Source organism: Pseudomonas sp. PDM04, from assembly GCF_014851765.1.
Taxonomy (GTDB): domain Bacteria; phylum Pseudomonadota; class Gammaproteobacteria; order Pseudomonadales; family Pseudomonadaceae; genus Aquipseudomonas.
The window spans coordinates 168256-223604 of sequence record NZ_JACVAI010000008.1 but is presented as its reverse complement, the minus strand read 5'-3'; the positions used below and the strand labels follow the sequence as shown (position 1 = coordinate 223604).

The 55349-nt window shown below is 62.2% G+C and carries 56 protein-coding genes (2 of these 56 only partly in view); 27 read left to right on the top strand and 29 right to left on the bottom strand.

The annotated features are described in order from the left end of the window. Positions 1 to 466: the 3' end of a DUF2300 domain-containing protein gene (locus IB249_RS27655; protein ID WP_192309256.1), read on the top strand. Its footprint begins 1154 nt before the window's first position; 466 of the gene's 1620 nt are visible here — the last part of the coding sequence; its start codon lies off the left edge, out of view; its stop codon occupies positions 464 to 466. Between the two features lie 3 nt (positions 467 to 469). Then, positions 470 to 1276, top strand: coding sequence for a YfaP family protein (locus IB249_RS27650; protein WP_192309254.1), 807 nt, complete (start codon positions 470 to 472; stop codon positions 1274 to 1276). 72 nt (positions 1277 to 1348) lie between these two features. Here the strand turns inward: IB249_RS27650 and IB249_RS27645 are convergent, their stop codons facing one another. The 10 genes from IB249_RS27645 to IB249_RS27600 all read right to left on the bottom strand — a co-directional run bounded on the left by IB249_RS27645 (position 1349) and on the right by IB249_RS27600 (position 10113). After that, complete coding sequence (locus IB249_RS27645; RefSeq protein ID WP_192309252.1) at positions 1349 to 1651, bottom strand: type II toxin-antitoxin system RelE family toxin; 303 nt, start codon at positions 1649 to 1651, stop codon at positions 1349 to 1351. Further along, a complete protein-coding gene (locus IB249_RS27640; protein WP_192309250.1) occupies positions 1641 to 1880 on the bottom strand; it encodes a type II toxin-antitoxin system RelB/DinJ family antitoxin in 240 nt (79 codons plus the stop codon). Before IB249_RS27640 ends, IB249_RS27645 begins: the two co-directional genes overlap by 11 nt. A gap of 362 nt (positions 1881 to 2242) precedes the next feature. Beyond that, entirely contained in the window at positions 2243 to 2995 is a 753-nt protein-coding gene (locus IB249_RS27635; RefSeq protein WP_192309248.1) for a helix-turn-helix transcriptional regulator, read from the bottom strand. Positions 2996 to 3220: 225 nt separating this feature from the next. After that, positions 3221 to 3748, bottom strand: a complete 528-nt coding sequence (gene ppa / locus IB249_RS27630; protein WP_007933577.1) for an inorganic diphosphatase — start codon at positions 3746 to 3748, stop codon at positions 3221 to 3223. Positions 3749 to 3830: 82 nt separating this feature from the next. Continuing rightward, positions 3831 to 4643, bottom strand: a complete 813-nt coding sequence (locus IB249_RS27625; protein WP_192309246.1) for a zinc-dependent peptidase — start codon at positions 4641 to 4643, stop codon at positions 3831 to 3833. A 3-nt stretch (positions 4644 to 4646) separates the two neighbouring features. Next, on the bottom strand, positions 4647 to 5303 hold the full coding sequence (locus tag IB249_RS27620) for a DedA family protein (protein ID WP_192309244.1): 657 nt from the start codon (positions 5301 to 5303) through the stop codon (positions 4647 to 4649). Positions 5304 to 5587: 284 nt separating this feature from the next. Beyond that, complete coding sequence (locus tag IB249_RS27615) at positions 5588 to 6043, bottom strand: GNAT family N-acetyltransferase (RefSeq protein ID WP_192309242.1); 456 nt, start codon at positions 6041 to 6043, stop codon at positions 5588 to 5590. A 114-nt stretch (positions 6044 to 6157) separates the two neighbouring features. Further along, entirely contained in the window at positions 6158 to 6982 is an 825-nt protein-coding gene (gene eutC / locus IB249_RS27610) for an ethanolamine ammonia-lyase subunit EutC (RefSeq protein ID WP_192309240.1), read from the bottom strand. 8 nt (positions 6983 to 6990) lie between these two features. Further along, positions 6991 to 8379, bottom strand: a complete 1389-nt coding sequence (locus tag IB249_RS27605; protein ID WP_192309238.1) for an ethanolamine ammonia-lyase subunit EutB — start codon at positions 8377 to 8379, stop codon at positions 6991 to 6993. A 213-nt stretch (positions 8380 to 8592) separates the two neighbouring features. Continuing rightward, entirely contained in the window at positions 8593 to 10113 is a 1521-nt protein-coding gene (locus IB249_RS27600) for an aldehyde dehydrogenase family protein (RefSeq protein ID WP_192309236.1), read from the bottom strand. 296 nt (positions 10114 to 10409) lie between these two features. On the opposite strand from IB249_RS27600, the gene IB249_RS27595 reads away from it, so the two are divergent. The 4 genes from IB249_RS27595 to IB249_RS27580 all read left to right on the top strand — a co-directional run bounded on the left by IB249_RS27595 (position 10410) and on the right by IB249_RS27580 (position 14722). Further along, complete coding sequence (locus IB249_RS27595; RefSeq protein WP_192309234.1) at positions 10410 to 12323, top strand: sigma-54-dependent Fis family transcriptional regulator; 1914 nt, start codon at positions 10410 to 10412, stop codon at positions 12321 to 12323. 143 nt (positions 12324 to 12466) lie between these two features. Continuing rightward, entirely contained in the window at positions 12467 to 13816 is a 1350-nt protein-coding gene (gene mpl / locus IB249_RS27590; RefSeq protein WP_192309232.1) for a UDP-N-acetylmuramate:L-alanyl-gamma-D-glutamyl-meso-diaminopimelate ligase, read from the top strand. Next, complete coding sequence (gene ubiX, locus IB249_RS27585) at positions 13813 to 14445, top strand: flavin prenyltransferase UbiX (RefSeq protein ID WP_192309230.1); 633 nt, start codon at positions 13813 to 13815, stop codon at positions 14443 to 14445. Before mpl ends, ubiX begins: the two co-directional genes overlap by 4 nt. Continuing rightward, the gene (locus IB249_RS27580) at positions 14438 to 14722 is read left to right on the top strand and encodes a YceK/YidQ family lipoprotein (protein WP_192309228.1); all 285 of its coding nucleotides are present in this window, start codon (positions 14438 to 14440) and stop codon (positions 14720 to 14722) included. Before ubiX ends, IB249_RS27580 begins: the two co-directional genes overlap by 8 nt. A 45-nt stretch (positions 14723 to 14767) precedes the next feature. Here IB249_RS27580 and IB249_RS27575 read toward each other — a convergent pair whose 3' ends face one another. The 3 genes from IB249_RS27575 to IB249_RS27565 all read right to left on the bottom strand — a co-directional run bounded on the left by IB249_RS27575 (position 14768) and on the right by IB249_RS27565 (position 17714). Next, positions 14768 to 15409 (bottom strand): oxidoreductase, encoded by a 642-nt coding sequence (locus tag IB249_RS27575; protein ID WP_192309226.1) that lies wholly within the window; start codon positions 15407 to 15409, stop codon positions 14768 to 14770. 27 nt (positions 15410 to 15436) lie between these two features. Then, positions 15437 to 17155, bottom strand: coding sequence for a C13 family peptidase (locus tag IB249_RS27570; protein WP_192309223.1), 1719 nt, complete (start codon positions 17153 to 17155; stop codon positions 15437 to 15439). A 103-nt stretch (positions 17156 to 17258) separates the two neighbouring features. Continuing rightward, positions 17259 to 17714: a MaoC family dehydratase gene (locus tag IB249_RS27565; protein ID WP_192309221.1), complete on the bottom strand. Its 456-nt coding sequence runs from the start codon at positions 17712 to 17714 to the stop codon at positions 17259 to 17261. 183 nt (positions 17715 to 17897) lie between these two features. Here IB249_RS27565 and IB249_RS27560 point away from each other — a divergent pair, with 183 nt between their 5' ends. From IB249_RS27560 to IB249_RS27550, 3 genes are read left to right on the top strand one after another with little or no spacing between them, the layout of a single operon-like run. Then, positions 17898 to 18260 carry a CidA/LrgA family protein gene (locus IB249_RS27560; RefSeq protein ID WP_192309218.1) on the top strand — a complete coding sequence of 121 codons (363 nt, stop codon included), beginning with the start codon at positions 17898 to 17900 and terminating at the stop codon, positions 18258 to 18260. Continuing rightward, on the top strand, positions 18257 to 18973 hold the full coding sequence (locus IB249_RS27555; protein ID WP_192309216.1) for an LrgB family protein: 717 nt from the start codon (positions 18257 to 18259) through the stop codon (positions 18971 to 18973). Before IB249_RS27560 ends, IB249_RS27555 begins: the two co-directional genes overlap by 4 nt. A 10-nt stretch (positions 18974 to 18983) precedes the next feature. Next, positions 18984 to 19574, top strand: coding sequence for an LON peptidase substrate-binding domain-containing protein (locus tag IB249_RS27550; protein WP_192309214.1), 591 nt, complete (start codon positions 18984 to 18986; stop codon positions 19572 to 19574). On the opposite strand, the gene IB249_RS27545 is transcribed toward IB249_RS27550, so the two are convergent. Both IB249_RS27545 and IB249_RS27540 read right to left on the bottom strand, forming a co-directional pair. Next, positions 19575 to 20891, bottom strand: a complete 1317-nt coding sequence (locus tag IB249_RS27545) for a bifunctional DedA family/phosphatase PAP2 family protein (RefSeq protein WP_192309212.1) — start codon at positions 20889 to 20891, stop codon at positions 19575 to 19577. A 169-nt stretch (positions 20892 to 21060) separates the two neighbouring features. Next, complete coding sequence (locus IB249_RS27540; protein WP_192309210.1) at positions 21061 to 21759, bottom strand: DNA-3-methyladenine glycosylase; 699 nt, start codon at positions 21757 to 21759, stop codon at positions 21061 to 21063. Positions 21760 to 21948: 189 nt separating this feature from the next. Here IB249_RS27540 and IB249_RS27535 point away from each other — a divergent pair, with 189 nt between their 5' ends. The 13 genes from IB249_RS27535 to IB249_RS27475 all read left to right on the top strand — a co-directional run bounded on the left by IB249_RS27535 (position 21949) and on the right by IB249_RS27475 (position 34497). Further along, positions 21949 to 23220, top strand: a complete 1272-nt coding sequence (locus IB249_RS27535; protein WP_192309208.1) for a glutamate-5-semialdehyde dehydrogenase — start codon at positions 21949 to 21951, stop codon at positions 23218 to 23220. A gap of 28 nt (positions 23221 to 23248) precedes the next feature. Further along, a complete protein-coding gene (gene nadD / locus IB249_RS27530; protein WP_192309384.1) occupies positions 23249 to 23893 on the top strand; it encodes a nicotinate-nucleotide adenylyltransferase in 645 nt (214 codons plus the stop codon). Between the two features lie 72 nt (positions 23894 to 23965). Next, positions 23966 to 24460, top strand: a complete 495-nt coding sequence (gene rsfS, locus IB249_RS27525; protein ID WP_192309206.1) for a ribosome silencing factor — start codon at positions 23966 to 23968, stop codon at positions 24458 to 24460. 9 nt (positions 24461 to 24469) lie between these two features. Further along, a complete protein-coding gene (gene rlmH / locus IB249_RS27520) occupies positions 24470 to 24937 on the top strand; it encodes a 23S rRNA (pseudouridine(1915)-N(3))-methyltransferase RlmH (RefSeq protein ID WP_009051038.1) in 468 nt (155 codons plus the stop codon). 9 nt (positions 24938 to 24946) lie between these two features. After that, positions 24947 to 26842 (top strand): penicillin-binding protein 2, encoded by a 1896-nt coding sequence (mrdA, locus tag IB249_RS27515; RefSeq protein ID WP_192309204.1) that lies wholly within the window; start codon positions 24947 to 24949, stop codon positions 26840 to 26842. A gap of 31 nt (positions 26843 to 26873) precedes the next feature. Continuing rightward, entirely contained in the window at positions 26874 to 27977 is a 1104-nt protein-coding gene (rodA, locus tag IB249_RS27510) for a rod shape-determining protein RodA (RefSeq protein ID WP_192309383.1), read from the top strand. A 17-nt stretch (positions 27978 to 27994) separates the two neighbouring features. Then, entirely contained in the window at positions 27995 to 29005 is a 1011-nt protein-coding gene (mltB, locus tag IB249_RS27505; protein ID WP_192309202.1) for a lytic murein transglycosylase B, read from the top strand. Beyond that, entirely contained in the window at positions 29005 to 30018 is a 1014-nt protein-coding gene (locus tag IB249_RS27500; protein ID WP_192309200.1) for a septal ring lytic transglycosylase RlpA family protein, read from the top strand. Before mltB ends, IB249_RS27500 begins: the two co-directional genes overlap by 1 nt. Before the next feature lie 178 nt (positions 30019 to 30196). Beyond that, the gene (locus tag IB249_RS27495; RefSeq protein WP_192309198.1) at positions 30197 to 31354 is read left to right on the top strand and encodes a D-alanyl-D-alanine carboxypeptidase family protein; all 1158 of its coding nucleotides are present in this window, start codon (positions 30197 to 30199) and stop codon (positions 31352 to 31354) included. Between the two features lie 85 nt (positions 31355 to 31439). After that, the gene (locus IB249_RS27490) at positions 31440 to 31715 is read left to right on the top strand and encodes a DUF493 domain-containing protein (protein ID WP_077045559.1); all 276 of its coding nucleotides are present in this window, start codon (positions 31440 to 31442) and stop codon (positions 31713 to 31715) included. Continuing rightward, positions 31715 to 32362, top strand: coding sequence for a lipoyl(octanoyl) transferase LipB (gene lipB / locus IB249_RS27485; protein WP_192309196.1), 648 nt, complete (start codon positions 31715 to 31717; stop codon positions 32360 to 32362). Before IB249_RS27490 ends, lipB begins: the two co-directional genes overlap by 1 nt. 1 nt (position 32363) lies before the next feature. Further along, positions 32364 to 33386 (top strand): lipoyl synthase, encoded by a 1023-nt coding sequence (gene lipA / locus IB249_RS27480; protein WP_207195602.1) that lies wholly within the window; start codon positions 32364 to 32366, stop codon positions 33384 to 33386. Between the two features lie 160 nt (positions 33387 to 33546). Then, positions 33547 to 34497 carry a S66 peptidase family protein gene (locus IB249_RS27475; protein WP_192309193.1) on the top strand — a complete coding sequence of 317 codons (951 nt, stop codon included), beginning with the start codon at positions 33547 to 33549 and terminating at the stop codon, positions 34495 to 34497. A 91-nt stretch (positions 34498 to 34588) separates the two neighbouring features. Here the strand turns inward: IB249_RS27475 and IB249_RS27470 are convergent, their stop codons facing one another. The 5 genes from IB249_RS27470 to leuS all read right to left on the bottom strand — a co-directional run bounded on the left by IB249_RS27470 (position 34589) and on the right by leuS (position 40683). Further along, entirely contained in the window at positions 34589 to 35911 is a 1323-nt protein-coding gene (locus IB249_RS27470) for a lytic murein transglycosylase (protein WP_192309191.1), read from the bottom strand. Between the two features lie 62 nt (positions 35912 to 35973). After that, positions 35974 to 36138: an alternative ribosome rescue factor ArfA gene (arfA, locus tag IB249_RS27465; RefSeq protein ID WP_192309189.1), complete on the bottom strand. Its 165-nt coding sequence runs from the start codon at positions 36136 to 36138 to the stop codon at positions 35974 to 35976. Between the two features lie 168 nt (positions 36139 to 36306). Continuing rightward, entirely contained in the window at positions 36307 to 37344 is a 1038-nt protein-coding gene (holA, locus tag IB249_RS27460; protein WP_192309187.1) for a DNA polymerase III subunit delta, read from the bottom strand. A 39-nt stretch (positions 37345 to 37383) separates the two neighbouring features. Beyond that, a complete protein-coding gene (gene lptE, locus IB249_RS27455) occupies positions 37384 to 37989 on the bottom strand; it encodes an LPS assembly lipoprotein LptE (RefSeq protein WP_192309185.1) in 606 nt (201 codons plus the stop codon). 87 nt (positions 37990 to 38076) lie between these two features. Next, complete coding sequence (leuS, locus tag IB249_RS27450) at positions 38077 to 40683, bottom strand: leucine--tRNA ligase (protein WP_192309183.1); 2607 nt, start codon at positions 40681 to 40683, stop codon at positions 38077 to 38079. Positions 40684 to 40962: 279 nt separating this feature from the next. Between leuS and IB249_RS27445 the strand changes: the two genes are divergently transcribed. Both IB249_RS27445 and IB249_RS27440 read left to right on the top strand, forming a co-directional pair. After that, on the top strand, positions 40963 to 41283 hold the full coding sequence (locus IB249_RS27445; protein WP_192309181.1) for a hypothetical protein: 321 nt from the start codon (positions 40963 to 40965) through the stop codon (positions 41281 to 41283). Between the two features lie 107 nt (positions 41284 to 41390). Beyond that, positions 41391 to 42170, top strand: a complete 780-nt coding sequence (locus IB249_RS27440; RefSeq protein WP_192309179.1) for a YdcF family protein — start codon at positions 41391 to 41393, stop codon at positions 42168 to 42170. A gap of 105 nt (positions 42171 to 42275) precedes the next feature. Here the strand turns inward: IB249_RS27440 and lnt are convergent, their stop codons facing one another. The 5 genes from lnt to miaB all read right to left on the bottom strand — a co-directional run bounded on the left by lnt (position 42276) and on the right by miaB (position 47684). Continuing rightward, positions 42276 to 43790 carry an apolipoprotein N-acyltransferase gene (lnt, locus tag IB249_RS27435; protein ID WP_192309177.1) on the bottom strand — a complete coding sequence of 505 codons (1515 nt, stop codon included), beginning with the start codon at positions 43788 to 43790 and terminating at the stop codon, positions 42276 to 42278. Positions 43791 to 43806: 16 nt separating this feature from the next. Further along, positions 43807 to 44646 (bottom strand): HlyC/CorC family transporter, encoded by an 840-nt coding sequence (locus IB249_RS27430; RefSeq protein ID WP_017340984.1) that lies wholly within the window; start codon positions 44644 to 44646, stop codon positions 43807 to 43809. Positions 44647 to 44651: 5 nt separating this feature from the next. Beyond that, positions 44652 to 45146 carry an rRNA maturation RNase YbeY gene (gene ybeY, locus IB249_RS27425; RefSeq protein ID WP_192309175.1) on the bottom strand — a complete coding sequence of 165 codons (495 nt, stop codon included), beginning with the start codon at positions 45144 to 45146 and terminating at the stop codon, positions 44652 to 44654. Beyond that, positions 45139 to 46146, bottom strand: coding sequence for a PhoH family protein (locus tag IB249_RS27420; protein WP_192309173.1), 1008 nt, complete (start codon positions 46144 to 46146; stop codon positions 45139 to 45141). Before IB249_RS27420 ends, ybeY begins: the two co-directional genes overlap by 8 nt. Before the next feature lie 203 nt (positions 46147 to 46349). After that, positions 46350 to 47684, bottom strand: a complete 1335-nt coding sequence (gene miaB, locus IB249_RS27415) for a tRNA (N6-isopentenyl adenosine(37)-C2)-methylthiotransferase MiaB (protein WP_192309171.1) — start codon at positions 47682 to 47684, stop codon at positions 46350 to 46352. Between the two features lie 135 nt (positions 47685 to 47819). Between miaB and IB249_RS27410 the strand changes: the two genes are divergently transcribed. Continuing rightward, a complete protein-coding gene (locus tag IB249_RS27410) occupies positions 47820 to 48149 on the top strand; it encodes a DUF1820 family protein (RefSeq protein ID WP_027617776.1) in 330 nt (109 codons plus the stop codon). 106 nt (positions 48150 to 48255) lie between these two features. On the opposite strand, the gene IB249_RS27405 is transcribed toward IB249_RS27410, so the two are convergent. The 4 genes from IB249_RS27405 to IB249_RS27390 form a co-directional block, all read right to left on the bottom strand. After that, a complete protein-coding gene (locus tag IB249_RS27405; RefSeq protein ID WP_192309169.1) occupies positions 48256 to 48810 on the bottom strand; it encodes a tetratricopeptide repeat protein in 555 nt (184 codons plus the stop codon). 226 nt (positions 48811 to 49036) lie between these two features. After that, positions 49037 to 50320: a glutamate-1-semialdehyde 2,1-aminomutase gene (gene hemL / locus IB249_RS27400; protein WP_192309167.1), complete on the bottom strand. Its 1284-nt coding sequence runs from the start codon at positions 50318 to 50320 to the stop codon at positions 49037 to 49039. A gap of 16 nt (positions 50321 to 50336) precedes the next feature. After that, positions 50337 to 50960, bottom strand: a complete 624-nt coding sequence (thiE, locus tag IB249_RS27395; RefSeq protein WP_192309165.1) for a thiamine phosphate synthase — start codon at positions 50958 to 50960, stop codon at positions 50337 to 50339. A gap of 18 nt (positions 50961 to 50978) precedes the next feature. Then, on the bottom strand, positions 50979 to 51776 hold the full coding sequence (locus IB249_RS27390; protein WP_192309163.1) for a hydroxymethylpyrimidine/phosphomethylpyrimidine kinase: 798 nt from the start codon (positions 51774 to 51776) through the stop codon (positions 50979 to 50981). A gap of 305 nt (positions 51777 to 52081) precedes the next feature. On the opposite strand from IB249_RS27390, the gene IB249_RS27385 reads away from it, so the two are divergent. Beyond that, positions 52082 to 54463 (top strand): hybrid sensor histidine kinase/response regulator, encoded by a 2382-nt coding sequence (locus tag IB249_RS27385; protein ID WP_192309161.1) that lies wholly within the window; start codon positions 52082 to 52084, stop codon positions 54461 to 54463. Between the two features lie 72 nt (positions 54464 to 54535). Next, positions 54536 to 55349, top strand: the beginning of a protein-coding gene (locus IB249_RS27380) for an acyl-CoA dehydrogenase family protein (protein ID WP_192309159.1). Its footprint extends 833 nt past the window's final position; the window shows 814 of its 1647 coding nt (coding positions 1-814); the start codon lies at positions 54536 to 54538; its stop codon lies beyond the right edge, outside the window.

Below are 55349 nucleotides of genomic sequence, written 5' to 3'. Positions count from 1 at the left end.
GGTGTTGGCCGGCAGCACGGTCACCTATCACTCCGATCAACCCGGCCCGGACAAACTGGCCTGGCAGCAAGCGGTCGAGCAAGCCCATGCCGGCCAGCGCTACGACGCGATCCTGCTCCACGCCTACCCGCGTGCCAGCCTCAGCCGCTGGGACAACCCGGTGGCGTCCTGCGAGGCGTTGCCCGCCGCCCAGGACTGGCTGCAAACACAACGCCGCAGCTGGCGTCAGCGCCTCGAAGGCGAAACCGGCTACAGCGAAGTCAGCACCTTCGCCGTGTGCAAACTCGCGTTCGGACGCCCCTTCGTCGACCGCGAACGCCAGCGCCTCTACGTACGCGGCGTGCTGTCGCTGCAAGACCGTCTCGACCTGACTCACGAATACCTGCACCTGGCCTTCGAAGCACACCCCAACGGCCAGGATGAAACCTACATCGAAGGGCTTGCCCGTCACCTCTTGCTGGAATAGGCCATGAAACTCCGCTATCCACAGGTCTTGCTGTTCCTTTGCGCCGTCAGCGCGCTGCCAACGACCTATGCCGCCGTTGACCTGGAGACCCCCGTCGGCGGCTGGCGCACCGGCGCGCCGCAAGGCGAAGGCGAAAGCTTCCGCCAGACCGTCAACTACCCGGCCTCCTCGGTCAACACCCCCGCCGGCCAGGCCAACACCGCCCGCATCAGCGGCCAGATCAACGCCACCCCCAAGACCTCCGAGCCCGGCCGGCTGATCGTCAACGGCGTCAGCATGCCGCTGAAAATCGACCCTGCCGGGCGCTTCGATCGACCGTTCTCGTTTCCCAACGGCAGCAACAGCGTCGAAGTGCGCAGCCCCGACGGCCAGCAACGCCATCGCACGCAATTCCTCAATGCCAGCGGCGGCGCCACCCCCGCCAAGTTGCGGGTATTGCTGGCCTGGGACAGCGACGGCACCGACCTGGACCTGCACCTCATCACCCCCGACGGCGCCCACATCTGGTACGGCGATCGCGTCGCCCCCAACGGCGCCGCGCTCGATGTCGACGTCACCACCGGCTACGGCCCGGAAATCTTTGCCATGCCCGCGCCCATCAAGGGCCAGTACCTCGTTTATGTGAACTACTTCGGCGGCGGCTATCGCAGCGACGAGGAAGGGCAGGAAGAGGCGGCTCAGCCGCTGACCACCGCGCAGGTGACCGTGATCACGGAGGAAGGGACGCCGAATGAGAAGATGGAGACGTTCCTGGTGCCGATGCGGGCGGTGGGGGAGTTGACGTTGGTCAAGGGGTTTAGTTATCCGTGAGGGGGCGAGTGCCTGGGCGGCATGAACCTGTGTCGTATGGCATTTTTCGCTGTGATGGTGCGCAGGACCGAGTTAGTCAGCGGGCTGCTGAATAATTCGGTCCTGCGCATCTTGGTAAGCCGCTTCTCCCTCGCGTTTCCCGACGGCAACCACAAACACCACGACTTCCTGATCGATGACCTGGTATATCAGCCGATAACCCGCACTACGCAATTTGAGTTTGTAGCAGTCAGGCAGTTGGCGAAGCCGATTGGCTTCAATACGAGGATTTTCGAGTATTTCAGCCAGCTTCTTTTTAAACTGTTGGCGTAACGTGTCCCCCAGCTTTTTCCACTCTTTCAACGCGCGACGGTCAAATTCGAGGCTATAGGTCATCCAGGCTTACCTTGACTCGCTGAGGAGCGGCAAGACGTTCGGTGACCACGGCGATGAGCGCTTCATCCTCTTCGCTGAGTAAGGCTGCTTTGAAGGGTAATTTGCCGCGCTCGGCGACGTATTGAAGGGTTTGGCGCAGAAGTTCGGAAGGCGTTACTCCGAGCTTTTCCAACTCGGCAAATGAACGCTGCTTCAGATCATTGTCGATGCGGATGTTGATGGAAGCCATGGTGGTATGCCTGTAATGACGTTTGTCGTTACGTTAGCAATTGCGGTGCTGGCCCGGCAACCCCTCTTAAAGAGTTTCAGATGACAGGCGTGCTTTCTTCCAGACATTAAAAAGCCGGCTTGTGGCCGGCTTCTCGGGGACTGGCTTGGTTCATTTTTGGTAAACCTCGCCAGCCTTCAAAACGTACACCCGGATCTTGCGTCCGGCTGTGGGACTCGGCGAGAAAATCATCTGCTTCGTCGGTGCGATCTGAGCCGCTGAGCGGGTCGATGCGCAAATGTGGGGCGCAGCATACTGATTTTTTTGCGAAATTCCCAGTTTTTGGTGTGCGTATCTGGAGGGCGCGGGCTTGCTCCGGGGGATCACAGGAACGGTAGCGGCGGACGGCGCTTGTTCAGGGTGGAGCTCCAGAATACCCATCCCAGGACCCTGATGTGCTGCTCTTCGATTTGGGCCGCCCGGAAGATTTCATCCGGGTATTCGGCACTGTTGTGACTGCGCAGGCGCAGTCCATTGCCGGGCATGCGGTGCAGGTATTTGATTCTCAGCATGCCGTCGTGCTCGATCGCATAGATTTCCCCATCGACGATCTGGGTCAGGCCGCGATCGATGGCGAGGGTCGAGCCGTCGCCAATTTTCTCGGCCATGCTGTTGCCGATCATGTAGGCGCAGATGGCATCCCCGTAGTTGATTTCCAGGGAGTCGAGGTGGCTGCGCGGCAGGCGGATTGGTTGGCTGTTGTCGACGATGACGTGGGTTTTGTTCGAGCCTGGTGCGACGGGAACCTCCCTGAAGAAAGGCAGCTCGACGTCCGTGGGTTCGATAACGGTGTACACGCCCCTCAGGGCCTGGGCGTCGAAGGTGTCGCCGGTATCGCTGACCAGACGCAGGTGCCTGGCGTCTTTTGGGCCTTCGCCGGTTTTCAGCCACTCGCTGTTGACCGAAAGTTTCCTGGCGACTTCCTCGATGCGGTAGTCGGGCACGCCACGGGTGTACCAGTTGTGGACGGTTTGTGCGTTGTCGATCTTCAGGACTTCGGCGAAGCCGGTCGTCGTGATGTCCGCCATTTTCAGGAGCATTTTGAAGCGAAGGCCGCAGGTTTTGTTCTTTTTCATAAACACGAGTCTACGTGCGCCGCTGAAGGCTTTGAATAAACGACTTGTTCAAATTGCGCGGGAAATTTGCGTCCTCATGTAAGACGTATCTTGTGGAAATTAAACAGAAAAAACCAAACCGCCGATTTGTTAAACGGTGTGTTTAAAAGCATTCTTCCAGGCACAAAAAACCCCGGATTACCGGGGTTTTTTTTGAAGCGGGCCGCTCAAGGCTGACAGCCGCTTTTAGCCTTTGTAGGCAGCAACCGACTTGGTGATCGCAGCACGGGCGGCGTCTGCGCCGTCCCAGCCTTCGATCTTCACCCATTTGCCTTTTTCGAGATCCTTGTAGTTCGCGAAGAAGTGCTCGATCTGCTGGATCAGCAGTGCGGGCAGGTCGGTGTATTCCTTCACGTCGACGTACAGTTGGGACAGCTTGTCGTGTGGGACTGCGATGACTTTGGCATCGCCGCCGCCGTCGTCGGTCATGTTCAGGATGCCGACTGGACGCGCGCGGATCACCGAGCCTGGTGCGACCGGGTAAGGGGTCACGACCAGCACGTCGAGGGGATCACCGTCGTCAGCCAGGGTGTTGGGGATGTAACCGTAGTTGGCCGGGTAGAACATCGGGGTGGCCATGAAACGGTCAACGAACAGGCAATCGCTGTCTTTGTCGATTTCGTATTTGATCGGCGCGTGGTTGGCCGGAATCTCGATCGCGACGTAGATGTCGTTCGGCAGGTCTTTGCCAGCTGGAATCTTGCTGTAGCTCATTGGGCTGTGCCCCCGGTTAGTTGACCAAAAAGTGGCGGCGATTATAGGCATATTCCGCCACGGACGCTATGGACCAGAAGTCTTAGTCGCGTGGCTGATAGACCGGGTCTTCGGCCAGAAGTTGCCGTAGTCGGGCCAACGGGTCCTGGCGGTAAAACAGCTTCAATTGCTCATAGACATCCGGGTAGGCCTCGTGCAGCAGGTCCGGGGCGCTGAAGAAGTATTCGCTGGTGACGGCGAAGAACTCGGCCGGGTTTTCCGCCGCGTAGGGATCGATGGCGGTTTCGGCGTCCGGGTTGCGCTCCAGTTGCTGGTCGAGGTCGTCATAGGCCGCTTGCATGACCCGCGCCCAGTCACTGACGCGCATGTCGGGGTGCAGCGGCGGCAGGCCGTTGGCGTCGCCGTTGAGCATGTCGAGTTTATGCGCGAGCTCGTGGATCACCAGGTTGTAGCCTTCCCAGCCACCACTGGCCATCACCCCGGGCCAGGCGAGAATGACCGGGCCTTGCTGCCAGGCCTCACCGCTGTGTTCGCCGTCCCACTCGTGTTCGACGCCACTGGCGTCGCGATGGCGTTGCGGGCTGAGGAAATCGTCGGGGTAAAGGACGATTTCGTGAAAACCCTGGTACCAGTTGAGGTCACCCAGGTTGAGCAGCGGCAACTGGGCCTGGGCCGCGAGCAACAGACGCTGTTCCTGATGCAGTTCGACGCCGGGAAGGGCGGTCAGGTGTTTGTCTTCGAGGAACAATACGCTGGCTTCGCGCAACCATTGGTCTTCAGCGGCGCTGATGCCGTCGAGAAAGCTCAGGTGATGGCGCACCCGCTGCCACATGTCATCGGCGATCGGGTGCCTGGCCAGGATGCGCCGGCGGCGCCAGGCGCTGAGCGACCACATCGTTCAGCGCGGTTCGGCTTTGGACGCGGCGCTGCCGAAGCGGCTGCGGAACACACCGATGATCATCGGCACCAGTGACAGCAGGATGATGCCCACCACCAGCAGTGACAGATTTTTCTTGATGAACGGTACGTTGCCAAAGAAATAGCCGAGCGTCACCAGCCCGCCGACCCAGAGGATGGTGCCGAGCACGCTGAAAAAGAAGAAACGCGGATAAGGCATTTTCGCCACGCCGGCGACGAACGGCGCAAAGGTGCGGACGATCGGCAGGAATCGCGCCATGGTCACGGTCTTGCCGCCGTGTTTGTCATAGAAGTCGTGGGTTTGCTGCAGGTAATCGCGGCGGAAGATTTTCGAGTTCGGGTTGCTGAACAGGCGCTCGCCCGCCGTTCTGCCAATCACGTAGTTGGTGCTGTCACCCAGAATGGCCGCCAGCATCAGTAAGCCACCCAGCAGAACCGGGTCCATGCCACCGCCAGCCGCCACGGCGCCCGCGATGAACAACAGGGAATCGCCCGGCAGGAACGGCATGACCACCAGGCCGGTCTCGCAGAAGATGACCAGAAACAGGATGGCGTAGATCCAAGGCCCGTAATTGTTTACCAGCAAGTCGAGGTAGACATCGAGATGCAGGACAAGATCGAGCGGGTTGAAATCCATGGGGGCACCTGTGGTAACGGCCCGACTCGGCAGGCCTGTGCGGATGACTTCGCGAAAGGCTACACACGAATGTAGTTTTTCTTACAAGCCGGAAAGGTCCGCATTATACGGGCAGACACGTCAAAAGCGCGCCGAGTTTGTAGCGGGGGATTTCGCTGAAGACGGACGGTGACTTTGCAGGCGCGAGCTCGCTCGCAATGGAGGGCAGCGATGACGGGGAGTTACAGGATGCCCATGTTGCCCCGTCGTCCATCGCGAGCGAGCTCGGTGCTGCAGAGGAAAGATCAGAGTTCTTCGCTGATCGGCAGCACGTAGTTCTTGAACTCGGTGTCTTCCTTGAAACCGATGGACTCGTAGGTTTTCTGCGCCACCCGGTTGTCGCTGCTGGTGGAAACGCGCATGCGCACGGCATTGGTTTCCTTGGCCATTTTCTTCGCGGTGCGGATCAGGTTGTCGGCCACCAGCTGACGGCGGGCATCTTCGGCGACGTAGATGTCGTTGAGGATCCACACGCGCTTGAGCGAAAGCGAGGAAAAGCTCGGGTACAACTGACAGAAGCCCATCAGTTTGTCGTCATCGGACAAGGCCAGGTAGATCACCGACTCCTTGCGGCGCAGGCGTTTCTCGAGGAAGGCCCGGGACGAATCCGGATAGGGCAGGGAGCCATAAAACTCGCGATATTTGACGAACAGCGGGGTCAACAGGTCCAGGTGTTCGAGGGTCGCTTGAATAATCCGCATCGATAGGTCTCGTCTTCAAGTGGCTGTCTGACATCGTGACGGCAATAGGAAACCCTTGGCGGCCGTGGTTCGATCCTGCCTGAATCAGGCGCAGAAACGCAATGCGGAAACGGTTCAGGTATTCGGCGTGTTCAGTAGGAAATTGCCCTTCGTGTTGGTCCCAGCGTCGGAGGCCAGTGTTTGCACCTGTGCTTCGTCCTTGAGGTTGACGCCCGACAGCTGCCGCCGACAGGCTTCCCGCATCAGGTACAACAGGCGGTGTGCGGCCATGCCGTAACTCAGGCCCTCCAGCCGCACGTTGGAAATGCAGTTGCGATGGGCGTCCGTCAGGCCAACCCTGGGATTGTAGGTGAAATACAAGCCAAGGCTGTCCGGCGAGCTGAGGCCAGGGCGTTCGCCGATCAGGATCACCACCATTTTGGCGTTCAGCAACTGGCCGACCTCATCGGCGACGGCGACCCGGCCTTGCTCCACCAGCACCACCGGCGACACCGCCCAGCCTTCGACCGCGATCTGTTCCTGCAGACGCGCCAGGAACGGCGCCGCATGCCGGTGAACCGCCAGTGCCGACAAACCATCGGCCACCACGATCGCCAGATCGAGGCCGTCGGGATGGGTTGAGGCATAGTCGCGCAGGGTCTGCGCCGACGCGTCGCACAGCTTGCGCCCCAAATCGGGGCGTTGCAGGTAGGTGTCGCGATTCGGTGCGGCGCTGTGCAGCAGCAGTGTGTTGTAGCCACCTTCGGCCAGTTGCGCGCGGAGTTCGGCATGATCGAACGCCAGATGCACCGCGTCCCGGGCCTGGGCGTGGGCGTACTGGAAATCCAGTTGCGCGCCGGTGGGCAGGCTGGTACCGGTGCGGCCCAGCGCAATGCGTGCGGGGGTCAGGCGGCGCAGCTCCAGCAACGGGTTTTGTGGATCGCCAGCAGGTTTATCCATTTCGGTGCTCATCCCAATTGCGCCAAGGCCTGACGAAACGCCGGTGGCAGTTGGCTGCCGAACTGAATCTTGCCGCCGGCCTGGGTGAAGATACCCATGTTCGCCAGCCATTGTTCGAACTCCGGCGCCGGGCGCAGGCCCAGGGTTTGCCGGGCATAGAGTGCGTCGTGGAACGAGGTGGTCTGGTAATTGAGCATGATGTCGTCGGAACCGGGGATGCCCATGATGAAGTTGATCCCGGCCACGCCCAGCAGGGTCAGCAGGGTGTCCATGTCGTCCTGGTCGGCTTCCGCATGGTTGGTGTAGCAGATGTCGCAGCCCATCGGCACGCCCAGGAGCTTGCCGCAGAAGTGATCCTCGAGGCCGGCGCGGATGATCTGTTTGCCGTTGTAGAGGTATTCCGGTCCGATGAATCCGACCACGGTGTTGACCAGGAACGGTTTGAAGTGTCGCGCCACGGCGTAGGCACGGGTTTCGCAGGTTTGTTGATCGACGCCGTGATGGGCGTTGGCCGACAGGGCGCTGCCCTGGCCGGTCTCGAAATACATCAGGTTCTGCCCGCCGCGCTTGAGGCTGAGCCCGGCTTCGTAGCCTTCCTGCAACAGGTTCAGACTGATGCCGAAGCTGGCGTTGGCCGCTTCGGTGCCGGCGATCGACTGGAACACCAGGTCCAGCGGGATGCCCCGATTGATGGCTTCGATGGACGTGGTGACGTGGGTCAGCACGCAGGCCTGCGTCGGAATTTCGTAGCGCTGGATGATCGCATCGAGCATTTCCAGCATCGCGCAAATCGAGGCAATGCTGTCGGTGGCCGGGTTGATGCCGATCATCGCGTCACCGTTGCCGTAGAGCAGGCCGTCGAGAATGCTCGCGGCAATACCGGCCGGTTCGTCGGTGGGGTGATTGGGTTGCAGGCGCGTGGAGAGGCGTCCGCGCAGGCCCATGGTGCCGCGAAACTGCGTGACCACGCGGATTTTCTGCGCCACCAGCACCAGATCCTGTACGCGCATCAGCTTGGACACTGCCGCGGCCATCTCCGGCGTCAACCCGGGGGCGAGGGCGCGCAGGCTCTGTTCGTCGGCGGCCTCGCTGAGCAGCCAGTCGCGCAAGCCACCGACGGTCAGGTGGCTGACGGCGGCGAAGGCGTGTTGGTCGTGGGTGTCGATGATCAGTCGGGTGACTTCATCGGTCTCGTAGGGAATCAGCACTTCCTGCAGGAAGTGGGTGAGAGGAATGTCCGCCAGGGCCATTTGCGCGGCGACGCGTTCACCATCGTTGAGCGCCGCAACGCCGGCCAGGAAGTCCCCGGAACGCGCGGGACTGGCCTTGGCCATGACGTCCTTGAGGCTGTCGAAGCGATAGGTCTGGGCGCCGATGGAATGGGCAAACGAGGCCATGGGGCGGTGTCCTCCTGAAGTGTGTGTACCCGAGGAAGGGGTGTTGTGAGCATGCAAAGGCTGCGCCAGGGCGCCCGGGCATGGAGTGTGTCCGTTGAAAAGCCATCGCGAGCAGGCTCGCTCCCACAGGGTAGGTGAAAGACCTGTGGGAGCGAGCCTGCTCGCGATGGCTGTGGCGGAGCGAGGCAGGTTTGCCTGCCTCGCCCTTGGCCTTTAGAAAAAGCCCAGCGGATTGATGTCGTAGCTCACCAGCAGGTTTTTGGTCTGCTGATAGTGATCGAGCATCATCTTGTGAGTTTCACGGCCGACGCCGGACTTCTTGTAACCGCCGAACGCGGCATGGGCCGGGTACAGGTGGTAGCAGTTGGTCCATACACGACCGGCCTTGATGGCGCGGCCCATGCGATAGGCGCGGTTGATGTCGCGGGTCCAGAGGCCGGCGCCGAGGCCGAACTCGGTGTCATTGGCAATGGCCAGGGCTTCGGCTTCGTCCTTGAAGGTGGTGATGCTCACCACCGGGCCAAAGATTTCCTCCTGGAACACGCGCATCTTGTTGGTGCCCTTGAGCAGGGTCGGCTGGATGTAGTAGCCGCTCGCCAGGTTGCCCTCGAGTTTTTCCACCTTGCCGCCAGTCAGCAGCTCGGCGCCTTCGCCCTTGGCGATTTCCAGGTACGAGAGGATTTTGTCGAATTGCTGCTCGGAAGCCTGGGCGCCGACCATGGTGTCGGTGTCCAGCGGGTCGCCGCGTTTGATTTGCAGGACTTTGTTCATGACCACTTTCATGAACTCGTCGTAGATCGACTCCTGCACCAGGGCACGGGAAGGGCAGGTGCAGACTTCGCCCTGGTTGAAGAACGCCAGGACCAGACCTTCGGCGGCTTTCTCGATGAAGGTCGGCTCGGCCTGCATGATGTCTTCGAAGAAGATGTTCGGCGATTTGCCACCCAGTTCCACGGTGGACGGAATGATGTTCTCCGCCGCACATTTCATGATGTGCGAACCGACCGGGGTCGAGCCGGTGAAGGCAATCTTGGCGATACGCTTGCTGGTGGCCAGGGCTTCACCGGCTTCCTTGCCAAAGCCTTGCACGACGTTGAGGACGCCTGGTGGCAGCAGGTCGCCAATCAGTTCGACCAGCACGGTGATGCCCAGCGGAGTTTGCTCGGCAGGCTTGAGCACCACGCAGTTACCGGCGGCCAGGGCTGGGGCGAGTTTCCACGCGGCCATCAAAATCGGGAAGTTCCACGGGATGATCTGCCCGACCACGCCCAGCGGTTCATGGATGTGATAGGCCACGGTGTTGCCGTCGATCTCGGCAGCGCTGCCTTCCTGGGCGCGCAGGCAACCGGCGAAATAGCGGAAGTGATCGGCGGCCAGCGGAATGTCGGCGTTGAGGGTTTCGCGAACGGCCTTGCCGTTGTCCCAGGTTTCGGTGATCGCCAGGGTTTCCAGGTGCTGTTCGATGCGATCGGCAATTTTCAGCAGGATCAGCGAGCGCGCCTGGACGGAGGTGGCACCCCAGGCATCCGCCGCAGCATGGGCGGCATCCAGGGCCTTGTCGATGTCCTCGGCCGTGGAGCGGGGGAATTCGGCTATCGGTTGGCCATTCACTGGCGAGGTGTTGGTGAAGTACTGACCTTTGACAGGCGCGACGAACTCGCCGCCGATGTAGTTACCGTACTTGCTCTTGAACGAGACCTTGGCGCCTTCAGTACCGGGGTGAGCGTAACGCATGATGGGTTCTCCTTGGTTTGTTGTACTTATAAGGAAGTGGCGCGTGTGCGCTTGACTTAAGCGTAGAGCAAAGGTCGGGCCAGCGCCTTGCAGCTCAGGTAAATCAAGGCCTTGCGCTGTTTTTGTCGGACAGGCGGAGGACGTCTGTGACGTTTTCGGTACGCTGCACGTGACACTTTGTACCGCTTGTGACACAGCCTGTGGCGGCGTGGGTTCGCCAGCATTGCAATACGCCGCAGGCAGGAGGATGCTCAGGCACACACTCCAGGCCCAACCTGCGGGGAGAAGAACAACAGATGCACGACAACCATTTGAGTCGCCATGCCCAGCAGGTACTGACCGTGACCCAGGGCAAATCCCACCTGCACGGTCCCGGCAGCGATCCCTCCATAGCCCGGTCCTGGCTGCGCTGTCTCGAGGACTATCACCTCGATCCGAGCCTGACCATGGCACCCACCGTGCTGGAACATGGCCGCCTGCTGGAAAGTCGCGAGCGCCTGCAGCAAGTGCTGCACATCGCCGGCAATGAAATGAGCAGCCTGCATCAGCAACTCTCCGGCGCCGGCCATGCGGTGCTGTTGACCGATGCGCGGGGCGTGATCCTCAACTGTGTCACCGCGCCCACCGAACGCAGGATTTTCGAGCGCGCCGGCCTCTGGCTCGGTGCCGACTGGAGCGAAGCCTGCGAAGGCACCAACGGCATCGGCACTTGCCTGGTGGAGCGCCAGGCACTGACCATTCACCAGGACGAGCATTTTCGCGGTCGTCACACCGGTCTGACCTGTTCCGCAAGCCCGGTTTTCGACCCCCATGGCGACTTGCTGGCGGTGCTGGACGTGTCGTCGGCGCGGCACGACGTGTCGCGGCAAAGCCAGTTCCACACCATGGCCCTGGTCAACCTTTCGGCGAAGATGATCGAGAGCTGCTATTTCCTGCGCTACTTCGACAACCAATGGTTGCTGCGTTTTCATTTACAGGCCGAATCCGTCGGGCTGTTCAGCGAAGGGCTGCTGGCGTTTGACGGCGAAGGGCGGATCTGTGCGGTCAACCAGAGTGCGCTCAACCTGCTGGGGCATGCGCGCGGCGCCATGCTCGGCCAACCGGTGGAGGCGTTTTTCGATTGCGCGCTGGACGAGTTGCTCGGCCGCGCGAGCGTGAGTCCCAGCGCCAGTTGGCCGTTGCGCAGCCGAGACGGACGCGGCCTGTTTGCCGTGTTGCGAGGTCAGCCGCGCAGCTTTTCGACGCCAGTGCCTCCGCGCCCGATGCTGGCCGAGGCGGCTCGCCTGCCGGGGATTTGTCTCGGCGATGAGCGGCTGCAAGCGGATTTCCGCAAGGCGTTGCGGGTCTTCGAACGGGACGTTCCGCTGCTGATCCATGGCGAAACCGGGTCCGGCAAGGAGGCCTTCGCCAAGGCTGTGCACCAGGCCAGTCAGCGATCCGAGCAGGCGTTCGTAGCCCTTAACTGCGCGGCGATTCCCGAGAGCCTGATTGAAAGCGAGCTGTTCGGCTATCGCGGCGGCAGCTTCACCGGCGCACGCAAGGAGGGCATGCGCGGCAAGTTGCAGCAGGCCGATGGCGGCACCTTGTTCCTCGACGAGATCGGCGACATGCCGCTGGCGTTGCAGACCCGGCTGCTGCGGGTGCTGGAGGATCGGCAGGTGGTGCCGATCGGCGGTGCTCCCGAGGCGGTCAACGTGCGAATCATCAGCGCGACCCACCGTGACCTGCTGGAACGGGTACGGGACGGGAGCTTTCGCGAAGACCTGTATTACCGGCTCAACGGACTGGAAATCGCCTTGCCGGCGTTGCGTGAGCGCAGTGACCGGTCGCAGTTGCTCGACTATCTGCTGGCGCAGGAAGCGGACGGTGAGACGGTGCTGATCGATGAACCCGCACGCCAGGCGCTGTTGGGGTTCGCCTGGCCCGGCAACGTGCGCCAGATGCGCAATGTCCTGCGTACCCTGGCGGCGCTGTGTGACGGCGGGCGCGTCGGTCTGGAGGACTTGCCGGCGATGGTCCTTCATGCCCGGCCGGCCGTGATTTCGCCCGCGCAGGAGCCGACCGAGTATCCGCTTGAGGATGCCGAGCGGCTGGCGTTGCTCACTGCGCTGGAGCAGCAGCGCTGGCACATGACCCACACGGCCGAACAGCTGGGGGTCAGTCGCAATACCCTCTACAGGAAGTTGCGCAAGCACGGGATCGCCCGCTAGACCGCATCGCGGCTTTCGCGAACAAGCCCGCGCCCACAGTGGAATGCGTTGCCCTGTGGGCGCGGGCGTCAGTGCGGGCGAAACACCAGGTGCGGTTTTCCCCTCCCTACGCTAACCTGCGGCCATGTTTTACGAGGTCGACTATGCACATTCATATTCTTGGTATCTGCGGCACTTTCATGGGTTCGATGGCGGTTCTGGCCAAAGAGCTGGGCCATCATGTGACCGGCTCCGATGCCAACGTCTATCCACCGATGAGCACCCAGCTGGAGGCCCAGGGCATCGAGTTGACCCAGGGCTACGACCCGGCGCAGCTCGATCCGGCCCCCGACCTGGTGGTGATCGGCAACGCCATGTCCCGCGGTAACCCGGCGGTCGAGTACGTGCTGAACAAGGGATTGCCCTACGTTTCCGGCCCGCAATGGCTGGCCGACCACGTATTGCAAGGTCGTTGGGTGCTGGCTGTCGCGGGGACCCACGGCAAGACCACCACCAGCAGTATGCTCGCCTGGGTGCTGGAGCACGCCGGCATGAGCCCGGGTTTCCTGATCGGCGGCGTGCCGCAGAACTTTTCGGTGTCGGCCCGACTGGGCGGCACCCCATTCTTCGTGATCGAAGCCGACGAGTACGACAGCGCGTTCTTCGACAAGCGTTCCAAGTTCGTCCACTACCGCCCGCGGACGGCGATCCTGAACAACCTGGAATTCGATCATGCGGACATCTTCCCTGATCTGCCGGCCATCGAGCGACAGTTTCACCACTTGGTCAGGACCATTCCGAGCGAAGGCCTGGTGATTCATCCGACCACCGAGCCGGCCTTGCAGCGCGTGATCGAGATGGGCTGCTGGACGCCGGTGCAAACCACCGGTGCCGGTGGTCAATGGCAGGTCAAATTGCTGAGTGAAGACGGTTCGGCGTTCGAAGTGATGTTCGACGGCGTGGCCCAGGGCGTGGTCGAGTGGGACATGACCGGTCAGCACAACGTGGCCAATGCCCTGGCGACCCTGGCCGCAGCTCGCCATGTCGGTGTCGTGCCCGCCATGGGCATCGCGGCGTTGAGCGCGTTCAAGAGTGTGAAGCGGCGGATGGAGAAAGTGGCAGAAGTCCGGGGTATCACCATCTACGACGACTTTGCCCACCATCCGACGGCCATCGCCACCACGCTCGACGGCCTGCGCAAGCGCATTGGCGACGCGCCATTGATTGCGATCATCGAGCCGCGCTCCAACTCCATGAAGCTCGGCGCTCACCGTGACGGCTTGCCCGAAAGCGTGGCGGATGCCGACCAGGTCATCTGGTACGCGCCAGCCAACCTCGGCTGGGACCTGGCCGCCACGGCGGCGCTGTGCAGCGTGCCGTCAATTGTCAGCGATTCGCTGGAAGGCATTATCGAGCGGGTGAAAAGTCAGGCTCAGCCGGGCACGCACGTGGTGATCATGAGCAACGGCGGGTTTGGCGGCCTGCACGGCAAACTGGCCGAGGCGCTGCAATGAACAACGGCCCGGAACGCATCACGCTGGCCATGACCGGCGCTTCGGGCGCCCAGTATGGCTTGCGCCTGCTGGACTGCCTGATCCGCGAAGATCGCGAGGTGCATTTCCTGATCTCCAAGGCCGCGCAATTGGTGATGGCCACCGAGACCGACGTGACGTTGCCACCGAAAACCCAGATGATGCAGGCCTTTCTCACCGAGTACACCGGTGCCGCCGATGGACAGATCCGCGTGTACGGCAAGGAAGACTGGATGTCGCCCGTGGCCTCGGGCTCCGGTGCGCCGGCGGCGATGGTGGTGGTGCCGTGTTCCACCGGGACGCTCTCGGCGATCGCCACCGGCGCCTGCAACAACCTGATCGAGCGTGCGGCCGACGTTACGTTGAAGGAGCGCCGCCAGCTGATTCTGGTGCCGCGTGAAGCGCCGTATTCGAGCATTCACCTGGAGCACATGCTGAAGTTGTCGAACATGGGCGTGACGATCCTTCCGGCATCGCCCGGGTTCTATCATCAGCCGCAAACCATCGACGACCTCGTCGACTTCGTCGTGGCCCGGATTCTCAATCTGCTGAACATCCCTCAGGACATGCTGCCGCGTTGGGGCGAACACCATCTGACCAGCGATGAATAAGCTGCTGGCGCTGGTGCTGGTCGTGCAATTGGCTGGCTGCGCCACCGCGCGCACGCTGGATGCTGCCAAGCCGGGGGCTCCGGTGGTGTATGCGGGGACCCGGCTGGACATGTATGCCTTGAACGGTGGTTGCTGCGCGATGGACCGCTTTGGCGCAGAGGCGCCGAGCTATCCGGGGGTGGATCTGCCGGCCAGCGCTCTGCTCGATACGCTGCTGTTGCCGTTGTCCGTGCTGACGGTGATCGGTGTGAGTTTTCAGGCGACGGGCGGGTTGTAGCGTTCGGTCCCGAATCGGCGGTGCGCCCACCCCGTCGCCGTAGCGTTACTTGCCCAGCTTGCGCAACTCATCCGATTCGACCACCCGCACTCCATCCTGTTCTTCCAGCGCCAGCCGCCACATCGCGCGCGCCAACTGGCAGGCTTCGATGCCTCGGTACTTGCCTGGAATCAGGCGCGATAACGGGCCGGCCAGTTGTTCGGCCAGGCGCGGTTCAATCCGGTCGCCCAGCAACAGCGAAGGTCGGCAGATGGTCAGTTGTGGCCAGTCCTGCGCCCGCAAGGCGTACTCCATCTCGCCTTTGACCCGGTTGTAGAACACCGAGGATCGACGGTCGGCCCCCACGGCGCTGATCACGATCAGGTGCCGGGCGCCCATTTCCCGTGCACGCTTGGCGAAAGCCACCACCATGTCCAGATCGACCGCACGGAACGCTTCTTCCGAGCCCGCCTGCTTGATCGTGGTGCCGAGGCAGCAGTACGCAATGTCGACACGACCGTTCAGTTGCGGCAGAAACACCGCCGGGTCGCCGACCGGGTTTTCCAGGTGCGGGTGTTCGGCCAGCGGCCGGCGTGAGGGGGCCAGAACACGGGTGATGGTCGGCTCGTTGAGCAGGCGGTCAAGCAAGTGTTCTCCGGTCAGCCCGGTCGCTCCGGCAAGCAATACATGCTGAGGCGTCAAGTACATAGTGTTTCTCCCTTGATACTGTTCAGCTTAGTTGCTCTTTGCATCCTCGCTGCTGATAGAGACACTTTGTAGTGCTTTTCGTGCCTGCTGTTTGCGCAGAAGCTGCCAGTGGGAAAGGACGGTTTTCGGCGCCCAGATCTGGGGTTCGGACGCTTCGAAGCCGTCCGCCAGCTCACGCTCGGCCACCGTGGCCCTGGCCAGCTTGAAGGCCTGTTCCAGATCGTCGGTCTGGTTCAGGGCCTGAGCGAACAGGGCATCGCCGAAGTAGGTGAAGTTGGCTTCTTCCGAGCAGCCGAAGGACACGCGGTCGGCGCGCGAAGCGGTCATGACCAGGGTGCGCTCGTCCTTGAGGGCAGGGATGAAGCCCCCCGAATAGCAAGACGAAATCACAATGATCTTGTCGCGGTTTTTCAGGGGGGCCAGCACGGCGGCGAGCTCGTCCGCCGGCAGGTCGGCCAGTTCCATGCGTGGCTGGTCGAGTACCAGCTCGTGCTCGCTGGTGCCGTGGCTGGTCAGGTAGATGAAGACCAGGTCTTCCGGGCCACTGCGTTCGGCCAGCGTCAGGGCCGCACGGCGCAGGTTTTCCCGGGTGGCCATGGGGCGGTCGATCAGGTGCTCGCGATGGTTGACCAGGCGGATCTGGCCGAACGCACCGAAACGGCTGGCGAGCATGTTGCTGACGTAATCGGATTCGCGCAGGAACACGCTTTGCTTGCCGTCGCCACCAAGGGTCAGGGTGTACAGCTCGACCGCCGGTGTGGAGGCCGGCACATTGGCCAGCGCGTCATCGAGCAGGCGACCCTGGGCCAGCAGCCCGAGCTCGAGGCTGTCGGGCAGCAGCTTGCCGTCGGCGTCGCGCACCCGTTGGCCATTGGCCCAGATACCGCTCTGCACGGTGCCATCGGTCAGCACCAGGGTGCCACGACCCTTATAGCTGTCGGCGTCGAACTGGCCGATGTAGAAGCTGCCATCGGACAGGTTCAGCCGGCCCTGGCCACTGAAGCGCCAGTCGACGAACTGGCCGATGTAATGGCTGCCGTCGGCACCGATCAGCTCACCCTTGCCGTTCAGCGAGCCTTCCTTGAACTGGCCCAGCCAGACATCGCCATCGGCGTTCTCGTAGCGGCCTTTGCCGTGCAACTGGTTGTTCTTGAACCCGCCCACGTAGATATCGCCGTCGGCGCTGTTGAAGGTTCCGACGCCCTCGAGCTGGCCGTCCTTGAAGTGGCCGGTGAACTGATTGCCGCTGGCATCGCCGCGCTGGCCTTCGCCGTTGGGTTTGCCGTGGGCGAACTGACCCTGGTAGGAACTGCCGTCTTCGAGTTCAAGGCGTCCGAGGCCTGAATACTGGTCGGCCTTGAATTCGCCACGGTAAGTCATACCGTTTTCCTTGAGGCTGCCTTCGCCTTCGCGCCGACCCGCCTTGAATCCGCCGGTGTAGCTACTGCCGCTGGTGGTCAGCGTGCCCTGGCCGTCGAACAGGCCCTGGTTGAAATTGCCGCGATAGACTTCGCCGTTGCTGCCATGCCATTCGCCCTGGCCATGCCATTGGCCCTTGTCGAAACTGCCGGCGTACCAGCTGCCGTTGGGGTAATCGACGCGCCCCTGGCCTTGCAGCAACCCGTCGACCAGGTCGCCCCGGTAACGTCCACCGTCCGGCAGGCGCGCGTCGGGAGGCAACAGCGATTCGCCGTCGCCGCAAGCGGTGAGCATCAGGGTCAGGGCGAGGAGTGCAAGTGAGCGCATAGCGGGATCCGGGCAATTAGGCGACCGAGTATGCCGCAGCTCAATGGCTTATATATAGAGAGAGGTCGCGAAACAGCATGCGCTGCTTCGCATCCCGCAGGTTTTACACGAAGCAGAGGGACAGCGGCTCGGCGATATAGGCCGGTTTTTCCGAACCTTCGATCTCCAGCGTGGCGGTGGCCTTGAGCAGCCATTGGCCGGGTTTCTTCTCGGTGACTTCGGTCAGGTCAACCTTGAGTCTCACCTTCGAGTCGACCTTGACCGGCTGGATGAACCGCACGCTGTCGAGGCCATAGTTGACCACCATCTTCAAGCCCTGCGGCAGGATGAGGATGTCTTCCATCAACTTGGGAATCAGTGACAACGACAGGAAGCCGTGGGCGATGGTGCTGCCAAAGGGGGTTTGCGCGGCCTTGACCGGATCGACGTGGATGAACTGATAGTCTCCAGTGGCTTCGGCGAACAGGTTGATGCGCGCCTGATCGATCGTGAGCCATTCGGAACGTCCAAGTTCCTTGCCGACATAGTCATTGAGCTCTGCAACGGGAACGTAGGGCATTGAGACTCTCCTTGTATTCATCGGTTTTATAGTTTTCAGGTGTGGAGATTTGACCTCCCGGATTACCACTTTAGATCACCATGGCCGATAACTCCGGTCAACCGACCATGCTTTTGGCGAATGCCGGTCCATAGCGCCGACATGCTTATAATGCCGGGCGTGAATTGACGGGGGAGAGGACCGATGTTGCTACGTGGCCTGACCTGGCTGGTGTTGTTCCAATTGCTGGGCACCGCCATCAACCATTTATGTCTACCGGTGTTGCCGGGGCCGATCATTGGCCTGCTGCTTCTGCTGGTGTACCTGATTTGCCGTGGGCAGGTGGGGGAGCCGCTGAGCCTGGCGGCCAGCAGCCTGCTGCGTTACCTGCCACTGCTGCTGGTGCCGCCGGCCGTGGGCGTGATGGTTTACGCCCAAGACATTGCGGCGGATTTCTGGGCGATTGTCGGCGCACTGGTGTTGTCACTGCTGCTGTCCATGGCCTTTGCCGGGGTGCTGATGCAGCGCATGGTCAAGCGGCACGCGCACCCCGAGGATGCGCAATGATCCTCGACTGGCAAGGCGCGTGGGCGTCGGTAATCCACCATCCGTTGTTCGGCATCGGCGTCACCCTTGGCGCCTATCAATTGGTGCTGGCGGCGTTCGAGAAAACCCGTTGGATCTTCCTGCAGCCCGTGCTGGTCTCCATGCTGTTGGTCATCGGCGTGCTGCTGGGCTGTGGCCTGACCTACGGCGAGTACCGCAAGAGCACCGAGATCCTCAGCATTCTGCTCGGCCCCGCCACGGTGGCGCTGGCCGTGCCGCTTTACCTCAATCTGCGGCGGATCCGTCAGTTGTTCTGGCCGATATTTACTACGCTGGTGATAGGCGGGGTAGTCGCCACGGGCATGGGCGTGCTGCTGGGCTGGTGGTTCGGCGCCGAGCACATGATCCTGATGACCATGGCGCCAAAGTCGGTGACCTCGCCCATTGCGATGCTCGTGGCCGAACAGATCGGTGGCGTCGCGGCGCTGGCGGCGGTGTTCGTGTTGATCACCGGGGTGATCGGGGCAATCTTCGGTCCGAGCCTGTTGACCCGGCTTGGCGTCCACAGCCCCGAGGCGCGAGGCATGGCGCTGGGCATGACGGCCCATGCGGTGGGGACGGCGGTGGCCATGCAGGAAAACGAAGAGTGCGGTGCCTTCGCGGCGCTGGCAATGAGTCTGATGGGCGTGGCCACGGCGGTGCTCCTGCCCCTGGCGGTGTCGATGGTGGTGTAAGGAAATGTCTATGAGCTTGCCGCTTTTCCCGCTGAACACGGTGCTGTTTCCCGGTTGCATCCTCGACTTGCAGATTTTCGAGGCACGCTACCTGGACATGATCGGTCGCTGCATGAAACAGGGCGGTGGTTTTGGCGTGGTGTGCATCCTTGATGGCGAAGAAGTCGGCATCGCCCCGGCGGGGTATGCGCTGGTCGGCTGTGAAGCCGTGATTACCGATTTCAAGCAGCAGGACAATGGACTGCTGGGCATTCGGGTGCAGGGCCGACGGCGTTTCAATGTGCTGAGCACCGACGTTCAGCGTGATCAACTGACCGTCGCCGAGGTCGAGTGGCTGGAAGACGAGCCCGAACAACCCTTGCAGGACGAAGATGCCGATCTGGTGGCCTTGCTCAAGGCCCTGGCCGAACACCCGATGGTCGAGGCATTGAACATGGGCACTGAAGCCACCGGTCAGCAGTCGCTGGCCAATCAATTGGCGTATCTGTTGCCGTTCGCCGAGGTGGACAAGATCGACCTCCTGCAACTGGATGACCCACAGCAACGACTGGATGCGATTCAGGCGCTGCTGGATGAATTGCAGGGCGAGTTGTTCGCCTGATCAGTAGGCGTATCTCACCATCGCATGGGGTAAATGCCTCAATGCGAAGAAACCGAACAGTGCCATCATCGCCGGCAGGATCAACCACCAGATTTTCGGCGGCATGGCACTGAGGGGCGCCTGGCGCTGGATCAGCCCCAGGCTCGCCGCACACACACAGGCCGCCAGCATGGCCCCGGCCAACACATCCGTCGGCCAGTGTGCGCCCAGATAAACCCGCGACAGCGCAATCGTCAGTGCCGGCAGGCAGCCCAGCAGCAGCCAGGTCAGGCGCATGCGCGGAGGTTGTCCGCGACCGGCGAGGACCGCGAGGGTCAAAAACAGCGCGAAGGACCCGGAGGCATGACCACTGGGCATGCTGTAGCTCAACAGCGGGTCACTCAGCACCTCTGGACGCACGCGGGCGAAAAACTGCTTGGTAAACGTGTTGCCCAGTGCGGTGACGAGCAGGGTGCTGCCAGCAAAAATCGCCTGGCGCCATTGCCGTGTCAGGAGCAACAAGCCGGTCAAGAGGGCGCTGAACAGCAGCATGTTGCGAAACTCGCCGATCAGGGTAAAGGTCACGGCCACTTCATCGAGGGTCGAGCTGCGGTGTTCCTGCACCAGGGTCATGACGCCCTGATCGAGGGCGCTCAGGTGCGGGTAACCGATAAACAGCCCTGCCAGAATCAGCAGGCTCATGCCGGCAATCAGGATCGTCGCCTTGCGATGCCGACGCAGGCTGCTGGTCACGCTCAAGCCGATCATCACCGCGATGCTGCCCGCGACTATCCCGGCTTGGGGCCAGAAACCTTCCGGCAGCGGCAGGCGGATGGCGGCGCCCGTGGCCCAGCCCGGCAGCAGGTAGGCGACGCTCCAGCCCGCAGCGGCCAGCAGGCTGACAGCAGCGAAGCGTGGGAAGGGCATGTCGAACATGCCGGCGACCATTGGCAGCATGGGGCGCAATGGCCCGATAAAGCGTCCGACCAGCAGGCTGGCGATGCCATAGCGCTGGAAATAGGCCTCGGCACCGGCGATCCATTCGGGGTGATGGCGCAGGCCGGGCAGGCGCCGGATGTTCTGATGGAAATGGCGTCCGATGAAGTAGGAAACAATATCGCCCAGCACCCCGGCGACGAATCCCAGCAGCAAGGTTTCGCTCAATGACAACGCGCCGCTGCCGGCCAGCACCGCGACGGCGAACAGCATCACCGTACCGGGGACGATCAACCCGGCGATCGCCAGACATTCGACGAAGGCTACGATGAACACCGCTGCGGCCAGCCACTGAGGGTTTGCCGCCAGCCATCCGGTCACGCTATCGAGCCATGGGCCCATAAAAACAACTCCATTGAAATTTTGTAATCGTCCCGGGGAGACAAACTCGGGCCCTTGGGGGAGCGAGTCTGCTCGCGATCAGGGTTTTTCAGGCGGCATGGATTGACCTGCCAGGCCTTCTTCGCGAGCAAGCCCGCTCTCACAGGCTCTGTGGATACTTCAAACGTTCTCAGGTCAGCAAAAAGTAATCGCGACCTTCGACCTGCCCCCGTCGCAGCGGGTTCCGTGTGCAGTAGGGCGCGTAGGCCGCATCGACGAAGCGATACATCAAATGCTCGTCGCGGCCGTGTGGAATGCCCAGGCGGGTGGTTTGAATGATATGACCAGGCACCGGGCCGACATCCTCCACCAACAGCACTTCATGGTCAAAACGCTTGGCGTCCCACACCGGCACCTTCAAACCCAACGCCTTGCACAGCAGTGTCTGCCCGGCGCAGAGTTTTTGCGACGGGCGCGGGCGGCCCTGGGCATCGGGGTTGTTCAACAGCATTTGCGCCAGGCTGACGGGGCCGCTTATTTCATCGACCCACGGATAGGCGGATTTGATCAACACCGCGTTGCCAGGACCCTGTGCGCTGAAGTTCAGGGAATCGCCGCCACGGGCGTAGTACATATAGATGTGCCCACCATCCAGAAACAAAGCCTTACGCTTTTCTGTATAGCCGAGGGAGGCATGGCTGCCTTTTTCCTCGAAATAATACGCTTCGGTCTCGATGATCCGGGCGCTGAGCCACAGTTCGCCGACCCGATGACGGATGACCTTGCCGAGCAGATCCCGGGCCAGGGTTTGTGCGTCGCGGTCGAAGAATGCGTCGGGAAGCCCGATGGGCAGGCTTGCGGCCGGTGCCTGAACGGTCAGATTGGACATGATGATCGGTGAAGGTCAGGGCTGATTGAGCCGGGATGATAACAATTTGCAGCTTAATCACGGCTGAACGTCGGCAAATGGTCCTCCATTTCGACCATCCGCCCGTCACCGCTGTTAGTCGGTGGACGCGACAGCTATAATCTGCCGCTTTCTCTTTACCAAGACCTTCAGCAAAGACCGCCATCGACCATGACTGAGTCCGTTCTCGACTACATGACCCGCCTGGGTCGCGCTGCCCGCGAGGCATCGCGCATCATCGGCCGAGCCAGCACTGCGCAGAAGAACCGCGCCTTGCAGGCCGCTGCCAATGCGCTGGATGCCGCGCGTGCCGAGCTCACGGCTGCCAACGAACTGGACCTGGCGGCGGGTCGTGCCAATGGTCTGGAGCCGGCACTGCTGGAGCGCCTGGCACTGACGCCGGAGCGCATCGACGGCATGATCGTCGGTTTGCGCCAGGTCGCTGCCTTGCCGGACCCGGTCGGTGCCATTCGTGACATGAGCTTCCGCCCGTCGGGGATCCAGGTCGGCAAGATGCGTGTGCCGCTGGGCGTGATCGGGATCATCTACGAATCCCGGCCCAACGTGACCATCGATGCCGCCAGCCTGTGCCTGAAGTCCGGCAATGCGACCATCCTGCGCGGCGGCTCCGAAGCCATTCATTCCAATCGAGCCATCGCCGCCTGCATTCAGCGGGGCCTGGCCGAGGCCGACCTGCCGGCGGCCGTCGTGCAAGTGGTCGAGACCACTGACCGTGCCGCCGTCGGCGCGCTGATCAGCCTGCCTGAATACGTCGATGTCATCGTGCCCCGTGGCGGCCGTGGCCTGATCGAGCGTGTCAGCCGCGACGCGCGGGTGCCGGTGATCAAGCACCTGGACGGCATCTGCCATGTCTACGTCAGTGCCCACGCCGACCTGCCGAAGGCCCGGCGCATCGCTTTCAACGCCAAGACATACCGCTATGGCATCTGCGGCGCGATGGAAACCCTGCTGGTGGATCAAGCCATCGCCAAGGACTTCCTGCCCGCCATGGCCGCGCAGTTCCGCGAAAAAGGCGTCGAGTTGCGCGGCTGCGAGCGCACCCGGGCGATCATCGAGGCGGCCGTGGCCACCGAGGACGACTGGCACACCGAATACCTGGCGCCGATCCTCTCGATCCGCGTCGTCGACGGGCTGGATCAGGCCATCGACCACATCAATCGCTACGGCTCGCATCACACCGACTCGATTGTCAGCGAGCACCAGGGCGACGCCAGGCGTTTCGTGGCTGAAGTCGATTCGTCGTCGGTGATGATCAACACGCCGACCTGCTTCGCCGATGGTTTCGAATACGGATTAGGTGCCGAGATCGGCATTTCTACTGATAAGCTGCACGCCCGCGGCCCGGTGGGCCTTGAAGGCCTGACCTGCGAGAAGTACATCGTGGTCGGTGATGGCCAGCTGCGCGGCCAGGCGTCGGTCTGACTTGAGCGACCTCGAGCCGGCGGCCGTTGTGCCGCGACGCATCGGTGTACTGGGCGGAACGTTCGACCCGGTGCACATCGGTCACCTGCGGGGGGCGCTGGAAGTCGCCGAATCGCTGGCGCTCGATGAATTGCGACTGACACCCAGTGCCAGGCCGCCCCATCGGGATACGCCGCAGGTGTCGGCGCAGGACCGTCTGGCGATGGTCGAGTGCGCGGTGGCCGGTGTGGCGCCGTTGGTGGTGGACGCCCGCGAATTGCAGCGGGACAAACCGTCCTACACCATCGATACCCTGGAATTGATGCGGGCCGAGCTGGCCGCGCAAGACCAGGTTTTTCTGCTTTTGGGCTGGGACGCATTTTGCGGCCTGCCCACTTGGCACCGCTGGGACGAGTTGCTCCAGCATTGCCACATCCTGGTGTTGCAACGCCCGGATGCCGACAGCGAACCGCCGGATGCCTTGCGCAACCTGCTGGCAGCGCGCTCGGTGAGCGACCCGCTGGCCCTCAAGGGGCCGAGCGGACAGATTGCATTCGTCTGGCAGACGCCGCTCGCGGTATCCGCCACCCAGATCCGTCAACTGCTGGCCAGCGGTAAGTCGGTACGTTTCCTGGTGCCCGACGCGGTCCTGGCCTACATCGATGCGCACGGACTGTACCGTGCGTCGAACTGAAAAAGGGTGCGCTTCAAGGCACGTGAATGCGTGTAGCGAAGCGCCCGAACATACGAGCAAAACGAGTTTTATATGACTGACAAAGACGTAGCTAAAGTTAAGCGCAAAGGCACATTCAAGAGCGCCCCGCTGCCGGTGGAACCGCAAACCGGCGAAGTGCTGGCCGGCGAAGAGCTGGTCAAGGTCGCCGTGGCGGCCCTGGAAGACGTCAAGGCCCAGGACATCCAGGTGATCGACGTTCGCGACAAGCAGAGCATCACCGACTACATGATCATCGCCACCGGTACCTCCAACCGCCAGATCGGCGCGATGCTGGACAAGGTCCGCGAAGCGGTCAAGGCCAAGGGTGTCAAGCCGCTGGGCGAAGAAGGCAAGGGCGACAGCGACTGGGTATTGCTGGATATGGACGACGTCATCGTGCACATGATGACCGCCTCGGCTCGCCAGTTCTATGACCTGGAGCGCCTGTGGGCCGGTGCCGAGCAGAGCCGTTCGGCCAGCGGTGCGCATCACAGCCCGGAAAATCCCCATGAGCATTTCACCAAGCTCAACAAAGACCAGCAGTAAGGGACCGCTGTGCGACTGCGACTGATCGCCGTCGGTTCACGCATGCCCAAGTGGGTGGAAGAAGGCTGGCATGAATATGCCAAGCGTCTTCCGTCCGAGCTGGCACTGGAACTGGTGGAAATACCGCTCAACACCCGTGGCAAGAACGCCGATGTGGCGCGCTTCATCCGCCAGGAAGGCGAAGCCATGCTGGCCAAGGTCGGGCAGAACGAGCGGATCGTCACCCTCGAAGTCCACGGCAAGCCCTGGAGCACCGAGCAACTGGCGGTCGAGCTCGACCGCTGGCGGCTGGACTCGCGCACGGTGAATTTCATGGTCGGCGGCCCCGAGGGGCTGGCGCCGGAAGTCTGTGCGCGGGCGGATCAGCGTTGGTCGCTGTCGCCCCTGACGTTGCCGCACCCGCTGGTGCGGATTCTGATCGGCGAACAGCTGTACCGTGCCTGGACAGTCCTGTCCGGCCACCCTTACCACAAGTAGTTCTGCCCCATGTCCCAGCCGATCCGCATCAAGGACCACGAAAAAGACGCCCGCCTGGTGCGCGGCCGCGTCGTGTTCGGGGCAATTGCGGTGGTGGCGCTGATCGGTGTGCTGATTGCGCGCCTGTATTTCCTGCAGGTGATCCAGTACGACTATCACTCGACCCTGTCGGAAAACAACCGCGTCCATGTTCAGCCGATTCCGCCCACCCGCGGGTTGATCTTCGACCGTAATGGCGTGGTGGTGGCGGACAACCGCCCCAGCTTCAGCCTGAGCATGACCCGCGAGCGTTCCGGCGACTGGCAGCAAGTGCTCGATGTGATCGTCGAAGTGCTGGAACTGACGCCCGAGGACCGGGTGATCTTCGAGAAGCGCATGCGCCAGGGGCGTCGGCCCTTCGAGCCAGTGCCGATCCTGTTCGAGCTGACCGAAGAGCAGATCGCGCGCATTGCCGTGAACCAGTTCCGCCTCCCGGGCGTGGAAGTGGTCGCCCAGCTGGTTCGGCATTACCCGCAGGGTGCGCACTTTGCCCATTCGGTGGGCTACATGGGGCGGATCAACGAAAAAGAGCTCAAATCCCTCGACCCGGTCAACTACAGCGGCACCCACCATATCGGCAAGACCGGCATCGAGCGTTTCTACGAGCCCGAGTTGCACGGCCAGGTGGGTTACGAGGAAGTCGAGACCAACGCCCGGGGCCGCGTGTTGCGGGTGCTCAAGCGTACCGATCCGATTCCGGGCAAGGACATTGTCCTGAGCCTGGACATCAAGTTGCAGGAAGCCGCCGAGCTTGCGCTGGGCGGGCGGCGGGGTGCGGTGGTGGCGCTGGACCCGGCGACAGGCGAAGTGCTGGCGATGGTCAGCCAGCCGAGTTTCGACCCGAACCTGTTCGTGACCGGCATCAGCTTCAAGGCCTACGCCGAGTTGCGCGACTCCATCGACCGGCCACTGTTCAACCGTGTGCTGCGGGGGCTGTACCCGCCGGGTTCGACCATCAAGCCGGCGGTGGCGATTGCCGGCCTGGACGCGGGCGTGGTCACCGCATCGTCCCGGGTGTTCGACCCCGGTTACTACCAGTTGCCCAACTATGACCACAAATACCGTAACTGGAACCGCACCGGCGACGGCTACGTGGACCTGGACACCGCCATCATGCGGTCCAACGACACCTACTTCTATGACCTGGCGCACAAGCTGGGGATCGACCGCTTGTCGGCCTACATGACCAAGTTCGGTATCGGCCAGAAAGTCTCCCTGGACATGTTCGAAGAGTCGCCGGGGTTGATGCCGTCCCGTGAGTGGAAGCGTGCGACCCGTCGCCAGGCCTGGTTCCCGGGCGAAACGCTGATTCTCGGGATCGGCCAGGGCTACATGCAGTCGACGCCGCTGCAACTGGCCCAGGCCACGGCGCTGGTCGCCAACAAAGGGGTGTGGAACCGTCCGCACCTGGCCAAGACCGTCGAAGGCGAGCGGCCCAAGGACGACAATCCGATGCCGGACATCGTCCTGCGCGACCCGTCCGACTGGAACAAGGTCAACCACGGCATGCAGCAGGTGATGCACGGTGCACGCGGAACGGCGCGCAAGGCCTCGATCGGCGCGCAATACCGGATCGCCGGCAAAAGTGGTACGGCCCAGGTGGTCGCGATCAAGCAAGGCGAAAAGTATGACCGTTCCAAGGTTCAGGAACGCCACCGCGACCACGCCCTGTTCGTCGGCTTCGCCCCGGCCGACAACCCGAAAATCGTGGTGTCGGTGATGGTCGAGAACGGCGAGTCCGGTTCCGGGGTCGCCGCGCCCGTGGTGCGCCAGGTCATGGACGCCTGGCTGCTGGACCAGGACGGTCGCTTGAAAGCCGAATACGCCAGCCCTATCAGTGCGGAGGCTACGGCCCGTGAAGAGTAATTTCGATCGCATCCTCTCCAGTGAGGATGTGATGCGTCGCCGCGCGACGCTGTTGCAACGCATGCACATCGACGGCCCGTTGCTGATCCTGCTGCTGACCCTCGCGGCCGGCAGCCTGTTCGTGCTGTATTCGGCCAGTGGGAAGAGCTGGGACCTGCTGGCCAAACAGGCCACTTCCTTTGGCATCGGCCTGACGTCGATGATCATCATCGCCCAGTTCGAGCCGCGCTTCATGGCCCGATGGGTGCCGTTGGGCTATGTGGCCGGCGTATTGCTGCTGCTGGTCGTGGACATCATGGGCCACAACGCCATGGGCGCCACCCGCTGGATCAACATCCCCGGGGTGATCCGCTTCCAGCCGTCGGAGTTCATGAAGATCCTGATGCCGGCCACCATCGCCTGGTACCTGTCCAAGCGCACCCTGCCGCCGCAGCTCAAGCACGTGGGGGTCAGCCTGATGCTGATCGGGGTGCCGTTCATCCTGATCGTGCGCCAGCCGGACTTGGGCACGTCGCTGCTGATTCTGGCCGGCGGTGCCTTCGTGCTGTTCATGGGCGGGCTGCGCTGGCGCTGGATTCTCAGCGTACTGGCGGCGACGGTGCCGGTCGCGATCGCCATGTGGTTTTTCGTCATGCACGACTACCAGAAGCAGCGCGTGCTGACGTTCCTGGACCCGGAAAGCGATCCGCTGGGCACCGGCTGGAACATCATCCAGTCAAAAGCGGCCATCGGTTCCGGCGGCGTATTCGGCAAGGGCTGGCTGCTGGGCACCCAGTCGCACCTGGACTTTCTCCCGGAAAGCCACACCGACTTCATTATCGCGGTGCTGGGAGAGGAGTTCGGCCTGGTCGGTATCTGTGCATTGCTGCTGATTTATCTGTTGCTGATCGGTCGTGGCCTGGTGATTACCGCCCAGGCGCAGACGCTGTTCGGCAAATTGCTGGCCGGTGCCCTGACCATGACCTTTTTTGTTTACGTTTTCGTCAACATCGGTATGGTCAGTGGCCTGTTGCCGGTTGTGGGGGTGCCGTTGCCGTTCATTAGCTACGGAGGAACTTCGCTGGTGACGCTGCTGTCAGCGTTTGGGGTTTTGATGTCGATCCATACCCATCGCAAGTGGATCGCACAGGTTTGAATAAGGTGAAGAGTTCAATGCACGTAATGCATGGCTGGGCGACTCGATATGCGTCATGGGTCGGTCTGGTGAGCATCCTTGGCACCGCGCAGGACGCGTTCGCCGGCGATTACGAAGGTACTCCCCAAGTGGCTGAGTTCGTCGGCGAGATGACCCGCGACTACGGTTTTGCCGGCGAGCAGTTGATGGGCGTGTTCCGCGAGGCCGAGCGCAAGCAGTCGATTCTCGACGCCATTTCCAAGCCCGCCGAACGCGTCAAACAGTGGAACGAGTATCGCCCGATGTTCATCACCGACGCGCGCATCGCCCGTGGGGTGGATTTCTGGCGACAGCACGAGGCGGTATTGGCCCGGGCCGAGCAGGAATACGGCGTTCCGGCCCAGGTGATTGTCGCGATCATCGGTGTTGAGACCTTTTTCGGCCGCAATACCGGCAATTTCCGCGTGATTGATGCCCTGTCGACCCTGGGTTTCGACTATCCTCCCCGTGCCGAATTCTTCCGCAAGGAATTGCGTGAATTCCTGCTGCTGGCCCGGGAGGAGCAAGTCGATCCGTTGACCCTCAAGGGCTCCTACGCCGGGGCGATGGGCCTGCCGCAGTTCATGCCGAGCAGTTTCCGCGCCTATGCGGTGGATTTCGACGGTGACGGCCACATCAATATCTGGACCAATCCGGACGACGCCATCGGTAGTGTCGCCAGTTATTTCAAGCGTCACGGCTGGGTGGCCGGCGAGCCGGTGGTCAGTCGCGCCGATGTGCGCGGCGAGCAGGTCGACGAGGGGCTGACCACGGGCATCGAGCCGACGAAAACCGTCGGGGAGTTGCGGGCGCTGGGGTGGTCAAGTCATGATGCGCTGCGCGATGATATGCCGGTCACGGCATTCCGCCTGGAAGGTGACAACGGCCCGGAGTACTGGATGGGCCTGAAGAATTTTTACGCAATCACGCGTTATAACCGCAGCGTGATGTATGCCATGGCCGTACATCAACTGTCTGAACAGCTGGTCCAAGCACGGGGCGTCAAGTAATGCGGGCATTGCCTATGAATAAACCCCTGAAGCTGATGGCATTCGCCACCTTGGCGGTGCTGGTCGCCAGTTGTTCGACCAGCCGTTCGCCGACCCAGAAGTCATCTTCCACCGCCGTGCGCTCTGCGCCGGGGCTGGACATCAACCGTGCCCACAAGGATGGCGCACCGTGGTGGGACGTCGATGTCTCGCGTATCCCGGACGCCACGCCCACCCTGCACACCGGTCCCTACAAGGCCAACCCGTATACGGTGCTGGGCAAGACCTACTTCCCGTTGCAGGAGTCCAAGACCTACGTCGCCTCGGGTACGGCGTCGTGGTACGGCACCAAGTTCCACGGCCAGAACACCGCCAATGGCGAGGTATACGACCTGTACGGCATGAGTGCCGCGCACAAGACCCTGCCGCTGCCCAGTTATGTTCGGGTGACCAACCTGGACAACAACAAGACCGTGATCCTGCGGGTCAACGACCGTGGCCCGTTCTACTCGGACCGCATCATCGACCTGTCCTACGCTGCCGCGAAGAAACTCGGCTACGCCGAAACCGGCACGGCGCGGGTCAAGGTCGAAGGCATCGACCCGCAAACCTGGTGGGCACAGCGGGGTCGTCCGGCGCCATTGATGCTCAACGAGCCGCAGGTCGCGCAGAATAACGCGCCGGTGATCACGGCGTCGGCCGGGACCGTCGAGCAATGGACGCCACCGCCGCAGCAACATGCCGCGGCCGTCGTGCCGGTGCAGATCGATGCAAAAAAAAACGCTTCTGCACCAGCGTCTGGCCAGTATCTGCAGGTGGGCGCGTTCGCCAACCCGGACGCTGCAGAACTCCTGAGGTCGAAGCTCAGCGGGATGGTGAGCGCGCCGGTGTTCATCAGCTCGATCGTGCGCAACCAACAGACACTGCATCGGGTGCGCCTGGGGCCGATCGGTTCGCCGGGTGAGATCCAGCAAGTGCAGAACAGCGTGCGACTGGCCAACCTCGGTTCGCCGAGCGTGGTCACCGCCGAGTAATACGTAGTGCTTGATTGACGGTTCATTTGCTGTTTGGGGGATGAACCAGGTTGTTGGCTCGTTGAAGAACAAAAGCCCGGCCAGGGTGACAGAGTGAACGACTGAACACGCGATGACCCCAGGGTTGTCTGATTAGTTTTGCCCTAGGGCAGTTTCCATTAGCGATTTCGAGAGACGGATGAACATCACCACCTTTGCCAAACGCCTGTGCCTTCTAGTCCCGCTGCTACTTTCGCCGGCCGCCTTCGCGGTCGAGATGATGCCGTCGCCGCCACAACTGGCCGCCAAAGCCTATGTGCTCATGGATGCCAGCAGTGGCAACGTGCTGGTCGAGAACAACGGTGACCAGCGTCTGCCGCCTGCCAGCCTGACCAAGCTGATGACCGCGTACATCGCGACCCTGGAAATCCGTCGTGGCCAGATCGGCGAGAACGACCCGGTGACCGTCAGCGAGAACGCCTGGCGTACCGGTGGTTCGCGGATGTTCATCAAGGTCGGTTCGCAGGTTACGGTCAGCGACCTGCTGCACGGCATCATCATCCAGTCGGGCAACGACGCCAGCGTTGCGCTGTCCGAGCACATCGCCGGCAGCGAAGACGCCTTTGCCGACATGATGAACAAAACCGTGGCCGACCTGGGCATGACCAACAGCCACTTCATGAACCCGACCGGCCTGCCGAACCCCGAGCATTACTCGTCGGCCCATGACATGGCCGTGCTGGCTCGCGCGATCATCCACGAAGACCCGGCTCACTATGCGATCTACTCGCAAAAAGAGTTCTTCTGGAACGGCATCAAGCAACCCAACCGCAACCTGCTGCTGTGGCGCGACAAGACCGTCGACGGCCTGAAAACCGGCCACACCGAAGAAGCCGGTTACTGCATGGTGTCTTCGGCCGTGCGTGATGGCATGCGCCTGATCGCCGTGGTGTTCGGCACCAACAGCGAAGTGGCACGTGCTGCCGAAACCCAGAAGCTGCTGACCTACGGTTTCCGTTTCTTCGAAACCCAGACCTTCTACCAGAAAGGCACCGAGCTGGCTCAGGCACCTGTGTGGAAAGGCACCACCAATCAAGTCAAGGCCGGCCTGGCTGAAGACCTGACCATGACCCTGCCCAAAGGCCAGCTGAAAAAGCTCGCTGCCAGCATGACCATGAACCCGCAACTGGTTGCGCCCATCGCCAAAGGCGACGTGATCGGTAAAGTCGAAGTCAAACTGGACGACAAGGTGGTGCACAGCGCCGACCTGATCGCTCTGGACGGCGTCGAAGAGGGTGGTATCTTCCGCCGCATGTGGGATAGCATCCGTCTATTCTTCTACGGCTTGTTCAACTGATCAGTGTGCACCTGCATGGCCCCGCGCTCATCCGGCGTGGGGCTATGCCCGTCGCCACGGCTTACGCTTACGAGGCCGTTACGCCATGACCGATACCGAAGTAAAGGCGCCCAAGATCGAATTCCCTGCCAATGATTATCCGGTTAAGGTGATCAGCGACACGGGTGTGGGCAACAAGGACAAGATCATCGACATCGTCCGCAAGCACGCTAAGATCAATGATGAGCGTGTGGACGAGCGTCAAAGCAGCAATGGCAAATACACCACGATTCAGTTGCACATCGTCGCCACCGACCAGGACCAGCTGTACAACATCAACAGCGAACTTCGGGCCACCGGCTTCGTGCACATGGTGCTGTGATGTCTGACACGCTGGGCTTTCGCGAGCTCGGCCAGATGGCTTACGAGCCCGTCTGGCATGCCATGCAACGCTTTACCAACGAACGCGGCAGCGATGCCGCCGACGAGATCTGGCTGGTGGAGCACCCACCGGTATTCACCCAGGGACAGGCCGGCAAGGCCGAGCACCTGTTGCTGCCGGGAGACATCCCGGTGGTGCAGGTCGATCGGGGTGGCCAGGTGACCTATCACGGCCCCGGCCAGTTGGTGGCCTATCTATTGCTCGATGTGCGCAAGCTCGGTTTCGGCGTACGTGAGCTGGTCACCCGCATGGAACGCTGCCTGATCGACTTGCTGGCCAGTTACGGCGTCAGTGCCGCGGCCAAGCCGGATGCGCCGGGGGTCTATGTCGACGGGGCGAAAATCGCGTCCCTGGGACTGCGGATTCGCCACGGTTGTTCATTTCATGGCCTGGCCCTGAACGTGGACATGAACCTGGAACCGTTTCGACGGATTAATCCCTGCGGCTACGCCGGGCTGGCGATGACCCAGCTGAGCGATCACGCAGGATCGATTGAATTTGCCGAGGTAAGTGCCCGGCTGCGCGCGCAGCTCGTCAAACACCTCGACTATGCTGAGCAGACGACCCTAACGGGCGGAATCGACTGATATGACTACTGATGCAGTGCAAACCATCATCCCGACGCAGGATGTCTCCGAGCGTCCGGCCCCGCGTGCCAAGGTTGAAGCCGGCGTCAAGCTGCGCGGCGCCGAGAAGGTTGCACGCATCCCGGTGAAGATCATCCCGACCACCGAACTGCCGAAGAAACCCGACTGGATCCGCGTGCGCATCCCGGTTTCCCCGGAAGTCGACCGGATCAAGGCGCTGCTGCGCAAGCACAAGCTGCACAGCGTCTGTGAAGAAGCGTCCTGCCCGAACCTGGGCGAGTGCTTCTCCGGCGGCACCGCGACCTTCATGATCATGGGCGACATCTGCACCCGTCGCTGCCCGTTCTGCGACGTGGGCCACGGTCGTCCGAAGCCACTGGACGTCAACGAGCCGGAAAGTCTGGCCATCGCCATCGCCGACCTTAAGTTGAAATACGTGGTGATCACTTCGGTGGACCGCGACGACCTGCGTGACGGCGGTGCCCAGCACTTTGCCGACTGCATCCGCGAGATCCGCAAGCTGTCGCCGAACGTCCAGCTCGAGACCCTGGTTCCGGATTACCGTGGTCGCATGGACATCGCGCTGCAAATCACTGCCGCCGAGCCGCCAGATGTGTTCAACCACAACCTGGAAACCGTGCCGCGCCTGTACAAGGCTGCGCGTCCGGGTTCGGATTACCAGTGGTCGTTGACCCTGCTGCAACGTTTCAAGCAAATGATGCCGCACATTCCGACCAAATCCGGCCTGATGCTCGGCCTGGGCGAGACGGACGAAGAAGTCATCGAGGTCATGAAGCGCATGCGCGAGCATGACATCGACATGCTGACCCTGGGCCAGTACCTGCAACCGTCACGCAGTCACTTGCCGGTGCAGCGTTTCGTCCACCCGGACACCTTCGCCTGGTTCGCCGAGGAAGGCTACAAGATGGGCTTCAAGAACGTCGCTTCCGGTCCTCTGGTACGTTCCTCGTACCACGCCGACGAGCAGGCGAAGCTGGTCAAGGCCGAGCTGATGTCGTCCTGATCGCGTAAAATACCCGCGGGGCCGCTCCGGTCTCGCGGGTTTTTTTTGCCTTTTCCGGGGGCAATGACGGTCTCTGCCGGCGTTGCCGTTGGGACAGCCCTTCTGTTTATCCCCGATCCTGACTACTGTGTGCTGATGTTTTGCGCAGGGAGATTCATGGATGACCGTTCGACCCACCCACACACTGTTTCCTCACACGCCGGTTCCGGCCTTGCCCGCGCAAGGGCTGATCGGTGTGATCGCGCCCGCCGGCCCGGCGGCCCTGGACACCGATAAAGCGCTGGCCTGGATGCGCGCTCGCGGTTATGCGCTACGGATCTTTCCCGGTGTCTACGAGCAGGATGGCTATCTGGCCGGCAGTGACGACGTGCGGCTCAACGACCTGCACGCCGCGTTCGCCGACGACGAGGTGGATGCGATCATCTGCCTGCGCGGCGGTTATGGCACACCGCGTCTGCTGGACCGTATCGATTTCGAGTTGCTGCAACGTCATGCCAAACCGTTTATCGGCTACAGCGACATCACGGCCCTGCACCTGGCGATCAACCGGTATGCGGGTTTCGTGACTTTTCATGGGCCGTTGCTCAATGCCGACCTGTTGGGCGGCAAGCAAAAGCCCACTGAGGCTTCCTTTTTCAACATGCTTCGGGGGCAGGTGAAGGCAGGGAGTACCCTGGCGCACCCGGTGGCCTACCCATTGTCCACCGTTGAGCCCGGCGTCGCTCACGGGCGTTTGCTCGGCGGCAACCTGTCGATGATCGCCGCGACCATGGGCACGCCTTACGAAATCGACGCCGAGGGCCTGATCCTGTTCATCGAGGACATCAACGAACCGTTGTATCGCATTGACCGGCTGCTGACTCATCTGCGCCTGGCCGGCACGCTCGGCAAGTTGCGCGGCGTGATCTGCGGGGACGTGGCGGGGGTGGAGAGGGCGGCGCTGGAGCGTCTGCTCAAGCAGACCTTCGAGCCGTTGCGCATACCGGTGCTGTCGGGTTGGCGCAGCGGGCATTGCGATCCGAACCTGACCTTGCCGATGGGGGCGCTGGTGCGGCTGGACGCGGGGAATCAGGAGTTGGTGCTGGAGCAGGATGTGGTCGTTCGGCGCTGAGGCAGGTTGTTCGACCTTCAGCTATCGCGGGCAGGCTCGCTCCCACAGGGTTTCCACCCTCCTTGTGGGAGCGAGCCTGCTCGCGATGCTTTCAGCGATTACGCAGGCCTTCGAGCAACTTGTGCGTCGGATACCCATCCGCCGGCCAGCCAAACGACTGCTGCGCACTGCGGATCGCCTTGCGCGTGTTGGCGCCAATGATCCCGTCCGCCGTCCCTGCGTCGTAATTCTGGGCGCTCAGCAGGTTTTGCAGCTCGATGCGTTCGGTGCGGCTCAGCGGCAAGTCATCCTTGGGCCAGGTGCCCGCGATCAGGCCGGCGCCGTTGAAACGTTCGGACAGCAGGCTCACGGCCAGGGCGTAGGACGAAGAGTTGTTGTACTTGAGGATCGCGCGGAAGTTGTCGAGCACGAGGAACGCCGGGCCGCGATAACCGGCGGGCAGCAGCAGCGCTGCCGACAGCTGTTCGGAGCCCGCTGGAGCCTGCGCACCGTTCGGTAGCCTGACCCCCAGTTGCTGCCATTCGGCGACGCTTTTGCGATTCGAGCCATCGGCCAGCACGTAGTTGAAACTGCCCGGCAACTGTACTTCGAAGCCCCACGGCTGGCCTTTCTGCCAACCGGAGCTTTGCAGGTAGTGCGCAGTCGACGCCAGGGCATCGGTGGCACTGCCCCAGATGTCGCGGCGACCGTCGCCATCGAAGTCCACGGCATGGGTGTTGTAGGTGGTCGGGATGAACTGGGTCTGGCCCATGGCGCCGGCCCAGGAGCCCAGCATCTTATCCGGCGCGATATCGCCCTGTTGCAGGATCTGCAGGGCGGCGATCAATTGCGCGTGGGCGAAGCCAGGGCGACGGCCTTCGTAGGCCAGGGTCGCCAGGGAGTTGATCACCGACTTGCTGCCCTGGAACTGGCCGAAGTTGCTCTCCATGCCCCACACCGCGACCAGGGCGCGACGGTCGACGCCATAACGCTGTTCGATGCTCTGCAGGATGTCCGAATACTGGCTGACCAGTGCCTGGCCTTTGCGCACGCGCAGCGGCGACAGGGCGCCATCGAGGTACTCCCACACCGGACGGGAAAATTCCGGCTGGCTGCGGTCGGCGCGGATCACGCTGGTGTCCAGGCTGACATTGGCGAAGGCGCGGTCGAACAGGTCGGCGCGAATGCCGGCAGCCAGGGCATCCTTGCGAAAGCCGGCCTGCCATTCGGCGAAGGTCTGCGTGGGCTGGATATCGAGGTTTTCGCCGGTCGGCACCACGGGAGGAACCACCGCAGGGGCTGACGAGACGGGCAGGGTCTGAAGCGGTTGGGCGTCGGCGGCGGTGGGTTTTTCCGCGCAGGCGACAAGCAGAATGAGGCTGGAGGCAGCAATCAATTGGCGCAGATGCCAACGACGAGTAATACAAAAGGGCATGCACGGGTCCAGGGAATACGAATCAGGTGCAGACCTTAACATGTTGAGCGTTGGCTTGCCTTTCAGGCCGCCAGAAAGTAAGAAGCCTCCCAGTTTTCAGACTGGAAGGCTTCGCGGCGGTAGCTGCCCTTGCCCTTGCCGGCTCGTTCCTGGCGGCTGCGGAACAGGGGTTGGGCGACGATGGACTTGGCCTTGTTGTGGCCATGGCGGGATGGCTTCTTGCTCATGGGCGGATCTCTCGATTGAGTGGTTTTTGCGCGGGGAATAATCTGCTCATATCAGGGTTCTGTCCAGACCCCGCATTGCGTAGGGCCTTTCTGACAACATCGTCGGACGCCCACAGGGTTTGCACGTGACCTGTGGGAGCGAGCCTGCTCGCGAAGCGATCGAATGCCTTACTCAGCCGGCAACGACAACCGTTGCCCGGCCATCAACAATGACAAGCGGCTCAGGCTCATCCACGGCGAGCCCGCGGCCTGGCCCTTGATCTGCGCATCGATGCGCTGCGCTTCCAGCAACAACTGCGCCCAGCGTTGTGCCGAGTACCGTTGCAGGGCCTTGCTCATCAACGGCTTGCGCTTGTCCCAGACCGGCGGTCGGGCCGAGCTGAACGCCTTGTCCAGCGGCACGCCCTGGCTGTATTGCAGCGACAGGTTGGCCAACAGGCGTAATTCACGGGCCAGGGCCCAGAGAATCACCGGTGGTTCGACACCTTCGCCGCGCAGGCCTTCAAGCATGCGCAGGGCGTGGGCGGCCTCGCCGTTGAGGATCGCATCGGTCAAGCCGAAGACGTCGAAACGCGCACTGTCGGCCACCGCCGCCTGGACGGTCTCGACGGTAATCTGCCCGGCTTCGGCCATCAGCTTGAGCTTTTCGATTTCCTGGGCGGCGGCCAGCAGGTTGCCTTCCACGCGGGCAGCGATCAGTTCCACGGCATCCTGGCTGGCGGAGAGACCGGCCTGGGACAGGCGCTGGCGGATCCAGCTCGGCAACTGGCTTTGATCCACCGGCCAGATTTGCACGAACTGGGTCTGCTGGCCTTCGACCAGGGCCTTGCCCCACTTGGTCTTCTGCGCACTGCCGTCGAGTTTCGGCAGGCTGATCAGCAGCAGCGTGTCCTCGGCCGGGCGCGAGCAGTACTCGATCAGTGCTGCAGCGCCCTTGTCCCCCGGCTTGCCGGAGGGCAGGCGCAACTCCAGCAGGCGTTTTTCCGCGAACAGCGACATGCTTGCGCCCGCCTGGAGCAAGGTGCCCCAGTCGAAGTTGGCGTCGGCGGCGAACACCTGGCGTTCGTCGAAACCCTGTTGGCGCGCGGCGGCCCGAATGGCGTCGGCGGCTTCCTGGCACAGCAGCGGGTCATCGCCGCTGATGACGTAGACCGGTGCGAGCGCGCCTTGCAGGTGTTTGGCGAGTTGGGCGGGGGCGAGTTTCATAAGAATGGGCGAACGGGGCGCCAGAGCGCCCCGTCAGTCTTATTGCTGCGGGATTTCGAGGGGCGACTGACGCGGGGTTTCCGCTTCAGCCTTCTGTGCAGCTTCCAGTGCCGCCGCTTCAGCCTTGGCCTTGGCTTCTGCGGTCTGTTGCAACTGATCCAGTCGAGCCGGGCTGAGCTGCTGCAGGCGCAGAATCATCCGCTGTACCAGTTCGCGCTGCATTTCACGACGCGCATCATTGGCCTCCTGGTCGGAGCCGACCAGATTGTTGCCGTCGTGGATGAAGACCTTCTGCACTTCCAGCTTGTCGCTCAGCAGCGGCAGGTTGCCGTGGTCGCGGATATCGTAGCTGAGCACCTTGGTGACCTGGTACTCACCGGTACGACCGGCGCCCGCGTAGCTGAGGATGCGCTGGGAGTCCTGCTCGTCAGTCAGGATCAGCTTGTAAGGTGCACCGGCAGAGACCTTGACGCCGCTGCTTTCCAGCACCTGGCGCAATTGCGTCACGGTTTCGCCATAGGCATTGCGGGCGCTCACGTCGAGCTCCTTGATCGCCAGTTCAGTGGTGCCGGTGCCACGCAGCTGGAAACCGCAGGCGCTCAACAGGACCGCGAGGCCCATCACCAGCAAATTGCGTTTGATCATCTTGTTGCTCCCCTTGAAACCATGTGGGTCGATCGTGTGACCCGAAAGGTTTTACTCGGCGCCAGGCTCACCTGGCGCCTGATCCAATTAGCTGGCGACGATATTGACCAGTTTCCCGGGCACTACGATCACTTTACGAATAGTCAGGCCGTCGACAAAGCGCAGCACGTTCTCGTTGGCCCGTGCGGCGGCTTCGATTTCCTCGCGGCTGGCGCTGGCCGGCATGTCGATCTGACCACGCAGTTTGCCATTGACCTGAATGACCAGTTGCAGGCTGTCCTGTACCAGGGCGTTGTCATCGGGCACCGGCCAGCGGGCGTCGATCACCGGGTCGGCGTGGCCCAGTCGATTCCACAGGTCGTGGCTGATGTGCGGCGTGATCGGCGCGAGCAGCAACGTCACGGTTTCCAGGCCTTCGTGAATCAGGGCGCGGTCCTGTTCGGTGGCTTGCGGGGCCTTTTCCAGCACGTTCATCAGCGTCATCACCTGGGCGATGGCGGTGTTGAATTTGTGGTTCTGGCCGACGTCGTGGCTGGCCTGCTTGATGGCCAGGTGGATCGAGCGGCGAACGGCTTTCTGCTCGTCGTTCAGGCTGGCGATCTCCAGCTTGCCCGGCAGGCCTTGAGTGACGTGGGCTTGAGCCAGGCGCCAGACGCGCTTGAGGAAACGGTGCGAACCTTCAACGCCGGAGTCGGACCATTCCGCACTCATGTCAGGCGGCGAGGCGAACATCATGAACATACGGCAGGTGTCCGCGCCGAACTGGTCGATCATCGACTGCGGGTCGACGCCGTTGTTCTTCGACTTGGCCATCTTCTCGGTGCCGCCGATTTCCACCGGCAGGCCGTCGGCGATCAATCGGGCGCTGATCACCTTGGCCTTGCTGTCGCGTTCGAGTTCGACGTCGGCCGGGTTGTACCAGGTGTAGGCACCATTGGCTTCGCGACGATAGTACGTCTCGGCGACCACCATGCCCTGGGTCAGCAGGTTCTTGAACGGTTCGTTGGAGCTCACCAGCCCTTCGTCACGCATCAGCTTGTGGAAGAAGCGCGCGTAGAGCAGGTGGAGAATGGCGTGCTCGATACCGCCGATGTACTGGTCCACCGGCAGCCAGTGGTCGGCGGCGGATTTTTCCACCAGGCCGCCTTCGAAGTGCGGCGAGGCATAGCGGGCGTAGTACCACGACGACTCGACGAAGGTGTCCATGGTGTCGGTTTCACGCTTGGCCGGCTGGCCGCATTTCGGGCAGCTGCACTCGTAGAACTCGGGCATGCGCGCCAAGGGCGAACCAGCGCCATCGGGTACGACGTCTTCAGGCAGTACGACCGGCAGCTGATCTTCCGGCACCGGCACATCACCGCAACTGGCGCAGTGGATGATCGGGATCGGGCAGCCCCAGTAGCGTTGACGGCTGATACCCCAGTCGCGCAGACGGAACTGGGTGCGCGAGGCGCCGAGGTTCTTCTTGATCAGCGCCACTTCGATGGCGTCGAAGGCGCCGGCGAAGTCGAGGCCGTCGAACTCGCCGGAGTTGATCAGCGTGCCGTGTTCGCCGTAGGCGTCCTGCCACGGTGCCGGATTGGTATCACCGGCGCTGGTGCGCACCACCGACTTGATCGGCAGGTTGTATTTGGAAGCAAATTCGAAATCGCGTTCGTCGTGGGCCGGAACGGCCATGACGGCACCATCGCCGTAATGCATCAGCACGTAGTTGGCGACCCACACCGGCAGTTTTTCACCGGTCAGCGGGTGCTCGACGAACAGCGAGGTCGGCAGGCCTTTTTTCTCCTGGGTGGCGACGTCGGCTTCGGCGACGCTGCCGCCCTTGCATTCGGCGATGAACGCCTGCAGCTCGGGATTGTTCTGCGCAGCCAGGGCGGCCAGCGGGTGCTCGGCGGCGACGGCGACGTAGGTGGCGCCCATCAGGGTGTCCGGGCGGGTGGTGAAGACTTTCAGCGCCCCGGCTTCGCCGATGGAAGCGACGTCGTAGGGAAATTGCACTTCCATGCCGCGGGATTTGCCAATCCAGTTGCGCTGCATGGTCTTGACCTGTTCAGGCCAGCCGGTCAGTTCGTCGAGGCTCTCCAGCAGTTCATCCGCGTAGGCGGTGATCTTGAAGTAGTACATCGGGATTTCGCGCTTTTCGATCAGCGCGCCCGAACGCCAGCCGCGACCGTCGATCACCTGCTCGTTGGCCAGTACGGTCTGGTCGATCGGGTCCCAGTTCACGGTACCGTTCTTGCGGTAAATCACGCCTTTTTCGAACAGACGGGTGAACAGCCATTGCTCCCAGCGGTAGTAGTCGGGCTTGCAGGTGGTCACTTCACGGGACCAGTCCACCGCCAGGCCGAGGCTGCGCAGCTGGGATTTCATGTAGGCGATGTTTTCGTAGGTCCACTTGGCGGGCGCTACGTTGTTCTTCATCGCGGCGTTTTCCGCCGGCATGCCGAAGGCGTCCCAACCCATGGGTTGCAGGACGTTCTTGCCTTGCATGCGCTGGTAGCGGGAGATCACGTCGCCGATGGTGTAGTTGCGCACGTGCCCCATGTGTAGCTTGCCGCTGGGGTAAGGGAACATCGACAGGCAGTAGTAAGTCTCCTTGCCTGGCTGTTCACTGACTTCAAAGGACTTTTGCTCGTCCCAGAACGACTGGGCGGCGGCTTCGATTTCACGGGGCTGATATTGTTCGTGCATGGCTACTTTTGAACTGAATAGGGGTGGCCTAATCCTCTTCAATGCAACGCTGGACGCTGATCACGCCAAATCGGCGTTTTGCTGTCCAGGCGAGCTGGAAGTGGAGTTACAGGAAGCGCCGTAGCATACATGACCGCACTCTACCGAGGGAAACGCTGATTGCTGCCGCGCGTCCTGCGAAAAACGCTGCGAGGTCCGTTGGTCGCGGCACTCAGCCGGTTTGTTCATCGAAGCTAAGCTCTAAATGGGGAGCGAGTCTTATCTTCAATGAGGTGAGGGATGGTTGAGTTACAGCAAAAAGCGACAAAACCCGAGCTTTACGAAAAACTGATCGATCGTCTGGGCATCGCCCTGGACGCCGCAAGAACGGCTGGTCGGCTGCGCGATGAGCGTCCCCTGGAGCTGGAACTGCGCGGCCTGAGCCCCGCGGAGTTTGCATTGGTCAAGGCTTATCTGGATCGCAGTGAACGTGAAACACACGGATGCCTGTCAGAAGCAGTGAAGCAACTCGACACACCACGTTCGGCCAAGGTCATCTGGCTCAAGGACAAGGCACCCGACAGAGACGCGGTAAAGGTCCGGTCTCTGCAATTCAAGTAAGGGCACTTGAAGCCACAGCGTAGGGTTTTTGCTGACGGGGTCCTTGCGTATCTGTTGTCGCAATGCGTCAACCCACTTAGGCTTCGGGCATCTTCAGGAGATGCTCGATGCCTTTTCGTTATTTCGTAAAACAATTGCTGCTGCCACCCGGCATTTTACTGCTGTTGCTCCTGCTTGCCTGGTGGTTTCGCCGGTCGAGGCCGCGACTGGCCGGTGTCTGCTTTGCGCTGGGGTTCGGTGGATTGTGGCTGATGAGTCTGCCGGTGGTGGTGCAGTGGAGCGCCAATGCCCTGGAGCGCATCCCGCCGCTGAATCGTGACGAATGGGCCACGCTGGGGCAGCGTGCCGACGCCATCGTGGTGCTGGGCTCGGGGCGCGAGCGCGGGGATCCCGCGTGGGGTGCCGATCAACCGACCGGCATCGGCCTGGAGCGAGAGCGTTATGCCGCCAGGCTGGCCAAGGCATCGGGCTTGCCGATCCTGACCAGCGGTGGTCTGCACTACGGCACTCCGCCCTCCGAAGCCCGGTTGATGGCGGACTCGCTGCTGGACGATTTCGGCGTCACGGTGCGTTGGCAGGAAGAGCGCAGCCGGACCACCTGGGAGAATGCGCAACTCAGCGCCGAGGTATTGCTGCCCCAGGGGATCAAGCGTGTGGTGGTCGTGACCCAGGCGTGGCACATGCCGCGTTCGGTCTGGAGCTTCGAGCGCGCCGGGTTTGAGGTGGTGCCGGCGCCCGTGGGGTTTCTGGGGGTCGACAATGCCCGGCCGCTGGGTGGCTGGATGCCCGAGTTCAAATCGATCTGGCAGAGCGGCCAGTTGATGAACGAGGCGGTGGGGCAGGTGGGGTACTCGCTGTTTTATCGAGGTGATGCGGGCGCCGATTGATGCGGTGTCGGTGAGGCCGCTTTCGCCGGCAGGCTCACTCCCACCCTCGACCTGGCACCCATAAGGGGCGGGTCACCTGTGGGAACGAGCCTGCTCACGAAGCTGTTAAACGGTCTTCGCCATCCGGTTGGCGATCAATGCCCAGCCAAACAACAGCACGCAGACGATGATCAGCGGCCATGAACGCCATTGCAGGTAAGGCGTCAGGTTGTGCATCGGCACCACCTCGCCGTACAGGATGCCGCGTTCGAATTGCGGGATCTGCGCGGTGATCTGGCCAAACGGATTGATCAGCCCGGTCACGCCGTTGTTGGTGGCGCGGATCATCCAGCGACCGGCCTCGAGGGCGCGCATCTGTGCCATCTGCAAGTGTTGCAGTGGCCCGATGGAGGTGCCGAACCAGGTGTCATTGCTGATGGTCAGCAACAAATCGCTGCGGGCGGCGAGCCCGGCGGCAAATTCCGGGTAGACCACTTCGTAGCAGATGAACGGTGCAATCTGATAGCCCTTGGCCTGTAGCAGAGCCTGGTCGGCAGGGCCCCGGGCGAAGTCGGACATCGGCAGGTCGAAGAACGCGATCAGGCCGCGCAGCACGTCCTGCAGCGGCACGTATTCGCCGAACGGCACCAGTTTCTGCTTGAGGTAGGTGCCATCGCCTTCGCCCACCACGGTGATGCCGTTGAAAAAGCGCTTCTGGTGATGGACTTCCTGACGAATCGGCACGCCGGTGATCAGTGCGCTTTTACGTTCAGCGGCGAAGTTGCCCATCATGCTCAAATAGCCTTCCGCCGACTCCTTGAGCACCGGAACCGCTGTTTCCGGCCAGATCAGCAGGTCGACCGGCTTGGAGCGCAAACTCATGTCGCGGTACAGCGCCAGTTGCGAGTTGAGCTGCGCCGGGTCCCATTTCATGCTTTGTTCGATATTGCCCTGGATCGCCGCGACGCTCAGTGGCGCGCCCGAAGGGCTGGTCCAGGCATGGTGCTTGAGGGCGATGCCGGCCACCCAGGGGCCGATCAACAACAGCGCAGCTGCGACGATGAAGGCCTTGCGACCGCCCCTGGCCAGTCGCGCAGCGTTGCAGACCAGCGCGGCGGTCAAGGCCAGGGTGAAGGACACCAGCCACATTCCGCCCAGCGGGGCGAGGCCGGCCAACGGGCCGTCGAGCTGGCTGTAGCCGGAGTAAAGCCACGGGAAACCGGTGAGAAACCAGCCGCGAAAAGCCTCCTGGCCGACCCACAGGGCAGCGAAGGCCAGGGCGTCGGCCAGGGGCGCTTCGTTGCGCCGCAGCCAGCGCGCCCAGACCCACGCGGGCAGCGCGAAGAACCAGGCAATCGCCGCGGTGAAGAGCAGCATCAGGAACCCGGCCAGCAACACCGAGGCGCCGCCGAAGTTGTGGATGCTGTAGTAGATCCAGCTGGTGCCGGCGCCAAACAGGCCAAAACCGAAACACCAGCCACGACCCAGGGCCTGACGGGGGTTCAGCTCACGCAAGCCGGCGTAGAACAGGCCGACCGCCAGCAACGCCAGCGGCCAGATATCGAAAGGCGCCAGCGCCAGGGTGGTGATTGCACCGGCCGCCACGGCCAGCAGGTTACCGGGCCAGCCGGGGCGGGTCATAGATCAATCCTTGGGGTCAGCGGGCGATGGGGGTCAGGCGCAGCAAGTGAATCCGACGGCTGTCGGCGTTCAGGATGCGGAAACGATACGGGCCGATTTCAGTGATTTCATTGCGTTTTGGCAAGTGACCGAACGCGCTCATCACCAAGCCGCCGACCGTATCGAACTCATCGTTGGAAAACTCGCTGTCGAAGAACTCGTTGAAGTTCTCGATCGGCGTCAGCGCCTTGACCAGGAAATCACCGCTGGGCAGGGGCTTGATGTAGCTGTCTTCCTCGACGTCATGTTCGTCTTCGATGTCGCCGACGATCTGTTCCAGCACGTCCTCGATGGTCACGAGGCCTGCCACGCCGCCGTACTCGTCGATGACGATGGCCATGTGGTTGTGGTTGGCGCGGAACTCGCGCAGCAGCACATTCAGGCGCTTGGACTCGGGCACGAAGGTGGCCGGGCGCAGCAGGTCCTTGATGTTGAAGCTGTCGCCGTTTTCCTTGAGGATCAGCGGCAGCAGGTCCTTGGCCAGCAGTACGCCCATCACGTCATCGTGGCTCTCGCCGATCACCGGATAGCGGGAGTGGGCCGAGTCGACCACGGCGGGCAGGAACTCGCGGGGTGTCTGGGTCGCCTTGATGCTGATCATCTGCGAGCGCGGGACCATGATGTCCCGTACTTGCAGGTCAGCCACCTGGATGGCGCCTTCGACGATGGCCAGCGCTTCGCTGTCCAGCAACTTGTTTTGATGCGCATCGCGCAGCAGCTCCAGCAGCTCCTGGCGGTTCTTCGGCTCGTGGGCAAAAGCCTGGGTGAGCTTACCCAGCCATGACTTCTGCCCGTTGCTCGATCGATCTTCGCTCATAGCGATTACTCTGAATCCTTTGTTGTCACGATAGTGGATGGTTCAATTTCGTCGTCCGCGTACGGATCGCGATAGCCCAACTGGGCTAGCAAGGTGCGTTCCAACGCTTCCATTTCTTCGGCTTCGTCGTCATCTATATGGTCGTAACCCAGCAGATGCAAGCAGCCATGGATGACCAGATGGGCCCAATGCGCCTTGGGTTCCTTGCCCTGTTCGGCAGCTTCGCGCTCGACCACCGCCACGCAGATCACCAGATCGCCCAGCAGCGGGATATCAAGAAACTCGTCGGGTACATCGGCCGGAAACGACAGGACGTTGGTGGCGTAGTCCTTTTGCCGCCAGGTGCGGTTGAGCTCACGGGCCTCGGCCTCATCGACCAGGCGAAGGGTGATCTCCGAGTCGGCGCTGCGCTGGCGCAGGGCCAGCTCACACCATTGGCGGAAATCGTCTTCACTCGGGATGGGCGCCTGGGTCGCGACTTGCAGGTCAAGCTCAAGCATCGCGGCGGCTATCCTTGGCGGCTGCATCTTCGGCCACACGGGTTTCGAAACGCTCGTAGGCCTCGACAATGCGCTGCACCAGCGGATGGCGCACGACGTCCTTGGGCTGGAAGTGCGTGAAGCTGATGCCCGGTACGTCTTTCAGAACTTCGATCACGTGATGCAGCCCGGACTTGGTGCCTCTGGGCAAATCGACCTGGGTGATGTCGCCGGTGATCACCGCCGTGGAGCCGAAGCCGATCCGGGTCAGGAACATCTTCATCTGCTCGACGGTGGTGTTCTGGCTTTCATCGAGGATGATGAAGCTGTTGTTCAGCGTTCGACCGCGCATGTAGGCCAGGGGCGCGACTTCGATCACCTGGCGCTCGATCAGCTTGGCGACGTATTCGAAGCCGAGCATTTCATAGAGAGCGTCGTAGAGCGGGCGCAGGTAGGGGTCGATCTTCTGTGACAGGTCGCCGGGCAGGAAGCCCAGTTTCTCGCCGGCTTCAACGGCCGGTCGAACCAGCAGGATGCGGCGGATCTGCTCGCGTTCCAATGCGTCGACCGCGCAGGCAACGGCCAGGTAGGTCTTGCCGGTACCGGCCGGGCCGATGCCGAAGTTGATGTCGTTACCGAGAATTTCCTTCACGTAGCGCAACTGATTCAAGCCGCGTGGGCGAATCATGCCCTTTTTGGTGCGCAGGGCCACGGAGGGTTCGGCGGGGGAGACGTTGTCCAGCTCTTCGACGGCCGATTCCTGCAGGAACAGGTGAACCATGTCCGGCGACAGCTCGGTACCCTTGGTTTCACGGTACAGGCGGCGCAGGAGGTTTTCCGCGGAGGTGGTGTGCTTGGGATCGCCGATCAGCTCGAACTGATTGCCGCGGTTGCGGATCTCGATGGTCAGGCGCTGTTCGATCAAGCGCAGGTGCTCGTCGAATTGCCCGCACAGATTGGCGAAGCGGCGGGCCTCAAAGGGCTCGAGAATAAAACGATGTGGTTCTATGGGTGCGTTCAAGGTCGTATTTAGCCGCCCTGGGGCAATTAAGATGAAATCAAGGATAACGCCAGCGGCGCGGGTGCGAAAGCTCTTAAATGGTCCTGGATCAAACACCCTGCCCCCTGTGGGAGCGAGCCTGCTCGCGAAGGGGGCTTGGCAGGCGACTGATGTGTCGAATGTCAGACCGTCATCGCGAGCCGGCTCGCTCGCACATCGGGTTTTCAGTGTTGTTGGATCAGCGAGCCCCGCAACGAGTGCGGCTGCGCGGAATCAATGTGCACATCGGCGAACTGTCCGATCAGGGTTGGATTGTCGCAGCGGAAGTTGACGATCCGGTTATTCTCGGTTCGGCCCTGCAGCTCGCCGGGGTCTTTTTTCGAGTAATCGGTGACCAGGATGCGCTGGATCGAACCGACCATTTGTCGGCTGATCTCGAAACCCTGCTGGTTCAGGCGATGTTGCAGGGCATTGAGGCGCTCTTTTTTCAGGGCTTCCGGTGTCTCGTCGGCCAGATCCGCGGCAGGCGTGCCCGGACGCTGGCTGTAGACGAACGAGTAGGAAAAGTCGAAACCGACGTCTTCGATCAGCTTCATCGTCTGTTCGAAGTCTTTCTCGGTCTCGCCGGGGAAACCGACGATGAAGTCCGAGCTGATGCAGATCCCCGGCACGGCGGCGCGCAGTTTGCGCAACTTGGACTTGTATTCCAGCGCCGTGTGGTTGCGCTTCATCGCCGCGAGGATGCGGTCGGAGCCCGATTGCACCGGCAAGTGCAGGTGCTTGACCAGCTCCGGCACGTCGGCGTGGGCCTGGATCAGGCTGTCGGAAAACTCCAGCGGATGGGACGTGGTGTAGCGAATCCGGTCGATGCCGTCGACGGCCGCGACCACGCGGATCAGTTCGGCCAGGTCCGCCACGCGCCCGTCGTGGGTGGTGCCGCGATAGCCGTTGACGTTCTGCCCAAGCAGGGTCACTTCGCGCACGCCGTTCTCGGCCAGGTGGATGATCTCGGCAATCACGTCATCGAACGGCCGGCTGACTTCTTCGCCGCGGGTGTAGGGCACCACGCAGAATGTGCAGTACTTGCTGCAACCTTCCATGACCGACACATAGGCACTCGGGCCGTCGATGCGCGGTTCGGGCAAGTGGTCGAATTTTTCGATTTCCGGGAACGACACGTCGACCTGCGGCAGTTTGCTGATGCGCGCGGCGTCGATCATCTCAGGCAGGCGGTGCAGTGTCTGGGGGCCGAAGACCACGTCGACGTAGGGGGCGCGGTCGCGGATCGCCGCGCCTTCCTGGCTGGCCACGCAACCGCCGACCGCAATCACCATGTCGGGATTGGCCAGTTTCAGTTCGCGCCAGCGACCCAGCTGCGAGTACACCCGGTCCTGGGCGCGTTCGCGAATGGAACAGGTATTGAGCAGGATCACGTCGGCGTCTTCGGCGCGAGCGGTGACTTCCAGGGCCTGGTGTTCACCCAGCAGATCGACCATGCGCGAGCTGTCGTACTCGTTCATCTGGCAACCGTGGGTTTCGATGTAAAGCTTCTTGGCCATGGATACAGTCATCACGTGATTCAAAGAACCGCGCATTATAGGGAACATGTCCCCAGGTTCCTACCGCTGTGCGTCCGGTGGCTATGCTATAGTTCGCGCCCTCATTTTTATCCCCCGATGTGTTGCTCGCCTGCCATGACCAAACGTGAAGCTCCAATCTACAAGGTGATTTTCCTCAACCAGGGCCAGGTGTTCGAAATGTACGCCAAGCAGATCTATCAAAGTGATCTGTGGGGCTTTCTGGAAGTGGAAGAGTTCGTCTTTGGCGAGCGCACGCAAGTGGTCGTCGACCCGAGCGAAGAGAAGCTCAAGGCGCAGTTCGAAGGTGTGGTGCGCAGTTTCGTGCCGATGCATTCGATTGTGCGCATCGACGAAGTCGAACGCCTTGGCACACCGAAAATCAGCGAAGCCCGCGGCGGCGTCGGCAATGTGATGCCGTTTCCGATGCCGATGCCTGAGAAGTAAGGCTGACACCGAGTCGCCCTCATCGCGAGCAGGCTCGCTCCCGCACCGTGCAACTCATTGTGGGAGTGAGCTTGCTCACGATAGGGCGAGAAAGGTCTTTACAGAATCAAGGCAACGGGGCGAAAGGCGTACGCCCATCGGCGCTCTGCAATTCCATCAGGTATTTGCGGAAGATCTGCCCCAGCACCTGGGTGGCGACTTCAAGTTCTTCCCGAGGCATTTTCTCGGCGACCTCATCGGCGGTGTCCAGCGCATCTTCGGCGCCATTGACCGCTGCCATTTTCAGCACGATATACGCCTGAACGTTATTGGCCGGTACGCCTTCGCCGTGGAAGAACATGGTGCCGAGTTTGAACTGCGCCTGGGCGTGGCCTTGCAGCGAGGCCTTTTCGAAATAGCTCAGGGCTTTGTTGAGATCGCGCGAGGTGTTTGTACCGGCGTAATAGAACTCGCCCAGCTCGTATTGCGCCTGGGCATCACCGTCATCCGAGGCTTTCTGGCAGGCAGCAAGCGCCTGTTCCAGGTCTTGCGGCTGGGTATTGAGGGTGCAGCGACCCATCGCTGGGATCAACAACGAGTTACCGCCTGCTTGTGCGAGCGCGAGCAGGGGTTGAAGGAGCAACAGGCAGCCCAGTGCAAGGATGCGGCCGGTGCGGTTCATGGGAATCGACTTACCTCTGAAGGGCACGCGGACCCGTCGAGGGGATCCAATAAGCGCGCATTATGAAATAAGCAGGGCCAACCTTACAAAGTCTTTACTCGTTTTTCTGCTGCGCGGGGAATATATCTCCCGGTTTGCGGGGGATTATCGGCAGATCGGTAGGAAAATACGCGTGTATGTAGGTAGAAGCTGACGCTGGCAATCGCCAACGTCAGCGGCACTGCGTTTATTTCAAGGCGGCGAATGCACGCTCGGCGGCATCCAGCGTGAGCTTCAGCTCGGCTTCGCCATGGGCGATCGAGGTAAAACCGGCTTCGAACGCGCTTGGCGCCAGGTACACGCCCCCTTCGAGCATCAGGTGGAAGAAGCGCTTGAACAGGTTCGCGTCGCTGGCCATCACGTCATCGAATGTCACAATGTCGTCGGCACCGCTGAAGTACAGGCCGAACATGCCGCCCGCCTGGGTGGTCACGAACGGAATGCCGGCGGCATCGGCCCTTTGTTGCAGGCCATCGAGCAGGCGGCTGGTGTAGTCGCTCAGTTCGTCATGGAAGCCGGGGCGGCTGATCAGGCGCAGGGTGGTCAGGCCGGCGGCCATCGCCAGCGGATTACCTGACAGGGTGCCCGCCTGGTAGACGGGGCCCAGTGGCGCGATGTGCGACATGATTTCGCGTTTGCCGCCGAAGCAGCCGACCGGCATGCCGCCACCGATGATCTTGCCGAAGGTGCTCAGGTCCGGGGTGACGCCATAATGCGCCTGCGCACCGCCGAGGGCGACACGGAAACCGGTCATCACTTCGTCGAAGATCAACACCACGCCGTGCTTGTCGCACAGGCTGCGCAGGCCTTCGAGGAAGCCGGGCGCCGGCGGCACGCAGTTCATGTTGCCGGCCACCGGCTCGACAATGATGCACGCCACTTCCTGGCCGACTTCGGCGAGCATCGCCTCGACGGCGTCGATGTCGTTGAACGGCAGGGTCAGGGTGTGCCGGGCGAACGCCGCCGGCACGCCTGCCGAGCTGGGCACGCCTTGGGTCAGTGCGCCGGAGCCGGCCTTGACCAGCAGGCTGTCGGAGTGACCGTGGTAGCAGCCTTCAAACTTGATGATGCTGTCGCGACCGGTGAAACCACGAGCCAGACGAATCGCGCTCATGGTGGCTTCGGTGCCGGAGCTGACCATGCGCACCATTTCCATCGACGGCACGATCGAACACACCAGATCGGCCATCTGGGTTTCCATCTCGGTCGGGGCGCCGTAGGACAGGCCGTGTTCCAGCTGCCTGCGCACCGCGTCCAGAACGTCCGGGTGGCTGTGGCCGAGAATCATCGGGCCCCAGGAACCGACGTAGTCGACATAGCGCTTGTCGTCTTCGTCGGTGACGTAGGCACCCTGGGCGTGCTTGAAGAACAGCGGTGTGCCGCCCACGCTCTTGAAGGCGCGGACAGGCGAGTTCACGCCACCGGGAATGTGTTTCTGGGCATTGGCAAACAGTGTTTCGGAACGAGACATGGTCGGGCTCTCAATATCAGACTTTCAGTAATTCGTTGAAGGCGCGGGCGCGACGGGTGACTTCAGTCGTGCTCTGGGCGCCAAACAGGCCGTGGACCACCGCCAGCAGATCGACCCCGTGGGCCACCAGCGGCGCGGCGTTGTCCAGGGTGATACCGCCGATCGCACAGATCGGCAGGTGCAGTTGGCGGCGGGCTTGGTCCAACAATTCGAGGCTGCAGCTCGGTGCCCCGGGTTTGGTGCTGGAATTGAAGAAGCGCCCGAAGGCGACGTAACTGGCGCCTTCCCTGGCTGCCTGTTCGGCGAGCTCGAGTTGTGCGTGGCACGTCGAGCCGATGATGGCCCGGGATCCGAGCAGGGCGCGGGTCGGCGACAGCGGGCCATCGGTCTGGCCCAGGTGCACGCCGACGTTCAGGCGCGCGGCCAGTTCGGCATCGTCGTTGATGATCAAATGGGTCTTGTAGCGTTCGCACAGGTCGCGCAAGGCCTGCGCTTCACGCAGGCGGCGGGCTCCGTCATCGCTCTTGTCGCGGTATTGCAACAGGGTGACGCCGCCTTCGAGCGCCGCCTCCACGTACGACAGGAATTTACCGGCCAGTAACTGGCTGTCGGTAATGGCGTAAAGGCCGCGTAGTTTCATCGGACAAGCCCCATGGCGTTACGAACAGAAATCCAGCGGAAGACGACGCGGAACGAACTGGCCTTTGCCCAGCTGTTCGGCATCGCGCAGGGTACGCCACGTGTAGTTAAGTGCAGTCTGTACGGCGCTGGCGAGATTTTCGCCCTGGGCCAGACGACCGGCGAGGGCGCTGGCCAGGGTACAGCCGGAACCGTGATAACTGCCGGGCAGGCGCTGGCAGATGAAGGTTTCGCGATGACCGTCGCGGCTGTACAGGCGATTGTGGATTTCGCTTTCTTCGCCATGACCGCCGGTGATCAGCAGGTGTTTGACGAACGGCAGGAGTTTTTCAGCGCATTCGTCCGCCGTGCCTTCGGGCAGTTCGGCGAGGATCCGCGCTTCCGGGAGGTTGGGCGTGGCGATGATCGACAGGGGCAGCAGGCGTTCGCGCATGGCGTAACCGACTTCACCCTTGCCCAGTCGTCCGCCGCCGCCCGCGCGCAGCACGGGGTCGCAGACCACCGGCAAATGCGCCTGCGCCTGGAGCAGTTCGACAACGGTGTCGACCATCTCCAGTGAGCCGAGCATGCCCAGCTTGACCGCCGCGACGTCGGAGTCGTTGAGCACGGCATTGGCCTGGGCCAGTACCCACTCGCGGTCGAGAACGCGGAAGTCGGTGACGTTGACCGTGTCTTGCACGGTCAGGGCGGTGACGGCCGGAGCCGCATGGCAACCCTGGGCGAGCAGGGCTTCGATATCTGCCTGCAAGCCGGCGCCACCACTGGGATCGTGGCCGGAGAGACAGAGGACAACAGGGCGAGAGCTGTAGATATTCATGGTGCGCGAGCTTACCACCAGTCGCCCAGCGAGTCATGGGAGTGACCTCGCGGCGGCCTACAGGAATGCGCCTGACGGCCGATGCACTGTTGTAACCTGACCATTTAAACAATTCTGCTCCTTTGTGCGTCGCTGGAACGCCCGTACTAGAGCCTTTTCGGGAAATGTTTCAATGGTGTTCAATGGCCATCAACGGCTATGCTAGAGTGGATCCAAACCAATAACAGGTAATGCCGGTTTTACGTCTACTCAAAGGGAATGAGGGGCTTTTTGAGATTAACCGGACAGGCCACGCTGGGGCTTCAATGCGCTATTTGCTGATGTTGCTGTTTTGCTTGCCCCTTATGGCCAGCGCAGTTGAATTCGATGAGTTCACTCAAAGCCTGCCCCTGGGCCGAACCCTGCAAGTGTTCGAAGACGCCGATGGCCAGGCGACCATCGACGAGGTGCTGGCGCAAGCCGCGAGCGGGCACTTCAAGCCCCACGACAAGGCCACCCTCAATGCCGGTTACTCGCGCTCGGCGTTCTGGCTGAAAATCGACCTGCATTACCGCCCGATCAATCCTGCCGCCCAGCGCACCTGGTTGCTGGAACTGGCCTATCCGCCTCTCGACCGGCTTGACCTGTACCTGCCCGATGCGGCGGGTACCTATCACCTGATCCGTCAGACCGGCGACGCCTTGCCGTTCGACAGTCGCGAAATTCGCCAGAACAACTACCTGTTCGACCTGAGCTTCACCCCGGGTCAGGCGCAAACCGTGTACTTGCGCCTGCAGAGCGAAGGCTCGATCCAGGCGCCGGTCACGTTGTGGTCGAGCACGGCGTTTCTGGAGGAACAACCGGTCCGGCTCTACGTGCTGGGTCTGATTTACGGTGTGTTGCTGGGGATGCTGGTCTACAACCTGTTCATCTACCTGAGTGTGCGCGACACCAGCTACCTCTATTACATTGTCTACATCGCCTCGTTCGGCCTGTATCAATTGTCGGTGAATGGCGCGGCGGTCCAGTATTTCTGGCCGAACAACCCCTGGTGGGCCAACGCCGCCACACCGTTCTTCATAGGCTGCGCCGGGTTGTTCGGCAGCCAGTTCGCCCGCAGCTTCCTGCAAACCGCCACGCTCAGTCGCTGGCTCGATCGCCTGTTGCTGGCGCTGATCGCGTTCGGTGCCCTGGTGATCGGGTTGTCCTTGATGACCAGTTACGCCCTGGCCCTGCGCCTGGCCACGGCACTGGCGCTGACGTTCACCGTGGTGATTTTCGCCGCCGGGCTGTTTTCCTGGTGGCGCGGCCTGCGGGTGGCGCGCTACTTCATCATTGCCTGGTCGGCGTTTCTGCTCGGCGGCATCGTCAACACGCTGATGGTGCTGGGTTACCTGCCGAACGTGTTCCTGACCATGTATTCCAGCCAGATCGGCTCGGCCATCGAGGTGGCGCTGCTGTCGCTGGCGTTGGCCGACCGCATCAACGCCATGCGCGAGCAACAGGCGCAAACCTTGCTCGACGCCGGTCAAAAGCTCGAAGTGCTCAACCAGCAACTGGAACACGGCAACAAGCTCAAGGACGAATTCCTCGCCACGCTGACCCACGAGTTGCGTACGCCCATGAACGGCGTGATCGGTTCGCTGGAGTTGATGCAAACCGTCGAGATGGACCCCGAGCTCGAACAGTACCAGCAAACCGCCGCCGGTTCCGCGCGGGACATGATGCGCATGGTCAACGGCATCCTGACCCTCACCGAGTTGCAGGCCGGCAAGCTCAAGGCCAATGCGTCGACGTTCAGCCTGCGCAGCGTGATCGATGCCCTGCGCATGCAATTCGATGGCAATGCCTCGGGCAAGTCGCTGGACTTCAAGGTCGATGTCGCGCCAGGCCTGCCGGACCGGGTACACGGCGACAGCAGCAAGTTGGCGCAATGCCTGGAATGCCTTCTGGACAACGCGATCAAGTTCACCCGGGTGGGCGGCGTGGCGCTGAGGGTGACGGGCAAACCCGTGGCATCGGGGCGGCTGGCGTTGTCCTTCGCGGTCATCGATACCGGCATCGGCTTCACCGATCTGGGCGAGGCGACGCTCTACCAGCGTTTCTTCCAGCTCGACGGCTCGATGACCCGCGAGCACGGCGGGCTGGGTGTGGGCCTGGCGATCTGCCGGCAACTGGTCGACTTGCTCGGCGGGCAACTGACCCATCGCTCCGAGCCCGGGCGCGGCAGCCGCTTCCAGCTCGATGTCGAATTCGAGGTGCCGCTGGCCGAGCCTGTCGCAACGCCGATGATGCGCGATCTCCCACACCTGCGCCTGCCTCAGGACTGCACCGTGCTGCTGGTGGATAACAACGACATCCATCAATTGCTGATGCGCGGAATGTTGCTCAAGCTCGGGTTTCGCGTGCGCACGGCCGACGACGGCGTCGCCGCGCTGGATTTCCTGCGCCGTGAAACGTTCGACGCGGTCTTGCTCGATAGCGAGCTGCCGCAGATGAATGGCGTATCGCTGTGTTGCCAGATTCGCGCCTTGCCGGGCTGTGAGCACGTGCCGGTGTTCATGATTGTGCTGAACGTCGACCGGGAGCGTTGCGTGACCGCAGACTTGATCGACTACCTGAGCAAACCGGTGAAGTTCGAAGACTTGCAGGCGGCCCTGTATCGGCGGGTGCTCTGTCCACAACAGGGCGAAAGCGCCGACAGTTAGGCGGATATGCCACTTTGTTCGGCTTCGGGGCAGTGCTTAACTGGACCCCTGGCTGACCCAAGGAGCCCCGTCATGAACCTGCATCAGTTCGCCGAAACCCACGAAGTCACCAACCAGCCCCCCTCGCTGGACGGCACCAACCTGTACCGCATCGACCTGCCTTTGCAGGAGTGGTCACGGCGTTTCGGGGCGGGGTGGGCCGAGGCGCGCATCGACGCCTACGGTGCACTGGCCGGCGGGCCGCTGATGGCAGCGGGCTTTCTGGCCAATCAGAACAAGCCGGTGTTCGCCAGCCATGACCGCTACGGTCATCGCATCGACCTGGTGGAATTCCATCCGGCTTACCACGAATTGATGCGCACGGCGGTCGAGCACGGCCTGACCTCCTTGCCGTGGACGCATCCGCAGTCCGGCGCCCATGTCGCCCGCGCCGCCATGACCTATCTGCACAGCCAGGCCGAAGCCGGCAGCGGCTGTCCGCTGACCATGACCTTCGCCAGTGTGCCGGCGATGCGCCTGCAGCCCGACCTGGCCGAACAGTGGCTGCCGAAAATCCTCGCCACCGAATACGATCCGCGCAATGTCGGCATGGCCCGCAAGGCGGGTGTCACCCTTGGCATGGCCATGACCGAAAAGCAGGGCGGCACCGATGTCCGTGCCAATACCACCAAAGCCTATCCGGTGGGCCCCAGCGGTCCGGGCCAGGCCTACGAACTGGTGGGCCACAAGTGGTTCTGCTCGGCGCCGATGTGCGATGCCTTCCTGACCCTGGCGCAGACCGACAAGGGCTTGACCTGTTTCCTGCTGCCACGCCACCGCCCGGATGACACACGTAATCAGTTCTACATCCAGCGTTTGAAAAACAAGCTCGGCAACTGCTCCAACG

Bases quoted from the DNA above. Each gene is read 5' to 3' on its own strand.
- IB249_RS27495 (WP_192309198.1), top strand. From the start codon at position 30,197: ATGAACATCACCACCTTTGCCAAACGCCTGTGCCTTCTAGTCCCGCTG.
- IB249_RS27410 (WP_027617776.1), top strand. From the start codon at position 47,820: ATGACCAAACGTGAAGCTCCAATCTACAAGGTGATTTTCCTCAACCAG.
- mltB (WP_192309202.1), top strand. From the start codon at position 27,995: ATGCACGTAATGCATGGCTGGGCGACTCGATATGCGTCATGGGTCGGT.
- mpl (WP_192309232.1), top strand. From the start codon at position 12,467: ATGCACATTCATATTCTTGGTATCTGCGGCACTTTCATGGGTTCGATG.
- IB249_RS27490 (WP_077045559.1), top strand. From the start codon at position 31,440: ATGACCGATACCGAAGTAAAGGCGCCCAAGATCGAATTCCCTGCCAAT.
- IB249_RS27625 (WP_192309246.1), bottom strand. From the start codon at position 4,643: ATGTGGTCGCTCAGCGCCTGGCGCCGCCGGCGCATCCTGGCCAGGCAC.
- IB249_RS27645 (WP_192309252.1), bottom strand. From the start codon at position 1,651: ATGACCTATAGCCTCGAATTTGACCGTCGCGCGTTGAAAGAGTGGAAA.
- IB249_RS27565 (WP_192309221.1), bottom strand. From the start codon at position 17,714: ATGCCCTACGTTCCCGTTGCAGAGCTCAATGACTATGTCGGCAAGGAA.
- holA (WP_192309187.1), bottom strand. From the start codon at position 37,344: ATGAAACTCGCCCCCGCCCAACTCGCCAAACACCTGCAAGGCGCGCTC.
- leuS (WP_192309183.1), bottom strand. From the start codon at position 40,683: ATGCACGAACAATATCAGCCCCGTGAAATCGAAGCCGCCGCCCAGTCG.
- IB249_RS27555 (WP_192309216.1), top strand. From the start codon at position 18,257: ATGATCCTCGACTGGCAAGGCGCGTGGGCGTCGGTAATCCACCATCCG.
- mrdA (WP_192309204.1), top strand. From the start codon at position 24,947: ATGTCCCAGCCGATCCGCATCAAGGACCACGAAAAAGACGCCCGCCTG.
- lptE (WP_192309185.1), bottom strand. From the start codon at position 37,989: ATGATCAAACGCAATTTGCTGGTGATGGGCCTCGCGGTCCTGTTGAGC.
- rodA (WP_192309383.1), top strand. From the start codon at position 26,874: ATGCGTCGCCGCGCGACGCTGTTGCAACGCATGCACATCGACGGCCCG.
- IB249_RS27640 (WP_192309250.1), bottom strand. From the start codon at position 1,880: ATGGCTTCCATCAACATCCGCATCGACAATGATCTGAAGCAGCGTTCA.
- IB249_RS27550 (WP_192309214.1), top strand. From the start codon at position 18,984: ATGAGCTTGCCGCTTTTCCCGCTGAACACGGTGCTGTTTCCCGGTTGC.
- IB249_RS27385 (WP_192309161.1), top strand. From the start codon at position 52,082: ATGCGCTATTTGCTGATGTTGCTGTTTTGCTTGCCCCTTATGGCCAGC.
- miaB (WP_192309171.1), bottom strand. From the start codon at position 47,684: ATGGCCAAGAAGCTTTACATCGAAACCCACGGTTGCCAGATGAACGAG.
- IB249_RS27430 (WP_017340984.1), bottom strand. From the start codon at position 44,646: ATGAGCGAAGATCGATCGAGCAACGGGCAGAAGTCATGGCTGGGTAAG.
- IB249_RS27405 (WP_192309169.1), bottom strand. From the start codon at position 48,810: ATGAACCGCACCGGCCGCATCCTTGCACTGGGCTGCCTGTTGCTCCTT.
- IB249_RS27475 (WP_192309193.1), top strand. From the start codon at position 33,547: ATGACCGTTCGACCCACCCACACACTGTTTCCTCACACGCCGGTTCCG.
- IB249_RS27620 (WP_192309244.1), bottom strand. From the start codon at position 5,303: ATGGATTTCAACCCGCTCGATCTTGTCCTGCATCTCGATGTCTACCTC.
- IB249_RS27615 (WP_192309242.1), bottom strand. From the start codon at position 6,043: ATGCGGATTATTCAAGCGACCCTCGAACACCTGGACCTGTTGACCCCG.
- IB249_RS27650 (WP_192309254.1), top strand. From the start codon at position 470: ATGAAACTCCGCTATCCACAGGTCTTGCTGTTCCTTTGCGCCGTCAGC.
- ubiX (WP_192309230.1), top strand. From the start codon at position 13,813: ATGAACAACGGCCCGGAACGCATCACGCTGGCCATGACCGGCGCTTCG.
- IB249_RS27545 (WP_192309212.1), bottom strand. From the start codon at position 20,891: ATGGGCCCATGGCTCGATAGCGTGACCGGATGGCTGGCGGCAAACCCT.
- IB249_RS27470 (WP_192309191.1), bottom strand. From the start codon at position 35,911: ATGCCCTTTTGTATTACTCGTCGTTGGCATCTGCGCCAATTGATTGCT.
- IB249_RS27540 (WP_192309210.1), bottom strand. From the start codon at position 21,759: ATGTCCAATCTGACCGTTCAGGCACCGGCCGCAAGCCTGCCCATCGGG.
- IB249_RS27500 (WP_192309200.1), top strand. From the start codon at position 29,005: ATGCGGGCATTGCCTATGAATAAACCCCTGAAGCTGATGGCATTCGCC.
- IB249_RS27440 (WP_192309179.1), top strand. From the start codon at position 41,391: ATGCCTTTTCGTTATTTCGTAAAACAATTGCTGCTGCCACCCGGCATT.
- IB249_RS27575 (WP_192309226.1), bottom strand. From the start codon at position 15,409: ATGTACTTGACGCCTCAGCATGTATTGCTTGCCGGAGCGACCGGGCTG.
- IB249_RS27560 (WP_192309218.1), top strand. From the start codon at position 17,898: ATGTTGCTACGTGGCCTGACCTGGCTGGTGTTGTTCCAATTGCTGGGC.
- IB249_RS27535 (WP_192309208.1), top strand. From the start codon at position 21,949: ATGACTGAGTCCGTTCTCGACTACATGACCCGCCTGGGTCGCGCTGCC.
- IB249_RS27390 (WP_192309163.1), bottom strand. From the start codon at position 51,776: ATGAATATCTACAGCTCTCGCCCTGTTGTCCTCTGTCTCTCCGGCCAC.
- arfA (WP_192309189.1), bottom strand. From the start codon at position 36,138: ATGAGCAAGAAGCCATCCCGCCATGGCCACAACAAGGCCAAGTCCATC.
- IB249_RS27570 (WP_192309223.1), bottom strand. From the start codon at position 17,155: ATGCGCTCACTTGCACTCCTCGCCCTGACCCTGATGCTCACCGCTTGC.
- IB249_RS27595 (WP_192309234.1), top strand. From the start codon at position 10,410: ATGCACGACAACCATTTGAGTCGCCATGCCCAGCAGGTACTGACCGTG.
- IB249_RS27580 (WP_192309228.1), top strand. From the start codon at position 14,438: ATGAATAAGCTGCTGGCGCTGGTGCTGGTCGTGCAATTGGCTGGCTGC.
- IB249_RS27635 (WP_192309248.1), bottom strand. From the start codon at position 2,995: ATGAAAAAGAACAAAACCTGCGGCCTTCGCTTCAAAATGCTCCTGAAA.
- hemL (WP_192309167.1), bottom strand. From the start codon at position 50,320: ATGTCTCGTTCCGAAACACTGTTTGCCAATGCCCAGAAACACATTCCC.
- rsfS (WP_192309206.1), top strand. From the start codon at position 23,966: ATGACTGACAAAGACGTAGCTAAAGTTAAGCGCAAAGGCACATTCAAG.
- lipB (WP_192309196.1), top strand. From the start codon at position 31,715: ATGTCTGACACGCTGGGCTTTCGCGAGCTCGGCCAGATGGCTTACGAG.
- IB249_RS27600 (WP_192309236.1), bottom strand. From the start codon at position 10,113: ATGCGTTACGCTCACCCCGGTACTGAAGGCGCCAAGGTCTCGTTCAAG.
- thiE (WP_192309165.1), bottom strand. From the start codon at position 50,960: ATGAAACTACGCGGCCTTTACGCCATTACCGACAGCCAGTTACTGGCC.
- lnt (WP_192309177.1), bottom strand. From the start codon at position 43,790: ATGACCCGCCCCGGCTGGCCCGGTAACCTGCTGGCCGTGGCGGCCGGT.
- eutC (WP_192309240.1), bottom strand. From the start codon at position 6,982: ATGGATAAACCTGCTGGCGATCCACAAAACCCGTTGCTGGAGCTGCGC.
- ybeY (WP_192309175.1), bottom strand. From the start codon at position 45,146: ATGCTTGAGCTTGACCTGCAAGTCGCGACCCAGGCGCCCATCCCGAGT.
- IB249_RS27445 (WP_192309181.1), top strand. From the start codon at position 40,963: ATGGTTGAGTTACAGCAAAAAGCGACAAAACCCGAGCTTTACGAAAAA.
- lipA (WP_207195602.1), top strand. From the start codon at position 32,364: ATGACTACTGATGCAGTGCAAACCATCATCCCGACGCAGGATGTCTCC.
- IB249_RS27605 (WP_192309238.1), bottom strand. From the start codon at position 8,379: ATGGCCTCGTTTGCCCATTCCATCGGCGCCCAGACCTATCGCTTCGAC.
- ppa (WP_007933577.1), bottom strand. From the start codon at position 3,748: ATGAGCTACAGCAAGATTCCAGCTGGCAAAGACCTGCCGAACGACATC.